The organism is Serratia quinivorans, assembly GCF_052113645.1.
Taxonomy (GTDB): domain Bacteria; phylum Pseudomonadota; class Gammaproteobacteria; order Enterobacterales; family Enterobacteriaceae; genus Serratia; species Serratia quinivorans_B.
In genome coordinates this window covers 1-57,671 of sequence record NZ_JBIEIU010000004.1, presented here as the reverse complement: position 1 = coordinate 57,671, position 57,671 = coordinate 1, and the positions used below count along the sequence as shown (strand labels likewise).

At 47.8% G+C, this 57,671-nt stretch carries 44 protein-coding genes and 1 pseudogene (1 of these 45 running past the window's edge); 37 read left to right on the top strand and 8 right to left on the bottom strand.

The window, feature by feature from the left end; all coding sequences use genetic code 11:
* The 4 genes from cdd to ACGS9J_RS09435 all read right to left on the bottom strand — a co-directional run.
* Positions 1-584: the 5' portion of a cytidine deaminase gene (gene cdd / locus ACGS9J_RS09450; RefSeq protein WP_442230669.1), read on the bottom strand. Its footprint begins 301 nt before the window's first position; 584 of the gene's 885 nt are visible here — the first part of the coding sequence; its start codon is at positions 582-584; its stop codon lies beyond the left edge, outside the window.
* A 135-nt stretch (positions 585-719) separates the two neighbouring features.
* A complete protein-coding gene (locus tag ACGS9J_RS09445) occupies positions 720-1,415 on the bottom strand; it encodes a CidB/LrgB family autolysis modulator (RefSeq protein WP_442230668.1) in 696 nt (231 codons plus the stop codon).
* The gene (locus tag ACGS9J_RS09440; RefSeq protein WP_442230667.1) at positions 1,412-1,819 is read right to left on the bottom strand and encodes a CidA/LrgA family protein; all 408 of its coding nucleotides are present in this window, start codon (positions 1,817-1,819) and stop codon (positions 1,412-1,414) included. Before ACGS9J_RS09440 ends, ACGS9J_RS09445 begins: the two co-directional genes overlap by 4 nt.
* 136 nt (positions 1,820-1,955) lie before the next feature.
* Entirely contained in the window at positions 1,956-3,179 is a 1,224-nt protein-coding gene (locus tag ACGS9J_RS09435) for an MFS transporter (RefSeq protein ID WP_442230666.1), read from the bottom strand.
* Between the two features lie 309 nt (positions 3,180-3,488).
* On the opposite strand from ACGS9J_RS09435, the gene ACGS9J_RS09430 reads away from it, so the two are divergent.
* Positions 3,489-3,941 (top strand): endonuclease domain-containing protein, encoded by a 453-nt coding sequence (locus ACGS9J_RS09430; protein WP_442230665.1) that lies wholly within the window; start codon positions 3,489-3,491, stop codon positions 3,939-3,941.
* A gap of 20 nt (positions 3,942-3,961) precedes the next feature.
* Here ACGS9J_RS09430 and metG read toward each other — a convergent pair whose 3' ends face one another.
* Complete coding sequence (gene metG / locus ACGS9J_RS09425; protein ID WP_442230664.1) at positions 3,962-5,989, bottom strand: methionine--tRNA ligase; 2,028 nt, start codon at positions 5,987-5,989, stop codon at positions 3,962-3,964.
* Positions 5,990-6,149: 160 nt separating this feature from the next.
* On the opposite strand from metG, the gene apbC reads away from it, so the two are divergent.
* Positions 6,150-7,262 (top strand): iron-sulfur cluster carrier protein ApbC, encoded by a 1,113-nt coding sequence (gene apbC / locus ACGS9J_RS09420; protein WP_442230663.1) that lies wholly within the window; start codon positions 6,150-6,152, stop codon positions 7,260-7,262.
* A 53-nt stretch (positions 7,263-7,315) separates the two neighbouring features.
* Here the strand turns inward: apbC and ACGS9J_RS09415 are convergent, their stop codons facing one another.
* A complete protein-coding gene (locus ACGS9J_RS09415; protein ID WP_442230662.1) occupies positions 7,316-7,945 on the bottom strand; it encodes a phosphatase PAP2 family protein in 630 nt (209 codons plus the stop codon).
* A 242-nt stretch (positions 7,946-8,187) separates the two neighbouring features.
* Here ACGS9J_RS09415 and udk point away from each other — a divergent pair, with 242 nt between their 5' ends.
* From udk to dcuC, 4 genes are all read left to right on the top strand, one after another.
* Positions 8,188-8,829: a uridine kinase gene (gene udk, locus ACGS9J_RS09410; protein ID WP_020826003.1), complete on the top strand. Its 642-nt coding sequence runs from the start codon at positions 8,188-8,190 to the stop codon at positions 8,827-8,829.
* Positions 8,830-8,955: 126 nt separating this feature from the next.
* Positions 8,956-9,537 (top strand): dCTP deaminase, encoded by a 582-nt coding sequence (gene dcd / locus ACGS9J_RS09405; protein WP_012006010.1) that lies wholly within the window; start codon positions 8,956-8,958, stop codon positions 9,535-9,537.
* A gap of 44 nt (positions 9,538-9,581) precedes the next feature.
* Positions 9,582-11,417: an outer membrane assembly protein AsmA gene (gene asmA / locus ACGS9J_RS09400; RefSeq protein ID WP_442230661.1), complete on the top strand. Its 1,836-nt coding sequence runs from the start codon at positions 9,582-9,584 to the stop codon at positions 11,415-11,417.
* Positions 11,418-11,616: 199 nt separating this feature from the next.
* Positions 11,617-12,972 (top strand): anaerobic C4-dicarboxylate transporter DcuC, encoded by a 1,356-nt coding sequence (dcuC, locus tag ACGS9J_RS09395; RefSeq protein WP_442230660.1) that lies wholly within the window; start codon positions 11,617-11,619, stop codon positions 12,970-12,972.
* 31 nt (positions 12,973-13,003) lie between these two features.
* Here the strand turns inward: dcuC and ACGS9J_RS09390 are convergent, their stop codons facing one another.
* Positions 13,004-14,590 carry a TerC family protein gene (locus ACGS9J_RS09390; protein ID WP_442230659.1) on the bottom strand — a complete coding sequence of 529 codons (1,587 nt, stop codon included), beginning with the start codon at positions 14,588-14,590 and terminating at the stop codon, positions 13,004-13,006.
* A 686-nt stretch (positions 14,591-15,276) separates the two neighbouring features.
* Between ACGS9J_RS09390 and galU the strand changes: the two genes are divergently transcribed.
* The 31 genes from galU (at position 15,277) to gndA (ending at position 56,605) form a co-directional block, all read left to right on the top strand.
* On the top strand, positions 15,277-16,176 hold the full coding sequence (gene galU / locus ACGS9J_RS09385) for a UTP--glucose-1-phosphate uridylyltransferase GalU (RefSeq protein ID WP_442230658.1): 900 nt from the start codon (positions 15,277-15,279) through the stop codon (positions 16,174-16,176).
* 45 nt (positions 16,177-16,221) lie between these two features.
* Positions 16,222-17,115, top strand: coding sequence for a UTP--glucose-1-phosphate uridylyltransferase (locus ACGS9J_RS09380; protein ID WP_442230657.1), 894 nt, complete (start codon positions 16,222-16,224; stop codon positions 17,113-17,115).
* A gap of 298 nt (positions 17,116-17,413) precedes the next feature.
* Entirely contained in the window at positions 17,414-18,550 is a 1,137-nt protein-coding gene (locus ACGS9J_RS09375) for a polysaccharide export protein (protein WP_442230656.1), read from the top strand.
* A gap of 20 nt (positions 18,551-18,570) precedes the next feature.
* On the top strand, positions 18,571-19,005 hold the full coding sequence (locus tag ACGS9J_RS09370; protein WP_442230655.1) for an arsenate reductase/protein-tyrosine-phosphatase family protein: 435 nt from the start codon (positions 18,571-18,573) through the stop codon (positions 19,003-19,005).
* 17 nt (positions 19,006-19,022) lie between these two features.
* Positions 19,023-21,197, top strand: coding sequence for a tyrosine-protein kinase Wzc (gene wzc / locus ACGS9J_RS09365; protein WP_442230654.1), 2,175 nt, complete (start codon positions 19,023-19,025; stop codon positions 21,195-21,197).
* 151 nt (positions 21,198-21,348) lie between these two features.
* The gene (locus ACGS9J_RS09360; protein WP_442230936.1) at positions 21,349-22,263 is read left to right on the top strand and encodes a glycosyltransferase family 2 protein; all 915 of its coding nucleotides are present in this window, start codon (positions 21,349-21,351) and stop codon (positions 22,261-22,263) included.
* Between the two features lie 26 nt (positions 22,264-22,289).
* Positions 22,290-23,681: an undecaprenyl-phosphate glucose phosphotransferase gene (wcaJ, locus tag ACGS9J_RS09355; RefSeq protein WP_442230653.1), complete on the top strand. Its 1,392-nt coding sequence runs from the start codon at positions 22,290-22,292 to the stop codon at positions 23,679-23,681.
* 393 nt (positions 23,682-24,074) lie between these two features.
* On the top strand, positions 24,075-25,139 hold the full coding sequence (gene rffG / locus ACGS9J_RS09350; RefSeq protein ID WP_442230652.1) for a dTDP-glucose 4,6-dehydratase: 1,065 nt from the start codon (positions 24,075-24,077) through the stop codon (positions 25,137-25,139).
* A 19-nt stretch (positions 25,140-25,158) separates the two neighbouring features.
* Positions 25,159-26,028 carry a glucose-1-phosphate thymidylyltransferase RfbA gene (rfbA, locus tag ACGS9J_RS09345; protein WP_442230651.1) on the top strand — a complete coding sequence of 290 codons (870 nt, stop codon included), beginning with the start codon at positions 25,159-25,161 and terminating at the stop codon, positions 26,026-26,028.
* Between the two features lies 1 nt (position 26,029).
* Positions 26,030-26,566 (top strand): dTDP-4-dehydrorhamnose 3,5-epimerase, encoded by a 537-nt coding sequence (gene rfbC, locus ACGS9J_RS09340; RefSeq protein WP_442230650.1) that lies wholly within the window; start codon positions 26,030-26,032, stop codon positions 26,564-26,566.
* Positions 26,563-27,426, top strand: a complete 864-nt coding sequence (rfbD, locus tag ACGS9J_RS09335) for a dTDP-4-dehydrorhamnose reductase (RefSeq protein ID WP_442230649.1) — start codon at positions 26,563-26,565, stop codon at positions 27,424-27,426. The genes rfbC and rfbD overlap by 4 nt, the downstream gene beginning before the upstream one ends.
* Positions 27,427-27,471: 45 nt before the next feature.
* Positions 27,472-28,344, top strand: a complete 873-nt coding sequence (locus ACGS9J_RS09330; protein WP_442230648.1) for a glycosyltransferase — start codon at positions 27,472-27,474, stop codon at positions 28,342-28,344.
* Positions 28,345-28,467: 123 nt separating this feature from the next.
* A complete protein-coding gene (locus ACGS9J_RS09325) occupies positions 28,468-29,661 on the top strand; it encodes an O-antigen ligase family protein (protein ID WP_442230647.1) in 1,194 nt (397 codons plus the stop codon).
* Between the two features lie 54 nt (positions 29,662-29,715).
* Entirely contained in the window at positions 29,716-30,549 is an 834-nt protein-coding gene (locus ACGS9J_RS09320) for a glycosyltransferase family 2 protein (RefSeq protein WP_442230646.1), read from the top strand.
* A gap of 500 nt (positions 30,550-31,049) precedes the next feature.
* Complete coding sequence (locus tag ACGS9J_RS09315) at positions 31,050-32,531, top strand: MOP flippase family protein (protein ID WP_442230645.1); 1,482 nt, start codon at positions 31,050-31,052, stop codon at positions 32,529-32,531.
* A gap of 2 nt (positions 32,532-32,533) precedes the next feature.
* Positions 32,534-33,490, top strand: a complete 957-nt coding sequence (locus ACGS9J_RS09310) for a polysaccharide pyruvyl transferase family protein (protein WP_442230644.1) — start codon at positions 32,534-32,536, stop codon at positions 33,488-33,490.
* Positions 33,487-34,476, top strand: a complete 990-nt coding sequence (locus ACGS9J_RS09305) for a glycosyltransferase family 2 protein (protein WP_442230643.1) — start codon at positions 33,487-33,489, stop codon at positions 34,474-34,476. The genes ACGS9J_RS09310 and ACGS9J_RS09305 overlap by 4 nt, the downstream gene beginning before the upstream one ends.
* Positions 34,477-34,607: 131 nt before the next feature.
* Positions 34,608-36,110: a hypothetical protein gene (locus ACGS9J_RS09300; RefSeq protein WP_442230642.1), complete on the top strand. Its 1,503-nt coding sequence runs from the start codon at positions 34,608-34,610 to the stop codon at positions 36,108-36,110.
* A gap of 349 nt (positions 36,111-36,459) precedes the next feature.
* Entirely contained in the window at positions 36,460-38,226 is a 1,767-nt protein-coding gene (locus ACGS9J_RS09295) for a type I secretion system permease/ATPase (RefSeq protein WP_442230641.1), read from the top strand.
* Positions 38,227-38,274: 48 nt separating this feature from the next.
* The gene (locus ACGS9J_RS09290) at positions 38,275-39,606 is read left to right on the top strand and encodes an HlyD family type I secretion periplasmic adaptor subunit (RefSeq protein WP_442230640.1); all 1,332 of its coding nucleotides are present in this window, start codon (positions 38,275-38,277) and stop codon (positions 39,604-39,606) included.
* 2 nt (positions 39,607-39,608) lie between these two features.
* Entirely contained in the window at positions 39,609-40,985 is a 1,377-nt protein-coding gene (locus tag ACGS9J_RS09285) for a TolC family outer membrane protein (RefSeq protein WP_442230639.1), read from the top strand.
* A 229-nt stretch (positions 40,986-41,214) separates the two neighbouring features.
* Entirely contained in the window at positions 41,215-42,231 is a 1,017-nt protein-coding gene (galE, locus tag ACGS9J_RS09280; RefSeq protein ID WP_442230638.1) for a UDP-glucose 4-epimerase GalE, read from the top strand.
* Between the two features lie 637 nt (positions 42,232-42,868).
* A complete protein-coding gene (locus ACGS9J_RS09275; protein WP_442230637.1) occupies positions 42,869-44,281 on the top strand; it encodes a mannose-1-phosphate guanylyltransferase/mannose-6-phosphate isomerase in 1,413 nt (470 codons plus the stop codon).
* 14 nt (positions 44,282-44,295) lie between these two features.
* A complete protein-coding gene (gene cpsG, locus ACGS9J_RS09270) occupies positions 44,296-45,669 on the top strand; it encodes a phosphomannomutase CpsG (protein ID WP_442230636.1) in 1,374 nt (457 codons plus the stop codon).
* Between the two features lie 2 nt (positions 45,670-45,671).
* The gene (locus ACGS9J_RS09265) at positions 45,672-46,466 is read left to right on the top strand and encodes an ABC transporter permease (RefSeq protein ID WP_442230635.1); all 795 of its coding nucleotides are present in this window, start codon (positions 45,672-45,674) and stop codon (positions 46,464-46,466) included.
* Positions 46,466-47,683: an ABC transporter ATP-binding protein gene (locus tag ACGS9J_RS09260; protein ID WP_442230634.1), complete on the top strand. Its 1,218-nt coding sequence runs from the start codon at positions 46,466-46,468 to the stop codon at positions 47,681-47,683. The genes ACGS9J_RS09265 and ACGS9J_RS09260 overlap by 1 nt, the downstream gene beginning before the upstream one ends.
* Positions 47,680-48,975 carry a class I SAM-dependent methyltransferase gene (locus ACGS9J_RS09255; RefSeq protein WP_442230633.1) on the top strand — a complete coding sequence of 432 codons (1,296 nt, stop codon included), beginning with the start codon at positions 47,680-47,682 and terminating at the stop codon, positions 48,973-48,975. The genes ACGS9J_RS09260 and ACGS9J_RS09255 overlap by 4 nt, the downstream gene beginning before the upstream one ends.
* Complete coding sequence (locus ACGS9J_RS09250) at positions 48,975-52,619, top strand: glycosyltransferase (RefSeq protein ID WP_442230632.1); 3,645 nt, start codon at positions 48,975-48,977, stop codon at positions 52,617-52,619. The genes ACGS9J_RS09255 and ACGS9J_RS09250 overlap by 1 nt, the downstream gene beginning before the upstream one ends.
* A 101-nt stretch (positions 52,620-52,720) precedes the next feature.
* On the top strand, positions 52,721-53,866 hold the full coding sequence (locus ACGS9J_RS09245) for a glycosyltransferase family 4 protein (protein WP_442230631.1): 1,146 nt from the start codon (positions 52,721-52,723) through the stop codon (positions 53,864-53,866).
* A complete protein-coding gene (locus tag ACGS9J_RS09240) occupies positions 53,859-54,977 on the top strand; it encodes a glycosyltransferase family 4 protein (RefSeq protein WP_442230630.1) in 1,119 nt (372 codons plus the stop codon). The genes ACGS9J_RS09245 and ACGS9J_RS09240 overlap by 8 nt, the downstream gene beginning before the upstream one ends.
* A 221-nt stretch (positions 54,978-55,198) precedes the next feature.
* Positions 55,199-56,605, top strand: a complete 1,407-nt coding sequence (gene gndA, locus ACGS9J_RS09235) for an NADP-dependent phosphogluconate dehydrogenase (protein ID WP_442230629.1) — start codon at positions 55,199-55,201, stop codon at positions 56,603-56,605.
* Positions 56,606-56,622: 17 nt separating this feature from the next.
* Here the strand turns inward: gndA and ACGS9J_RS09230 are convergent.
* Positions 56,623-57,542, bottom strand: a pseudogene (locus ACGS9J_RS09230) (integrase core domain-containing protein).
* Positions 57,543-57,671: the final 129 nt, after the last annotated feature.

Genomic DNA, 57,671 nt, shown 5'->3' with positions numbered 1-57,671 from the left:
GCCTTTTCCAATTCGTCAGTCAGCGTCAGTTGGAAACCATGATCGACGCGATCCATCAGCAAGGTGGCGATATTCAGGTCTTTCGGGCCAAAGGCATCCGGCAGATAGTCGCCCAGCGTTGCCGGTTCACGACCAGGCAGGCGGATTTTCAGATCGGTGCCGCTGTTCAGTTCATTCATAAACTGACGGCAGTGGCCACAAGGCGTGTAATTGACGGTGATGGAGGCCAGCTCCGATTCACCGCGTAGCCAGGCATGGGTCACCGCGCACTGTTCCGCATGAATGGTTTGTTGCATCGGTGCGCCGCTGAACTCCATATTGGCGCCAAAATACAGATTGCCGCTCTGCCCACGGGCAATAGCACCCACATAAAACCGGGAGATGGGGGCTAACGAGCAGGCCGCTGCCAGCGGCAGCAGAGCGAATGCCAGAGCATCATCATCCAGCCCGCAGCGCTGCTTGATCGCGTCCACTTGCTCCGCCTTGAACATGGCCGGGAAATCAGGCGCATCCAAGTAAGGCAGCAGGGCGGATTGCAATGTGGTGGGCAGTTCACCGAAAGCGGTTTGAAAACGCGGGTGCATAGAAACTCTCTCTACAGGTTAACGGGATAACATTCTAGGCAGCCCTGCTCGAATAAAGTGTGATGCAAGTCTCTTTATTGGTGAAATCAATGCAATGAAACTCATAAATGCGAGATGTATCGCAAGTTTTAAGCCTCAGGCGAACAGGTGCAATAACACCGGAAACAGAAACGGTGCCAGCAGTGAGGTAATGATCCCGCAGATCACCAGCGCCAGTGAGCCGAATGCACCTTCCTGATAGTCCATTTCCGCACAGCGTGCCGTGCCCAGCGCATGCGACGCGGTCCCCATTGCCAGCCCGCGTGCAGAACGGGTGGTTATTTTCAACAATTTGAACAGCGTATGTCCGAACACGGCACCGAGAATACCGACGAAGATCACGCAGACTGCGCTGATCGCCGGGATGCCGCCGAGCGACTCCGCGACCGCCATGGCGATGGGGGTTGTGACCGATTTCGGCATGATCGAGGCGGCAATTTCCGGTGTGGCCCCCATCCATAAAGCGATGGCGCCACCGCTGATCATGGCCGTTAAACTGCCGATAAAGCAGACGGCGATAATGGATTTCCAGCGGGCGCGGATCTGATGCAGCTGTTCATACAGCGGATAAGCCAGCGCGACCACGGCCGGTTGCAGCAAATCATTGAGGATTTTACTGCCCTGAAAATAACGTTCGTAAGGGATGCCGGTCAGCAACAGCAGAGGAATGATCACCGCCATCGACACCAGCAGCGGGTTCAGCAGCGGCATGTTCAACCATTGCGCCAGCTTGCGCGCCGCAAAATAGATGGCCAGCGTCAGCGGTAATGACCACCAGATTTCATGGATCATTTTTCGCCCTCCGCCGCATCCGGCTTGCCGGTGATGCGGCGTTCCCGGTGGAAATAATGTGAGGTATAGCCGACCACCACCAGCACCATCAGGGTACTGACCAGGCAGGACACCACCAGCGGACCCAGGTGCTCGATAATTTGATCGTAATATTTCATCACGCCAACGCCGATGGGCACGAACAACAGCACCATATAACGGATCAGCAGATGGCAGCCGGGTTTGACCCACTTCGCCGGGAGAATTTGCGTGGAGAGCAGGGCGAACAGCATGAGCATGCCGATAATGCTGCCAGGAATGGCGATCGGCAGCAGCGCCGCGATGGCATTACCGGCGAACAAACAAAGGTAGATAAGGACGAATGCCCTCAGGTATTTCCAGCACAGAGTGAATAGCTTGGTCATAACTTAATCCCGTTTAACCGATGCATTCATCATACAATTAAACTGTGATCTTCGCCACAAATCACACCATGAATTCTCTCTATGGCTACCATGCCTGTGGGGCTGGTTGACAACCGCGATCAAACCCTGTGCGCGCTTATTCTGCGCTGACGATATCGGCGTTCTGCTGTTGCTTTTGCGCCAGACGGTGGCCGAGGAAAAAGAATAGCAGGCTGAACAGCGCAGCGGCAATCAACATCAAAAACATCATTTGCGGTACGGCGTAACTGAGAATAAAACCGCAGAGTACCGGGTTGACAGCCCCGCCCAGCGCACTCAGATTTTGTACGCCATAGTAGCTGCCTTTCAGGTGCTGCGGAGCGATAAAATCGATAAACATATATTCCACCGGGATCACTATGATCTCTCCCAGGGTAAATATCGCCATGGCCGCGACCCACAGCCAGAGTGATTGCCCGGCCAGCCAAAAACCGATCAGCCCCAAGATGAAACATAACGTGCCCAGCGTTAACCAGCGCAGCATATTTTCCTGACGCATGCCGCGGCTCAGCAGATATTGCAGAGCAATGACGATACTGGCGTTGACGATCATCACCGCTCCGATGACCTGATAGGCGAACTCGGCATTGGAAACGGTAATCAGGTATTGCGACAGATAACCGGTGAACTGGCCGAAAACCACCGCCCCCAGCGTGCTGCCAAGGGTAAAGTAAATCAGCCGGCGATCGTTACGCAGGATGCTCAGCGTTTGGCGGAAATTGAGCGGTACAACGGGAGTGACATCCAACGCCGCAGAGGGTGTTGCGCGTTGCTTGCGCAGACTGAAACTCAACGCCGTTACTGTGAATAAAGCCAGCCCGCCGGAGAGGTAGAACGGCAACAGGGGATTTAACCCGGCCACCAGAACTCCCAATGATGATCCCACCGCCCAGCCGACATTGACCAGCGTGTAATTAATCGAAAAAGCTTTGATGCGTTGCGCGACCGGGAGCCCGTCGGCAAAGCACGCCTTAATGGTGATGCCCAACACCGAATAGGCGGTATGTAAAATAGCCAAAACCACAACGATACCCCCCGGCCGCGGGATCCACGGGATCGCAAAAAAGCTCAGGGCGAACAAAAGAATGGAAATCAGGATCAGGGTGTTTTTGTTGAATTTGTCTACCAGGTAGCCGCCGTACAGGCTGGCGAAGATGCCGATCGCCAGGCTGATGCCCAGAATAATACCGACGCTTTTCGGCAGCAAATGAAAATGCCCGGTGAGGTAGATGGTAATGAATGGCAGCGTAACGCCGCGGCCAATGGTCAGTACCAGCGAACTGGCCAGCAAGGCGTTGATCAGCGGTGGGAATCCCTTCATGTCAGACCTGTTTATGCATACAGTGATAAAGCCAGTATGGATAACATAGCTTATTTTGGCCAGTCCGGCGACGTTGACCGGCCCCGACGGGTTGACCAGTAGTGCCTGCGGGATGGCGGTGGCTTTAAATTCGTAGGTTACTGGCGTGGGTCTCCCGGTAAATCCTTGCCCTATGCTATTGATAATAAATTATCTTTGCTATTAATTTTTCCCGACGTTATAGCGAAATATTTGGAAGCAAGGCGCAAGTTCGACGCTTAGACCAAGGCTAGTGCCTTGCTTGGCGTTATTGTGTAGCCGGAGGTATTTATGGAAAGGATATCAACGCCCGTGTCACGTCGGTTACGAACCAATATGAGCAATGCGGAGAAAATGGTATGGCAGCGGCTAAGGGATCGCCGTTTTTATGGTTTGAAATTCCGTCGCCAGTTTCCGGTTGGGCCTTATTTTGTTGATTTTGTTTGCTGGCAACGGAAGCTGGTCATTGAATTGGATGGGGGACAGCATCTAGATCAGGCCAGTTATGACAATCGACGCAGCTATTTCCTCATGAAGCGCGGTTTTACCGTGTTACGTTTTTGGAATGATGAAGTGTTAAACCATTGGGACGGTGTAGCGGAGGTGATTACGCAGTATTTGGCGGTGGATGAAGGTCCCCCTCACCCCGACCCTCTCCCCCAGGAGAGGGGGAAAGCAGAGCAGGGAGAACAGATGACTGGATGGCAGCGCATAATGGTCCCCTCTCCCAAGGGAGAGGGTTAGGGTGAGGGGACACTAAGAGGTTATTTCACCTGCATGCCTGGCTGTGCGCCACTGTCCGGGCTCAGCAGGAAGATCTCTTTGCCACCCGGGCCGGCAGCCATCACCATGCCTTCGGAAATGCCAAAACGCATTTTGCGTGGGGCCAGGTTGGCGACCATGATGGTCAGGCGGCCTTCAAGCGCTTTCGGGTCCGGGTAAGCGGAACGAATGCCGGAGAAAATCTGGCGCGATTCGCCGCCCAGGTCCAGCTGCAGCTTCAACAGCTTGTCCGAGCCTTCAACAAAGTCCGCACTCTTGATCAGCGCAATGCGCATATCAACTTTGGCGAAATCGTCAAAGGTGATGGTGTCCTGAATCGGATCGTCTGCCAGCGGGCCGGTGACCACTGGCGTTGCCACCATGTCTTCTTTCGAGGCGCTGACCATTTCATTGACCTTGTCCAGGTCGATACGGTTGAACAGCGCTTTGAATGCATTGACCTGATGCCCCAACAGCGGCTGCTGGATGCTGTCCCAGGTAAGCTCGCAGTTGAGGAAGGCTTCGGTACGTTCGGTCAGTGACGGCAGTACCGGTTTCAGGTAGGTCATCAGCACGCGGAACAGGTTGATGCCCATGGAACAGATGGCCTGCAGATCGGCATCGCGGCCTTCTTGCTTCGCCACCACCCAAGGAGCCTGTTCGTCTACATAGCGGTTAGCCAAATCGGCCAGCGCCATGATTTCACGGATTGCACGACCTGACTCACGGCTGGCATAGGCTTCGGCAATGCTTTGTGCCGCGTCGACGAAGGTCTGGTACAGCGCCGGATCGGCCAGTTTGTCGGCCAGTTGGCCACCGAAACGCTTGCTGATAAAGCCGGCGTTGCGCGAAGCCAGATTGACCACTTTGTTGACGATGTCGGCGTTCACCCGCTGCACGAAATCTTCCAGATTCAGGTCGATGTCGTCAATGCGTGAAGACAGTTTGGCGGCGTAGTAATAACGCAGGCAGTCGGCATCCAGATGTTGCAGATAGGTGCCGGCCTTGATGAAGGTGCCGCGAGATTTGGACATTTTGGCACCGTTCACTGTCACATAGCCGTGCACGAACAGATTGGTCGGTTTGCGGAAATTACTGCCTTCCAGCATCGCCGGCCAGAACAGGCTGTGGAAATAAACGATGTCTTTACCGATAAAGTGATACAGCTCGGTCGTGGAGTCCTTGCGCCAGAACTCGTCAAAATCCAGATCGCCGCGCTTGTCACACAGGTTTTTGAACGACCCCATGTAACCGATTGGCGCATCCAGCCAGACGTAGAAGTATTTGCCCGGTGCGTCCGGGATTTCAAAGCCGAAATACGGCGCATCGCGGGAGATATCCCACTGTTGCAGACCGGACTCGAACCACTCCTGCATCTTGTTGGCCACTTGCTCTTGCAGTGCGCCGGAACGGGTCCATGCCTGCAGCATTTCGCTGAATGACGGCAAATCAAAGAAGAAGTGCTCTGAATCACGCAATACCGGTGTCGCGCCGGAAACCACGGATTTCGGGTCGATCAGCTCGGTCGGGCTGTAGGTTGCGCCACAGACTTCGCAATTGTCGCCGTATTGGTCCGGTGATTTGCATTTCGGGCAGGTGCCTTTGACGAAACGGTCAGGCAGGAACATGCCTTTCTCCGGATCGTACAACTGAGAAATGGTTCGGTTCTTGATAAAACCGTTTTCTTTCAGGCGGCCGTAAATCAGGCTCGACAGTTCACGGTTTTCATCGCTATGGGTGGAATGATAGTTATCATAGCTGATGCCAAAACCGGCGAAATCCTGTTGGTGCTCTTGGCTCATTTCCTCAATCATTTCTTCCGGCTTAATGCCCAACTGCTGAGCTTTCAGCATGATCGGGGTGCCGTGCGCGTCATCCGCACAGATGAAATGAACCTCGTGGCCGCGCATTCGTTGGTAACGAACCCAGATATCTGCCTGGATATGCTCGAGCATGTGGCCGAGATGGATGGAACCATTTGCGTACGGTAGCGCGCACGTCACCAATAATTTTTTCGCGACTTGAGCCATAGTGAGAACTTGGTTTCTGTAATGAATAAAAAGGGTCTTCGATGTTACCCGATCGCGTCCGTTACGGCTAGGGCGGTTTCTTTGCGCAGACATGCGCCGACCGGCTCGCAGTTCTGATATGCTTAGCGGGAAGCTATCCATTCAAAATCAAGGAGCCGGGATGAACGCAAAATCCCCCGAGCAGACCAACCCCGAAGTTCTGCGTGCCCTGGTGACCGGTGTACTGGCCGCCTTTGAACACCCGACGTTAAAAAACAATCTGACTGCGCTGAAGGCGATTCACCACTGTGCGCTGTTGGATCATGTGCTGCATATTGAATTGACCATGCCGTTTGCCTGGCAGAGCGGTTTTGAGGCGTTGAAAGACAGCGTCAGCGCAGAACTGCTGCGCGTGACCGGCGCCGAGGCGATCGACTGGAAACTGAAGCATGACATCACCACGCTGAAACGCGCCAACGATCAGGCCGGTATCAAGGGTGTGCGTAATATTATCGCCATCAGTTCCGGCAAGGGCGGGGTGGGTAAATCCACCACGGCGGTTAACCTGGCACTGGCGCTGGCAGCGGAGGGGGCCAAGGTCGGTATTCTGGATGCCGACATTTATGGCCCGTCAATCCCGAATATGCTGGGAACTGAAAACGAGCGGCCAACCTCGCCGGACGGTCAGCACATGGCACCGATCGTGGCACACGGGCTGGCAACCAACTCTATCGGCTATCTGGTGACCGACGACAACGCCATGGTTTGGCGCGGCCCAATGGCCAGCAAGGCGCTGATGCAACTGTTGCAGGACACGCTGTGGCCGGATCTGGACTATTTGGTGCTGGATATGCCGCCGGGTACCGGCGATATTCAGTTGACGCTGTCGCAGAACATTCCGGTCACCGGAGCCTTGGTGGTCACTACGCCGCAGGATATTGCGCTGCTCGATGCCGCCAAGGGCATAGTGATGTTTGAAAAGGTTCACGTGCCGGTTTTGGGCATTGTGGAAAACATGAGCGTGCACATTTGCAGCCATTGTGGACATCACGAGCCGATTTTCGGTACCGGCGGGGCGGAGAAGCTGGTGACGAAATATCACAGCCGCCTGTTGGGGCAGTTGCCGCTGCATATTTCTCTGCGTGAGGATTTGGATCGCGGTGAGCCGACGGTGATCAGCCGTCCGGACAGCGAGTTTGCCGAGTTGTATCGCCAGCTTGCCGGCCGAGTGGCCGCGCAAATGTACTGGCAGGGCGAAGCGATCCCAACGGAAATTTCTTTCCGCGCGCTGTAGCTGTAATTGCAACAGGCTGAAAAATAAAACCCCGGATATTTCCGGGGTTTTGCTTATGGGGCAGTGATGTGTTTGTGCAGGTCGGCGCGGGTATAAGGGCGCTCGATATGCGCGAGGGCCGTAGCAATATGCTCCAGCAACCCCTGCGTCGGCGCCGGTTGCCTATTTCCCATCAGTGCGAGCGGTAAGGCCAGAGCACAGATGATTCGCAGCCAGGAAAGTTGCGGGCGCGGCTTGCCTCGTTGCAGCCACAGGAACAAGGTACTGGCCAGATAACCGAGCACCAAGCCGCTAACCACTTCTGAAGTTGAATGCACCTGAATAGCTAAACGCGATAGCCCGATGGTGAGGGGCAGGATCAAACCTATCACTAGTGCCATGCTGCGCACAGCATGTGAGAAACGTCCGGTCAGCGTCCAGAGCAATACCGGCCAGATACTGGCCGCCAGGGCTGAGTGGCCGCTGAAGCCGGTAAAGTCATAACGTTCGATGCCAATGCCCCAGCCCATAAAGGCCAGTTTGGATGCGCATACCACGCCACCGGCACTGCCGAAGATCAGCGCCCATTGCCAACCGGCAGCGCGGGTGGCGCGTGGAACGACCAATACAACAAAGAGAATCAATGAACATGGCAGCAACAACATGCTGTCACCAAAAAATGTCAGAAAATACCAATCCAGCACGTCAATCTCCGGTGAAATACAGCACCCCATGAGTAGGATGATGGGCAAGCTTCGGAGTTTACCTTGTGGCGCCGGATTGCCCTAGACGCAATAATCTTAAAACCCTTAACGCCCATTCTGGGGAAATAACCGCAGATAGCGCCCAACGGCGCCAATATAGTCTGGCGCAATGCCCGCTAACTCCCTATAATTGTCGCGCTTTAGTCCCCCCCTTCACACTACGAAATCAGGTCTTTAATTTTATGACTGACAAGCCGCATCAGTGCGTCATTATTGGTATCGCCGGCGCATCTGCCTCCGGAAAAAGCCTTATCGCCAGTACGTTGTATCGCGAACTTCGCGATCAGGTTGGCGATGAACATATCGGCGTTATTCCTGAAGACAGTTACTACAAAGACCAGACACACCTGACCATGGAAGAACGGGTCAAGACCAACTATGACCACCCGAGCGCCATGGACCACAATCTGCTGTTCCAGCATCTGCAAATGCTGAAATCAGGCAGGGCGATAGAGTTACCCTTGTACAGCTACACCGAACACACGCGTAAAAAAGAGACTGTTCACCTGGAACCGAAAAAGGTGATTATTCTGGAGGGGATCCTGCTGTTGACGGATATCCGTCTGCGCCAGGAAATGAACTTCTCGATCTTCGTCGATACGCCGCTGGATATTTGCCTGATGCGCCGCATGAAGCGTGATGTGAATGAGCGTGGCCGCTCGATGGATTCAGTGATGGCGCAATACCAGAAAACCGTCCGTCCGATGTTCCTGCAGTTTATCGAACCTTCCAAGCAATATGCCGACATTATCGTCCCTCGCGGGGGTAAAAACCGCATTGCGATCGATATTCTGAAAGCCAAAATCAGCCAATTCTTTGAATAATGCCGTTCAATGGCCGGAAAACCCGTGTTTCCGGCCGGCGGGCAACTATTTGCGCTGCGGCGTAGACCTTTCGCCCGTTGTGTGGCAATTTTTGTTTTAGTGACACGCCTTGATGGAGATAAAGAAATGAGACTGTGCGACCGTGATATAGAAGCCTGGCTGGATTGCGAAAAACTGGTGATTTCACCGCGTCCGCCGATTGAGCGTATTAACGGGGCCACAGTGGATGTCCGTTTAGGCAATCAGTTTCGCGTGTTTCGCGGCCATACCGCTGCGTTTATCGATCTCAGTGGGCCAAAAGATGAAGTCAGCGCCGCGCTGGATCGCGTGATGAGTGATGAAATCGTTTTGCCGGAAGGGGAAGCCTTCTTCCTGCATCCTGGCGAGCTGGCACTGGCGGTCACGCTGGAGTCGGTGACGCTGCCAAACGATTTGGTCGGTTGGCTGGATGGCCGTTCCTCCCTGGCTCGCCTGGGTTTGATGGTGCACGTGACTGCACACCGTATCGATCCTGGTTGGCAAGGCCGAATTGTCCTGGAGTTCTATAATTCAGGTAAGCTGCCGCTGGCATTACGCCCGGGCATGCTGATCGGCGCGCTGAGTTTTGAACCGCTGTCTGGGCCGGCGGCACGTCCTTACAACAGCCGGCAGGATGCAAAATACCGCGATCAGCAAGGTGCGGTAGCCAGTCGAATCGACAAGGACTAACAGCGCTGGAAGCACTGTCGGTGTGGCGTTGACAAGAGGATGGCATGAGAAGATTACTGACGACTTTGGTGATTTTGCTGGTGGTGCTGGTGGCGGGCATGTCTGCGCTGGTGCTGTTGGTTAATCCGAATGATTTTCGCACCTACATGGTCACGAAGGTCGAACAAAAGAGCGGTTATCATCTGACGTTGGATGGCGATCTGCGTTGGCATATCTGGCCACAGCTCAGCATCCTGGCTGGGCGAATGACGCTTACCGCGCCCGGCGCCAGTGCGCCGGTGGTAAGCGCGGATAATATGCGCCTTGATGTCAAACTGTTGCCGTTGCTGTCGCATCAGCTGTTTGTAAAACAGGTCTTGCTGAAAAACGCCGTTATCCGCCTGACGCCCGACAGTGAAGAGCAGGAACAACCCGATGCCCCTGTTGCCCCTTCGGGTCATGCCGAAGAGTCGGTAGACGCGCCGTGGAAATTTGATATTGATAATCTGCAGGTGGTGGACAGTCTGCTTATCTGGCAGCGCGCCAATAATGAGCAGATCAACGTCCGCGATATCAACCTTAGCCTGCGGCAAAATGCCAAACGCCAGGCGCAGATGGAGCTTTCCAGCCGGGTGAACCGCAATCAACGCGACCTGAATTTCACTATGGCGGCTGATATCGATCTGCAGCAATATCCACGACGGATTGCAGCCAATGTGACCCAGTTCAGTTACCAACTGGGAGGCGCAGATATTCTGGCCGGTGGCATTAAGGGCGATGGCAGCGCTCAGGTGGTGTACCAACAAACGCCGCAACAAATCGCACTAAGCCAACTGAGTCTGAGCGCCAATGACAGCAAATTTGCCGGTGATGCCGACATTAAGTTCGGTGAGATCCCTGCCTATACGCTGAACCTGACCTCTACTGCGGTGAATTTGGATGCATTTACCGGTTGGCAATCCAACAATTCGCAGGTTCAACAAGCGCAGAACGTCACTTCAGCACCCGTCATTGCCAGCCAAATGGATGATCCGCAGCAAAACCTTGAGGTGCTGCGAGACTTTAATGCGCAGCTCAATTTGAATGTGGATCAACTGACCTACCGTGGCATGAACATTGCCCATTTGGCGCTGCAAGCAGATAACCGGCAGGGTCTATTGACGTCGCATTCGCTTTCCGGACAGCTGGCCGGCGGTAATTTTGCTCTACCAGGCACATTGGACGCACGGGGTAGCCGCCCGATAATCACTTTGCAACCGGTACTGAAGCAGGTTGAACTGGGTACCGTTCTGAAGGCGTTTGATATGCCGCAGGTCTTGACCGGCAAGTTCAGTATGCAAGGGAATTTAACCGGCGATCGCTTTACCTCGCAGTCGTTTGAACGACGCTGGCAGGGGACTGCCCAGATGGCGATGCAGGATGCGCAGCTACACGGCCTGAATATTCAGCAGTTGATTCAGCAAGCGGTGGCGCGTAACGACAGTAGTGTACGCGGGCAGGACGAGTATCAACGTTATACCGAAGTGAAACAGTTGGCGGCGAAAGCCAGCCTGAACCACGGCTCGGTAAAAGTCACCGAGCTGAGTGCGGACTCACCGCTGTTGAACCTGAGTGGCAGTGGTACGGTGGATATGCCGGGCAAACAGTGCGATATGGCGCTAAATGTACGGGTAACCGGGGGTTGGCAAGGGCGTAGTGATCTGATTGAACAACTGCAGAAAACGCCGATCCCGCTGCGGGTTTACGGCCCATGGAACCAGCTCAACTACCAATTGCAGGTCGATCAGGTATTGCGTAAAACGCTGCAAAACCGGGCGAAGGATGCGCTGAACAAATGGGCTGAAAAGAACCAGGACTCGCGTGAAGGCCAGGATCTCAAAAAGCTGCTCGATAAACTTTAATCAAGCATTGTGCGGGTCGGTCAATGGCCGGCCCGCACATCTGTAAACCTCGCCAGAGTCTTTCCCTTTCTTAATAATTTCCTCCCGTAACTTTGACGGATATCATAATGTTTTAGGCTGAGTTTGTGCAGAGTGTGCGCAGTTAAGCGATTTATACGCTATGGCATAGTCAAAAACGATAATGATAAGTTGAGGGAATATGATTGAGCTTCTGATTGGTGCGGTCGTCGCGGCGGGCGTTGGCCGTTACATCATCAAGGGCTACTCCGCTACCGGGGTGTTGATGGTGGGGGGCCTGTTACTGTTGGCCATCAGTGCCTTGATGGGCAAAAGCCTGTTACCTGCCAGTGCCGCATCTACCGGATGGCGCGCAACCGACATCATCGAATACGTCAAAATTCTGCTGATGAGTCGCGGTGGCGATCTTGGCATGATGATCATGATGCTGTGCGGGTTCGCGGCTTATATGACGCACATTGGCGCTAATGATGTGGTAGTCAAGCTGGCCTCTCGTCCGCTACAGATGATCAACTCTCCGTATCTTTTGATGGTCGCGGCCTATTTTGTCGCTTGCCTGATGTCACTGGCGGTGTCTTCCGCCACCGGCCTGGGCGTGTTGCTGATGGCCACGCTATTCCCGCTGATGGTCAACGTCGGCATCAGCCGTGGTGCAGCGGCGGCTATCTGCGCTTCGCCGGCGGCGATTATTCTGGCACCGACCTCGGGTGACGTGGTGTTGGCTGCCAAGGCGGCGGAAATGCCGCTGGTTGATTTTGCTTTTAAAACCACCTTGCCCATTTCCATTGCGGCCATTATTTGCATGGCCATTGCGCATTTCTTCTGGCAACGCTATCTGGACAAGAAGAACAATGAACAGCATCACATTATGGATGTGAGCGAAATCACCACTCATGCCCCAGGTTTCTACGCTGTGTTGCCCTTCACGCCGATCCTCGGGGTGCTGGTGTTTGACGGCAAATGGGGGCCGGAACTGCATATCATCACCGTGCTAGTAGGTTGCATGTTGTTGGCGGCGGTCATTGAATTCTTGCGCAGCTTCAGTGCCAAACAGGTGTTCACCGGGCTGGAGGTCGCCTATCGCGGTATGGCGGATGCCTTTGCCAGCGTAGTGATGTTGCTGGTGGCAGCCGGTGTTTTCGCACAAGGGCTGAGCACCGTCGGGTTTATCAGCGGGCTGATCAGTCTGGCGCAGTCGTTCGGTACCGGCGGTATTATCATGATGTTGGTATTGGTGGTGATTACCATGTTGGCAGCGATGACTACCGGTTCGGGTAATGCTCCGTTTTATGCTTTCGTTGAGCTGATTCCCAAATTGGCGGCGCAGATGGGGGTTAATCCGGCTTATCTGGTGATCCCGATGCTGCAGGCTTCAAATCTGGGGCGCACTCTGTCACCGGTTTCAGGCGTGGTGGTTGCGGTCTCCGGTATGGCAAAAATTTCGCCGTTCGAAGTGGTGAAACGCACTTCGGTACCGGTGATTGTCGGGTTGATCGTGGTGATTGTGGCAACGGAGTTGCTGGTTCCCCAGCATTGATAAAAGGGGCCGGGTCATACCCGGCCAGGCTTTACACCTCGTAGTCCGGCTCGGGCACCGACAGCGGGGTGATTTTTACTTTCAAAATACGGTGGCTACTGACTTCCAGTGGTTCAAACAGGTAGTCACCGATCCGCAACTGTTCGCCTTCCTGAGGAATGCGTTGGCTGTGCTCCATCAGTAAGCCGGCCAGCGTGTGATACTCACGCTTGTCTTCCAGTGGTAACGGCAGATACAACACCAAATCTTCCAGCGGCATATAGCCGTTGGCGGTCCAACTACCATCCTCATGTTGCTGAATGTCATGTCGGGCATCGACTTCCTCACCGGCTTCCGGCAGGTTACCGGCGATGGTTTCCATGACGTCGGTCAGCGTGACGATCCCTTCCACCGAGCCGAATTCGTCGACCACAAAGGCAAAATGCGTCTGCGCCTGGCGGAATTGCTCCAGCGCACTCAGCAGGGTTAACTGCTCAGGGAAGATCAGCGGTTGCAGCACCAGCGAGCGTAAATCTAGCGGGGCCTGGGTTAACTGCTGTTTCAACACGTCAATGGTGTGAATGACGCCGAGCGGTTCATCGCTGGCACTATTTTCCACTACCACGATGCGCGTATGCTGATTTTTTTCCAGCAGTTGAGTCAGTTTCTCCTGCGGGTCATTCAGCTCAAGGTATTCCACATCATGGCGGGAAGTCATGATGCTGCTTACCGTGCGCTGTGCCATGCCCAACACGCGTTCTATCATATGCCGCTCTTGCTGATTGAAAATCTCACCGCTTTCACTGTCGCTATCGGCCAGCAGATTGGCTGAGTGGCTGTCGATTTCCGCCTCTTCATGCTTGCCGCTCAGCATGCGTAGCACCGCCTCCGCCGTGCGCTCGCGCAGTGGCCTAACCTTCGACAAGAAACGTCGGCGGTTAAACTGTGACAGTTGGTTCAGCGCTTCGATCATCACGGAGAAACCGATGGCTGCGTACAAGTAGCCTTTCGGAATGTGGTAGCCAAAGCCTTCGGCCACCAGGCTAAAGCCGATCATCAGCAAGAAGCTCAGGCACAGGATAACAATCGTAGGGTGGGCATTAACGAAACGCGTCAATGGCTTGCTGGCCAGCAACATCAAACCGATAGCGATACACACCGCAATCATCATTACCGCCAGGTGATCGACCATGCCGACCGCCGTAATTACCGAATCAAGCGAGAAAACGGCATCGAGCACCACGATTTGTGCAACTACCGGCCAGAAGCGGGCGCCTTTACGCTGGCCATGTTGTTCCTCATCTTTACCTTCGAGTCGCTCGTTAAGCTCCATTGTGGCTTTGAACAGCAGGAAGACACCCCCAACCAGCATGATAAGGTCGCGGCCGCTGAATGGATGCCCGGCGGCAAAAAACAGCGGTTGGGTGAGTGTTGCCAACCACGAGATAGAGGCCAGTAGCGCCAAACGCATCAGCAACGCCAGTAGCAGCCCGACGACACGAGCCTTATCTCTCTGATGTTTAGGTAATTTTTCCGCCAGGATGGCGATAAAGATAAGGTTGTCTATACCCAGAACGATTTCCAGCACGACCAGAGTAGCCAGGCCGGCCCAAATTGTTGGATCTGCGATCCATTCCATACGCCCAATTTCACCTGTTAGTTCGACGGCTTATGCCGCAAGTGAATGATGGGTGTTGGACCGGGAAAATTCAACTTTAAAACCATTGTCCGGCATGGCAGGTATGGGGTATGGAAAGATTAAGCAAAAATAATGCATAAAAAATCATATCGTTGAACGTCGTTCAAAATTTTAAGCTGCGGGAAATGGGGGATTTTCTGAAAAGGGGATCTGTTTTCGGGACGTAGCCCCAGACGCCTGTTGATAAAAACAGCGTCAGTATAATTTTTAAAAATCAAACCGTTATGGATTTTATTGGCTGCTACACTTTGTCCAGTTGATGCCCGTGGGTAGTCTTATTCTGAAAAGGCCACCTAACGGGTATCTTGGGCTTGTATCGATAAGGCAATAGTATAAGAATCTTAGCCATATAAACATTTACAAGTATCATCGTTTGGTTATAAGGGTGTATTTATTTTGTTTTTTCTGTGATCTAACTATCGCTTAACGAAAGTGTACGGCCCTTAATTTACATTAAAGTGCGATTGGCACACGCCAGTCGTCCTACAGAGAACGATGACAGTGCATTGGTAGCTGAAAGCCAGGGGCGGTAGCGTGTCTAAATCACTCTGTCTCCAGACTTCGTAAGCATCTAGGAACCGGCTTAGTTCGGCTACGTTTTAGTTATTTGATTGTGGATGAAAAACATGCAAAAGAGACTGAAGGCTGTAATCCCTGTAGCTGGCCTGGGAACCCGTATGTTGCCGGCGACAAAAGCCATCCCTAAAGAAATGCTGCCAGTGGTCGATAAGCCACTGATTCAGTACATTGTTAATGAGTGTGTTGCGGCTGGGATCAAAGACATCGTACTGGTGACTCACTCCTCCAAAAATGCGATTGAAAACCACTTCGATACCTCGTTTGAACTTGAGGCTGTTTTGGAGTCGCGTGTTAAGCGCCAGTTACTGGAAGAAGTGCAGACTATCTGCCCGGCAGATGTGACGGTGATGCAAGTACGTCAGGGTCAGGCTAAAGGTTTGGGGCACGCGGTGCTATGTGCCAAACCTATGGTAGGCGATGAGCCTTTCGTGGTGCTGTTGCCTGACGTGCTGTTGGATGACTCTACTGCCGACCTGCGTAAAGAAAATTTGGCCAAGATGATTGAACGTTTTGCGGAGACCGGCTTCAGCCAAATCATGGTGGAACCGGTACCGGAACAAGATGTTTCGAAATACGGCGTCGTCGATTGCGGCGGTGCAGCGTTGTCGGCTGGAGAGAGCACCTCGATGACTGCGGTTGTAGAAAAGCCAGCCCTTGAAGACGCGCCTTCAAATCTGGCGGTAGTGGGGCGCTATGTTCTGTCTGCTGATATCTGGCCACTGCTTGAAAAAACCTTGCCGGGTGCCGGTGATGAAATTCAGCTGACCGATGCTATTGCGGCATTGATGGGGCAGGAGACCGTAGAGGCTTTCCATATGAGCGGCAAGTCACATGACTGCGGTGATAAATTGGGTTATATGAAGGCATTCGTACAGTATGGTCTGCGTCACACCTCGGAAGGTGAAGGCTTTACCCAATGGCTGAAGCAGACGTTGAACAGCAAGTAAGAACAGCGGCTGAAAAGACGATCATAATATTGAAAGAGGATTACCATGACCAAGTTGAAAGCTGTCATTCCTGTTGCAGGTCTGGGTATGCGTATGCTGCCTGCAACCAAGGCTATTCCCAAGGAAATGTTGCCGATCGTCGATAAGCCATTGATTCAATATATTGTCAATGAGTGTGTTGCGGCAGGCATCAAAGAAATTATTTTGGTTACGCACTCTTCTAAAAATGCGATTGAAAACCATTTCGATACATCATTCGAATTGGAAGCGATGCTTGAAGCGCGTGTAAAGCGTCAGCTGCTGGACGAGGTGCAGTCGATCACACCAAAAGGCGTGACACTGATGCATATTCGTCAAGGTCAACCAAAAGGGTTAGGTCACGCGGTGCTTTGCGCTAAACCCCTGGTCGGTGATTCACCTTTTGTCGTTTTACTGCCTGATGTCTTACTTGATGACGCAAAAGCCGATCTGAAAAAAGACAACCTACCGCATATGATTGCCCGCTTCGAACAGACTGGCCTGAGTCAGGTGCTGGTTCAGGCCGCCGATGAGCATGTGCTGCATGATTATTCTGTCGTGGAATGTGAGACTAACAGTTTACAGCCCGGCGAGAGTACGCGGATGACTTCGATTATCGAAAAACCGGGCCGTGAAGTTCTGTTGAAGTCCAATTATTCTGCAGTAGGGCGCTATGTTCTCTCTGCTGATATCTGGCCTATTCTTGAGAAGACCGAACCGGGGGCCTGGGGGCGGATCCAGCTCACTGATGCCATTGCTGAACTGTTGAAACACAAACCGGTAGAGGCGATGGAGCTGGTGGGTGAATCTTTCAACTGCGGCGAAAAAATGGGCTATCTGCGGGCATTTGTCACCTATGGCCTGCGTCATCCTACACAGGGCAAAGCGTTTCGTGAGTGGGCAGAGCAGCTTTCATTATAATTATAACCACGTAAGTTTTCTGAGGGCTGCCTGAGAGCAATACTTAGGTGGCCTTCAGTTACGTTTGGTTAAAGTGCATTTAGACAGACATACTCTTTTTTTTTATTATTATGTAATAATGCTCTTAGCCTAGCGTTTATAGTAGCAGACTAGAATTCAATGCTTGCTCAATGAATACGAAAGTTCAGATACCCTTGAGCAGATTACAAACTATTTTGCTGAGTGCCGCGATAAGCGCTATGGTCGGCCAGGGAATTAACACAGCAACCATTTTTACTTTGATAGTGATGATAACTCGATGGCAAAAAAACAATGGAAACTGATACCACTTCTGGTATCGATCAGTGTGATCAGCGGTTGTACGATCATTCCTGGCACTCATCTTTCAACTAGTGGAAAAGATGTTGTTAAGCAACAAGATAGTGATTACGATCTCGATAAACTGGTGAATATTTACCCGTTAACCCCAAGTCTGGTTGACAAAATGCGGCCTCAAGCTGTTGTAGCTCAAGCTAACCCGGCGTTGGAGCGTGAATTGCAGAACTACGAGTACCGAATCGGTATCGGTGACGTTCTGATGGTGACGGTCTGGGATCATCCCGAGTTGACTACGCCTGCAGGTCAGTACCGAAGCGCCAGTGATACCGGGAACTGGGTCAATTCTGATGGCACTATTTTTTATCCTTACATCGGTAAGGTAAAAGTTGCCGGCAGGACTATAAGCCAGGTGCGCGGGGATATCGCCAACAGGCTGGCACAGTATATTGAAAGCCCGCAGATTGACGTAAGCATTGCTGCTTTCCGCTCACAAAAAGTCTATGTAACAGGTGAAGTGACCACATCCGGCAAGCAGGCGATCACTAACGTGCCGTTAACCGTAATGGATGCCATTAACGCTGCCGGCGGCCTGGCTGAAAATGCCGACTGGCGTAATGTGGTGTTGACCCATAATGGTAAGGAACGACGTATTTCTTTGCAGGCGCTGATGCAAAAAGGCGACCTGACACAAAATCAACTGCTGTACCCCGGTGATATCCTTTATATTCCGCGTAATGACGATCTAAAAGTGTTTGTCATGGGAGAAGTCAAGAAACAGACTACCCTGAAGATGGATCGTAGTGGTATGACGTTGACTGAGGCGTTAGGTAATGCCGAAGGTATGGATCAATTATCTTCTGATGCAACGGGCGTGTTTGTCATTCGACCACTGCACGGTATCGAAGGCAGCAAGCTGGCGAACATTTATCAGCTCAATGCCTCAGATGCGGCAGCCATGGTTATGGGCACGGAGTTCCATCTGCAACCATACGATATCGTTTATGTAACAACTGCACCTATCGTTCGTTGGAACCGTGTCATCAGCCAACTGGTGCCGACAATCAATGGTTTCAATAATCTCAGTGAAGGTACGTTGCGTATCCGCAATTGGCCGTAGGTGTAGATAGGTAACTGCAAATGTTTAATTCGATATTGGTTGTTTGCGTCGGCAATATATGTCGGTCCCCCACAGGGGAGTGTTTGTTGAAAAATCTACTGCCAAACAAAAGAGTCGCCTCAGCGGGATTGGGGGCTTTGGTTGGTAAGCCGGCTGATGCCACTGCAGCTGAGGTCGCCATGCAAAGAGGTACCTCACTCGACGGCCACCAAGCCCAACAACTTACGGCAAAAATGTGTCGTGAGTATGATCTTATTTTGGTGATGGAGAAAGAGCATATTGATTCCGTCTGCCGTTTGGCGCCTGAGGTTAGGGGGAAAACTATGCTGTATGGACATTGGCTCGAGCAACGAGAGATTGCAGATCCTTACAGGAAATCCCGCGAAGCCTTCGAATTTGTATATGAGCTTCTTGATAAATCGGCCCAAAAATGGGCTCAAGCTTTAAGCCGCTAAGTCAATCAGGATTACCAATGGCAGATAAGAATAGAGTAAATGTGTCGCGAGACGACAGTTCGGATGAACTGGATATTGGTCGTTTAGTCGGGGAGCTGATTGACAATCGTTGGCTGATTATTGGTGTTACTGCAATTTTTCTGACCTTTGGCGTTATATATAGCCTGTTTGCTACACCGATCTACAGTGCTAATGCAATCGTTCAGGTTGAGCAAAATGTAGGTAATAAACTATTAAACAACATCAACCAGATGTTGCCTTCGGGCCAACCGCAGTCAGCTCCGGAAATTGAACTGTTGAAATCTCGAATGATCCTCGGGAAAACAATAAAAGATCTGAACCTGACGACGGATATCCAACAGGATTATTTCCCCATTTTCGGGCGAGGTTTCGCGCGTTTAATGCATAACGAGCCAGGGAAACTGGCTGTGTCCAAGTTTAGCGTACCGAAAAGTTGGGATTCACCTTCGTTAACTCTGACAGCCAATAGCCCGACCAATTATACCATTAGTAAAGATGGCGACGAGTTATTTAAAGGTAAGGTCGGTGTATTTGTAGAGAACAAGGGTGTATCAATTCTCGTTAGTGATATTATTGCAGAGCCTGGTACGAGCTTTACCATTACTGCCAGAACCTATTTGTCAGTAGTCAATCAATTGACTCAACAATATGAAGTTATTGATCAGGGCAAAGATACCGGCGTATTAGGCTTGACCTTGACAGGGGATGATCCTGTTCTAATCCAAAAGATTTTAGATAGTATTACGCGTAATTACCTTGAGCAAAATATCGAGCGCAAGTCAGAAGAGGATGCAAAAAGTCTGGTATTCCTGCGGATGCAATTACCGAAAGTTCGAGAATCGCTGGATAGCGCGGAAGATAAATTAAGTCGTTATCGCCAGCAAAAAGATTCTGTTGACCTGACTATGGAGGCGAAATCGATACTCGACAGTATCGTATCTGTAGAGGGGCAGTTGAATGAGTTGACTTTCAAGGAAGCCGATATTTCTAAGCTGTATACGAAAGAACACCCGGCTTATCGCTCTTTACTTGAAAAACGCAAGACGCTTGAAGAAGAAAGGGAACGTTTTAACAAACGGGTGAATAACATGCCCGAAACTCAACAGGAAGTTGTACGTTTGAGTCGGGATGTCGATTCTGGTAAAGAAGTTTATATGCAGCTGCTTAACCGTGAGCAGGAACTGAATATTTCTAAAGCCAGCACCATTGGTAATGTGCGGATTGTTGACCGTTCAATGACGGCCGATCAACCTGTACAACCGCGTAAAGCCATCATTCTGTTCCTGAGCTTAGTCTTGGGTGGATTAGTTTCCTGTGGTTATGTATTGGCGCGGACTTACTTGCATCGTGGTATTGAAAGTCCAGAACAGTTGGAAGCATTAGGTATCAATGTTTATGCAAGTGTGCCACTTTCTGAATGGCAGCGTAAAAAGGATATTGAACTGCAATCTAAAATGAGTGGCAAAAAACGAAATACTGATGCCAATTCATTACTTGCCTTTGGTAATCCGGCTGATCTGGCAGTAGAGGCTATTCGTAGCCTGCGCACCAGTCTGCATTTTGCAATGATGGAAGCTAAAAATAATGTGTTAATGATATCAGGTGCCAGTCCAGGTATCGGTAAAACGTTTATTAGTGCCAACCTGGCAGCCGTTGTGGCGCAAACGGGCCAACGGGTGCTGCTGATCGACAGCGATATGCGTAAAGGTTATGCGCATGAGTTGCTTGGCGCAGACGGGAAAAGAGGGCTCTCAGACGTATTATCAGGGAAAATGGCCATTAACGAGGCTGTGCAGAAAACAGATAATAACGTTTTTGACTTTATTTCTCGTGGGCCAATTCCACCAAACCCGTCAGAATTATTGATGCATAAGCGTTTTGAAGAGGCGCTGAACTGGGCATCTGAACATTACGATTTGGTATTGGTCGATACCCCACCTATTCTGGCGGTGACCGATGCGGCAATCATCGGCAAACTTGCAGGCACCTCGTTGTTAGTAGCTAGGTTCGAGTTGAACAGCCCGAAAGAAGTCGAGGTGAGTGTTCGTAGATTTGAGCAAAACGGCATCGATATTAAAGGTGTGATACTTAATGCGGTTGTGAGAAAAGCGTCTAACTATTACAGCTATGGTTATGATTATTATGAATATAACTATAAATCCAAAGATTAAAATATAACTTAACTTGGGCGACTTATCTAAAATGATAAGTCGCCCAGTGAAGGTACATTTCCTATCGAAACTCTTTTTACTAAAATAATTGAAATTTAAGTTAGCTCTCTGTGAACTTACGAACAACTGCGTAGGGACCATAATGAATGATGTGAAAGTTAGTATTATTGTACCCACATATAATGGTGGAGATATATGGAATATTTCAGCAGGTATTATATCGGACAGTATTCCTGATGGATGTAAGGTATTTGTTATTGACTCATCTAGTAAGGATGAGTCAGTTAATGTAGCTAAAAAAAATAATTTCTTTGTTGAAGTGATTTCGGCATCTGAATTTAATCATGGCGGAACGAGAAATAAAGGAGTGCACATGTCACAATCTGATATTGTGATATTCCTTACCCAAGACGCTATCCCGGAAGTTGGCTGCATACAGAATATCTTAAAGGCATTTTCAGATCCCAAAGTCGCTTGCGCATACGGCAGGCAATTACCGCATGATGATGCAAATCCTCTGGCAAGGCATGCAAGGATTTTTAATTATAAACAACAAAGTTACATCAGTGACCTCAGTAAGAAAGATACGTTAGGTTTAAAAACTATCTTCATGTCTAATTCATTCTCCGCCTACAGAGTGTCCATTTTTAATGAGTTGGGAGGTTTTCCCGAGAGTACAATCCTGAGTGAGGATATGTATTTTGCAGGTAAATCCGTACTTGCTGGTTATAAAGTTGCCTATGTAGCGGACGCGAAAGTTAAACACTCGCATAATTACAGTGCAATAGAAGAGTTCAAGCGTTATTTTGATATCGGTGTTTTCCATCGTGATGAAGACTGGATCCACAAATCATTTGGCGGAGCCGGTGGCGAAGGGAAAAAATTCATTTTTTCTGAAATGATTTTCTTAATTAAGAATAATCCTCTTTGGATACCAGTAGCATGTATTAATAATTTTGCAAAGATTGCGGGTTATAAACTTGGTAAAAATTATAAGAAAATTCCAGGCAAGTGGCGGCGAAAGCTGAGCATGCATAAAAGATACTGGGATAGTATCTCGGGCTAACAATCCTAATCATAAAGGATAATTCTATGAGTGCATTCCGGCGTGGAGTTGTTCAAGCAAACTCTTCTTTAATATCTATGTTGCAAAGGTTTATCGACATTTTCATGATGTTTTTCGGCCTTTATATCACTTGTATACTCTCTAACAAATCATTTGATACACAGTACTTATTGGTAGTATTAGCCAATTTAGTTGTATTCCAGATGATTGGAGGCATGACAGATTTCTATCGCTCTTGGCGAGGTGTTCGTGGGTTCCTTGAGATAAAGGCGACACTAATAAATTGGACTATGAGTTTATTAATAACGTCTTTTGCTTTCACTTTTACAGATTTTGTTGCAAATGATTCGAAGGTTTATGTCAAGTGGTATGTAACGGTTGCCTTCGGTTTGATTGCTGGCCGTTATTTGATCAGGAAAATACTGGGTGTCTTGCGCAAACTTGGCTACAACACGCGTAATGTGGTGATCGTCGGTTCTCTTCCTGTTGGTATCAGATTGGCGGAAAGTTTGTCTGAAGCGCATTGGATGGGATTCAATGTCCTTGGAATTTATAATGATGAACCTGTCAATAGCCAAACGGTACCATTTAAAGGTGATATAGAACAACTTATTCGTGATGCCAAAAAAGGCGGTATTGACAGAATTTATATTGCTATGCCGATGGAACAAGAGTTGGAAATCAAAGAGATCATTGTCACACTGACAGATACCACATGTTCAGTTATGTTGATTCCAGATTTATTCACATTCGATTTGCTGCGGTCTAGAACTGAAGAAATTAATGGAGTATCTGTGATACCTCTCTTTGATTCACCAATGAGCGGTGTTAACGCTATTATTAAACAGATCGAAGATTTCACGCTTGCGTTGTTCATTATTTTGTTTATTTCTCCCATATTACTTATTATTGCATGCTTGATAAAATTGACATCGCCAGGTCCGGTCATTTTTAAGCAGAAACGCTATGGCATTGACGGTAAAGCGATCAATGTATGGAAGTTCCGCTCGATGAGCGTGATGGAAAATGGTGAGCAGGTTGTTCAGGCGACGAAAGGGGACTCACGAATTACTTCACTTGGTGCATTCTTGCGACGTACTTCATTGGATGAGTTACCTCAATTTTTCAATGTGCTGAAAGGAGACATGTCAATCGTAGGACCGCGTCCGCATGCAATAGCCCATAATGAGCAGTATCGCAAACTAATCCGTGGGTACATGTTGCGTCATAAAATGAAACCAGGTATCACTGGCTGGGCACAAATCAATGGTTGGCGTGGTGAAACCGATACTCTCGATAAAATGGAAAAACGCGTCGAGTTTGATCTTGAATATATTAGGAACTGGTCGGTGTGGTTTGACCTAAGAATTATTTTCTTGACCGTGTTTAAAGGGTTTGTCCATAAAGCAGCTTATTAATTCGCAGTGGAAGGATATTTAAATTGGCTATGGAGGACTTCCACTTTTAAGTGAGTGTTTCATATTAGCGGCCCGATAGGAATTGGTGCTGAATGGTTTGTGGCGCTGTTATAACTTATGATGCCTGATTCAGATCCAGTGGACCTAATAAAAGTCGTTAGAGAGTTATGCTGACGATGTCAATTACTACCTGATAGTTAAATCTGTCATGGCAGGCCTTTTTTTCTCTGCGAAATAAATTTCTTAGATTACGATGTCTACATTTATTTTGATGTATGGCATATAAAAACTTGTCCTTGTAGAGTGATATTGCAGTTCTTCTTTAAACCATTAATGTGTTATTAAAAAGAAGTGGCGCATATTAAGCAATATAATAGATATTTTGAGGGTACTATGAAAATTATCGTTACCGGTGGTGCCGGATTTATTGGCTCGGCTGTAGCACGCCATATTATTAGCGATACATCGGATGAGATCCTGGTGTTGGATAGCTTGACTTATGCTGGAAATCTTGAATCACTGACAGTGATTGCAGATAACGCACGTTTTAATTTTGAACATGCTGATATTTGCGATAGGGCAGCGTTGGATCGTATCTTTAATGAGTTTAAACCGGATGCAGTAATGCACTTGGCTGCGGAAAGTCACGTAGACCGTTCTATCGATGGTCCTGCTGCTTTTATCGAAACTAACATTGTTGGTACTTATACTCTGCTGGAAGCCGCGCGGCAATATTGGAATACGTTGGATACGGAAGCGAAAAAGGCATTTCGTTTCCACCATATTTCTACTGATGAAGTCTATGGCGATTTGCATGGTACAGATGATCTATTTACCGAAACAACACCATATGCACCAAGCAGTCCGTACTCTGCCTCCAAAGCTTCCAGCGATCATTTAGTTCGTGCATGGCTTCGCACTTATGGTTTTCCAACCATTGTGACTAACTGCTCCAACAACTATGGTCCTTATCATTTCCCCGAAAAATTGATTCCGTTGATCATCCTTAACGCGTTGGATGGTAAACCATTGCCAGTGTACGGCAATGGCGCACAAATTCGCGATTGGCTGTATGTAGAAGACCACGCCCGCGCGCTCTATAAAGTTGTGACTGAAGGTGAAATTGGCGAAACTTACAACATTGGTGGCCACAACGAGCGTAAAAATATCGAAGTAGTACAGACTATTTGCCGCCTTCTGGATGGTTTTGTGCCAAACAAGCCAGCCGGCGTGGGGCAATATGAAGACTTGATTACCTATGTCACCGATCGTCCTGGCCATGATATTCGTTACGCGATTGATGCTTCAAAAATTGAGCGTGAATTGGGTTGGAAACCTCAAGAGACGTTCGAGAGCGGCATTAGGAAAACGGTAGAATGGTATCTGGCGAATAAAGAATGGTGGAGCCGAGTTAAAGATGGCTCATATGCTGGTGAGCGCTTAGGTCAGAACCGTTAATATTAAATTAGGAGTTAAAATGAAAGGTATTGTATTAGCGGGGGGCTCCGGCACACGTTTATACCCAATCACTCGTGGCGTATCTAAACAACTGCTGCCTATCTATGATAAACCGATGGTTTATTATCCAATTTCGGTGCTGATGTTAGCCGGAATTCGGGACATTTTGATTATTTCAACACCAGAGGATATGCCCTCCTTTAAGCGCTTGCTGGGTGACGGTAGTCGCTTTGGCATTAATCTAAGCTATGAAATTCAGCCAAGTCCTGATGGTCTGGCTCAAGCGTTCCTGATTGGTGAAGAATTTATTAATGGTGATCGTTGTGCCTTGGTTCTTGGCGACAACATCTATTTTGGCCAAAGTTTTGGTGCAAAATTGGAAAGCGTAGTAGCACGTAACGAAGGCGCCACCGTTTTCGGTTATCAGGTTATGGATCCGGAGCGTTTTGGTGTTGTCGAGTTTGACGAGCAATTCCGGGCCCTGTCACTGGAGGAAAAACCGGAGGTGCCGAAGTCCAATTGGGCGGTTACCGGTCTGTATTTCTACGATAAACACGTAGTGGAAATGGCTAAACAGGTGAAGCCTTCCACGCGCGGAGAATTGGAAATAACTACACTGAATCAGATGTATCTGGAACAAGGGAATTTGAATGTTGAACTGTTAGGTCGTGGTTTTGCATGGTTGGATACTGGCACCCATGATAGCTTGATCGAAGCTTCACAATTCATCCATACCATTGAAAAACGTCAAGGCTTCAAAGTGGCATGTCTGGAAGAAATAGCTTACCGAAAAGGATGGCTGTCGCGCGAACAGGTGGCAGTTGAAGCTAAACTCCTTGCTAAAACGCTTTACGGGCAATATCTCGCACACGTAATTGGGGAGAAATGACATGCAAGTAATGAATAGCAAGATTGACGGTGTCAAAATCATCCAGCCGAAGGTTTTTGGTGATGCACGCGGTTTCTTCCTAGAAACTTTCGAGCAAAAGCGTTACCAGGAAATGCTGGGTATTAATCTCGACTTCGTACAAGATAACCACTCACGCTCGGCAAAGGGCGTGTTACGGGGTCTACATTTTCAGCAGATTAACCCTCAGGGCAAATTAGTACGGGTTGTCCGTGGTGAAGTATTCGATGTCGCAGTCGATATTCGCCCGGACTCGCCGACCTATGGTGCCTGGGAAGGCGTAATTCTGTCGGAGGAGAACAAGACGCAGTTCTGGGTTCCGCCTGGCCTGGCTCATGGTTTCGTCGTTCTTTCCGATATTGCCGATTTCGAATATAAATGCACGGATTACTACAACCCGTCGCATGAAGGTTGTTTACTGTGGAACGATCCTGAAGTTGGCATCGAATGGCCAATTGATAATCCACTGCTTTCTGAGAAAGATAAAGTCGGTAAGTTGTTTAAGGAGTTGACCAAATGAGAGTATTGCTGACGGGCTCTAAAGGGCAGCTGGGCAGCTGCTTCCAGGATCGCTTGCCACAGGGTTGGGAAGTCTGGGCTACGGACTCGGACGTGCTTGATATTACCGATTTAGCCAAGGTTAAACAGGCGGTCGCGCAATTTGAACCGAACGTTATCGTTAACGCTGCTGCGTATACCGCAGTAGATAAAGCAGAGACCGACTGCGAATTGGCGGCTCTGATCAACGAGGCTGGTCCCAAAAATTTGGCGTTGGCAGCTAACGACGTTGGCGCTCGCCTGGTGCATGTGTCGACTGACTATGTCTTCGACGGCACGGCGACGACTCCTTATGTTGAAACCGATGCAACGAACCCGCTGGGCGTTTACGGGAAAACCAAGCTGGATGGTGAGATTGCCGTCGCCAGTGTACAGCCCGAAGCTATCATTATTCGCACCGCCTGGGTATTCAGTGAGTATGGCAATAACTTCGTGAAAACCATGCTGCGGTTGGCTAATGACCGCGACACCTTGGGTGTGGTTGCCGATCAGTACGGTTGTCCGACTTATGCGGGTGATATTGCCTCCGCGATTATTAAGTTATTGAAAGCGGAAGCCAAGGGTGGTGTTTACCATTATTGTGGCGCGGATGAAATGAGCTGGCATGAGTTTGCTGAAAAAATATTTGCATATGCAAATGAAGTTAAGCTGCTTGATAAGCAAATGGTAGTCAACGAAATATCTACAGAAGATTATAAAACTCCGGCTGCAAGACCTAAGTATTCAATATTATCAAAAGCAAAAATAGCGGAGTACGGAGTGCAAGGCGTTAGTCTTTCTGAGAGTTTGAAATTTGTGCTTAATGAAATGAAAAGTAAATGATTTTTTGATGTACTTTTAGTGTTTTAGGGAGGGGGAGGGGGCGGAATGGGTAATAATGAAAAGCTTGGGAGTGTTATGGATAGTTTGCCAAAGGTGAGTGTTTATATTTCCACATTCAATCGGTTGGACCGCTTGAAGCGAGCTATCAGCTCGGTGAAAGGACAGGATTATCACAACATAGAGCTAATAGTTTGCGACGATGCTTCTACGGATGGAACACAAAGCTTTATGGAGGATCTTGCTGAAAAGGATCCTGATGTCATCTATTTACGTAATGAAGAAAATAAAGGTGCCTGTGCAACGCGAAATCTGGGTATATTTAAATCCAGTGGGTATTTTATTACGGGATTAGATGATGACGATGAGTTTACCCCAGACCGTATCAGTTTCTTGGTGAAAAATTGGGATGATAAGTACTCGTTTATTTGCTGCGATTTTATAGAGCAATTTGTCGATGGCAAACGAAGGAATTTCTATAATAAAAGTAAAGATACTTATTTCAAGGATTATAGATCTATTCTATTTGAGAACGAGGCATCCAATCAAATATTTACGCTGTCAGCGCGCTTAAAGGAGATTGGTGGCTTTAATCCAGAGGTTAAACGGTTGCAAGACTGGGATACCTGGCTCAGGCTAGCAAATAAATACGGCGGTTTCTTACGTAAGAAGGAAGCAAAATATATTATGCATCATGACCATGCCATCAATGAAGAGCGTGTGTCAACAAGTTATCCTTATAGCCGCTCCTTGACGGATCTGTTAAGACGAAATGAGAGTCTGTATCAGGGGAAAGATAAAGAATTCATGCTATTTCTTATCGAAATGAGTGAGAAAAAAGCCAATCTGTCCAGTGCTGCTTATTGGAGTCTTATAAAATTAGAGCCAAAGTTTATTGTTAAGAAGTTAATAAACAGATAGGGCAGTGCTAACTGAATCAAGAAGTGTTATAATAGAAAATATTATACGCTGCAAAATAACTTAGTCAACTTCGTATAATAGTATTTTAATAATGCTTCTTGAGTTAACCTAATGATGGCAATTATGTCTAAAATAAAATCTAGTTTCTTTATAAAAACTACAATATATTTACTTGTTCTACGCAGCCCTTTAATTATCGCTTCTATTATCTGCTATTTACTGTCACACAAGAAAATTTTTGCCAAATTTACCTTATCTATCATTCCATTTCTGATATTCTTGGTTGTCGCAGCACTTTATTCAATGCAAATGAATAATGATATGGGGAATATATCTGGCCAAGGGCGAGATATTCTCCTCGCTATTATTGTTGCTTTGTTCCTGATTGAATGTGGCCGTCATGATATTGGTAATAGAAAGATAATTTATAACTCTTTAAAAATCTGTCTTTCATTGATTGCATGTGGGAAAATATTCATCATTGTTTTTTCTATAATTACAGGGATTAGCGCAATAGATATCATCACCTGGATTACGCAGGTTTGGGATATCAATATGATGAAAATGGGTGTTGGCGATACTTTCATAACCCGCTTGCAGATACCTATGGATTCACTAGTCCCTTTTATGCTTTACTTTATAACGAAAGACCTGATTCTGGGGCGCGGTGGGTTTAAAACCAAAATAATTTTCACTTTATTAACTATATCATTGGCTTTAACTTTGTCGCGATCATTCTGGGCTCAGGGTATTTTGTTTATTGGTTTGGCTGTGTTGCTCGAGGCTAGGCTAGCAAAAGTATTCAAAATATTGGCTCTATCCGCAATAGTTATTGCTATTATCCTGTTTTTAACACCTCTTGGTGACGTAATATTTACTCTTATAGAATCTCGCTTAGATAACCAAAATGCAAACGCAGCCTCAGATCTGGAGCGTGATTATCAGAATAATGCACTATTAAATGCGATCTCTACACATCCATTGCTCGGGCATGGAATGGGGTATTATATACCCAATGTATTGAGGTCAACTACGACACCATATTTATATGAAAGTCAGACGTTATCAATTATTATGGACTTTGGTATTCTTGGTGTCAGCATTCTGCTTTTAATTTTCTTATCTACCTGCATATCCAATGCTCTAAACGTTAGTAATAAAAAACGTGTGAGAAACTTAATTATGCCGCTGATTTGCTTCTCTATTTGGTTGCTTTCTGGATCTGTAAACCCATTCTTATTCGGTGCTTCGGGTGGGATTATCATCTTCTTTTTTTCAAGATTTCATTACGTCGATGATTTCTACCAGGAAAAATAATGGCCAAGTAGTTTACTGTAAAAATTCAAATAAAGAATATATGGAAAATATGGTATGAGTAATAAGTTGCTAGTTGTGGTAGTTACGTATAATAGTGAAAAGCATATTCAATGGTGTGTTAGCGGTCTTGACAAAATAGGTAGCGATCTTGAGATTCGTATCGTCGATTCAGGTTCAACAAGTACTGAATATTTGGATAACCTGGTAACTAGCAATAAACTTAGCGTTATTAAAGAGGAAAATATTGGTTTTGTTTCGGGGAACAACAGAGCCTTATATGATATCGATAATTTTGACTGGGTTTTATTTTTAAATCCGGATGCGCGGATTGACAGTGATAATCTGAAAAAACTTTTGAGTTTTGCGGAGCAGTCAAAACTGAATGATACTGGGATATTTACGGTTCCTCTGGTTAGGTTTGATATCAATGCAATGAAGTCATTGAATGTTTTTGATTCAGTCGGCATCGCCTGTAATTATTATGGTCGATGGTATGATATTAAAGCAAACGAACCACAGTCAGAAATTAAAGAGACTTTTACTCCAACAGAGGCTATCTGTGGTGCCTTTATGCTAACCCGTGTCTCTGCACTTAAACAGTGCGTTGACTCTAAAGGAAAGCCTGGGTTTGAGCGATCCTATTTCATGTATAAAGAAGATATCGAGATGTCTCAACGTTTTATTAAAGCTGGTTGGCAACTGGGCGTTTACAATGAATGTACGGCATTCCACTGCCGTGGATGGAATGCTTCAAGGAAGGCAGTGCCCTATTGGGCAAAATGGCACTCGGCGATAAATGATGTCGATGTCGCAAGAAAATACAAATGGCGTTCACTGCCGTTAGCTCTAAGTAAATTTCTTTGGGTTAAGTATTTTGAAAAAAAATAAATTTCATGAGTAATTAGACAGATATATAATGTGACACGCTTATTTTTATAATCTATGCTTTCAATCGACTACAGATATCAATGTTGGGACTGTTTGTTCTGGTAGCGTTTACCTACGTAAGAGGAGGCAGGTTGGTTAGAGCTTAAGTCTATTTATGATTTCATCCTATCGATGGGTTTTAAACGTCTAAATATTCGTTTCAGCTATTACTTAAATAGACTGTTTTTACAGCCTACAGCCTACAGCCTACAGCCTACAGCCTACAGCCTACAGCCTGCAGTTCGGGTGCTATTAATGACTTTGAATTAGGCTACAGCGATATTCCCGGCTTGTTAAGCGAACTGTATGCAGCATGTAGTAATTTAAAAAATACATAGTGGTTCTTCCCGTTTTTATTCGGGATGTTTCTGGGGAGTAAAAAACCCTGTCATTACGTTCTTCTTTCAAGTGATAACATTTCGGTTTGAAAGTTGATGATTTTTATAGGTCAGTAAATAATTATGAGTCTACGAGAAAAAACGGTGCGGGGAGCTAAATGGTCTGCAATTTCCACCGTGATCATTATAGGTCTCAGTTTTTTACAATTGACATTGCTTTCACGTATGATTGAGCGCAGTGAGTTTGGCCTTCTGACCATAGCTATGGTTGTGATCGCACTTGCTGATACTATTTCAGACTTTGGTATATCAAATTCAATTGTTCAGAAAAAAGACATAACAGAATCCCAATTAGCAACGCTATATTGGTTAAACGTCGGGATTGGATTTACGGTAAGCGTTGTTACGTTTTTAGCCAGCGGTTTGATTGCGGATGCTTTACATGCACCAGGGTTAGAGCTCCTGGTTAAAATAATCTCCATTGCCTTTTTGCTTATTCCCCATGGGCAGCAGTTCCGAGCCTTGATGCAAAAGGAGCTTGACTTCGCTACTATCGGTAAAATTGAGTCATTTTCCTATTTCTTGGGTTTCGCTTTTTCTCTTGGCTTTGCCACTATCTATCCCTTCGCTATTGTTGCGATCTACGGATATTTAATTAACGCATTGGTGAGAACGTTATTGTTTGCCTATTTCGGCCGCAGTATTTATCGCCCCAGCATGAAGTTTTCATTTTCCGAGGTGAAGTCTAACGTTAAGTTTGGGGCGTATCTGACTGCCGACAGTCTTGTCAACTTTCTCAATACCAACGTTTCAACAGCCATTTTGGCGAGAACATTGGGTACGGTTGTTACCGGAGGGTATAACCTGGCTTATAATGTCGCGGTTATGCCGCCGACTAAGCTAAACCCCATTATCACGCGCGTCTTATTCCCTGCATTTGCAAAAATTCAGGATGACAGTGCCAAGTTAAAAGACTCTTTCTACAAACTGATTTCTCTGGTTGGTATCATCAACTTTCCGGCATTGCTCGGCTTAATGGTGGTTTCTCACAGTTTTGTGCTGTTTGTTTTTGGTGAGCGCTGGCTGTTCATTACTCCTATTTTGCAAATTCTTTGTGTCGTTGGCCTCCTTCGTTCTATTGGTAATCCAATAGGTTCTTTGTTGATGGCCAAGGCTAGGGTTGACATTAGTTTTAAATTCAATGTGTTCAAAACATTGCTTTTTATCCCGAGCATGCTGCTTGGTGTTAAGTTAGGTGGTGCTATTGGGGTTGCACTGGCATTTCTAATCGTCCAAGTTATCAATACTTACCTTAGTTATTTCATATTAATTAAGCCAGTGCTTGGGTCCAGTTATCGTCAGTATATTGATAGTCTATGGTTGCCGTTTAAATTGACGGTGCCAACCATAGTTGTCAGTTGGTGTGTTGGGTATTTTATGCCTCCTCAGGTATCGAATGCCGTTAGTTTATTTATGCAGATACTTCTTGGTCTTTTTGCTTTTGCTATAACCATTTACTTCACTAAGGCACCTTTGATTAATGAAGTAAAATTGCAGCTAATTAAAAGTGAAAAATTACGTAAAATTTTCAGGGTGGAATGTTAAAAATGGAAAGAATGCAAACTTTAAAAGATAACTTGTCCGTTATTGAAAAAGTTATACCTAAAGGTAGCGAAATAATTTATCTTGATTATCCATTGCATTTGAATGTTGGCGATTTGTTGATTCTCAAAGGGGCGGAGCAATTCTTTAAAGAGAATAATTACAAGGTTATTACTCGCCACTCTGACCATACCAGCATGCATTTTGTCGAGCAGACTGATTCTATTCCAGAAAATGTTATTATCGTCCTTCACGGTGGTGGGAACTTTGGCGATCTTTATCCAGCGCATCAGAGACTTCGTGAAGCTGTTGTTAAAAAATACAAGAAAAATAAAGTGATTATCTTACCGCAAACTGTCCATTTTAAAGAGAGCAGCAACCTGATAAAGTCTGGTGAGATATTTAAACAGCACCCTAATCTGACGATTTTTTGCCGAGACACCAATAGCCAAGAGATCCTTAAAAAGCACTTCTGTGATAATGTGTTTCTCTGCCCTGACATGGCGCAATCACTGTGGAATATTTTCCCTCAACAAAAAGAGGGTGATGTAAAAAAGAAAACCATGTGGATGATCAGACGAGACATCGAAAAAACCGATCTCTCTGTTCTGGGTGAAAATGCCGATCCCAATGAGTTTGTAGACTGGTACGATATTTGTTCAGACGGCGACCGTCGTTTTATGAAGACTATGCACCTGTTCGAAAAATTGAACAAACGAATTCCAGGAAATCTCTTCCCAACTAATACCCTTTGGTATTGGTATACGGATAAATTAGTTGCTCGTGTTAACTCTCTTTTCATGTCTCATGAGTCAGTCGTCACGTCACGTATGCATGGTCATATCCTGTGCTGTTTATTGAAAATGCATACCCAGCTTATCGATAACTCTTATGGCAAGAACTCAGGTTACTATGAGTCCTGGACGAAGGGTGTTCCTGGTTGTGAGTTGATTAAAATATGATGATATCCAACGATTCCGTAAAAATCTCGGTAGTTATACCTGTTTATAATGTCAAGAAATATGTAAAACAGGCGGTGGACTCTATTCTTGCCCAGTCTGTGGCCCCCTATGAGGTCATCATTGTAGATGATGGTTCTACCGATGGTTCCGGCGACTTGCTTGAAGAACTCTATGGTCATCTTGAGGTTGTCAAGATCGTTCATACGACAAACCATGGTTTAGGTGAGGCGCGTAATGAGGGCAGTCGTCATGTGACCGGTGAGTTTACCTATTACTTCGACTCGGACGATATCGCGGTTCCGACATTGTTGGAAGAGTTTATACTGGCATATCAGCGTAACTCTGACCTAGATATTTTCTGTTTCTCGGCAGACTCCTTTTTTGATACGCCGAACAACGCCAATCAACCATTGCCGTTCTATACGAGAAAGATGGATAAAGATTTTCCTGATGGGGTTGCTGCGTTCAATACCTTGTCGGCGTATGGCACATTCTATCCAAATGCCTGGATGTATGTTTTTCGTTCTCGGTTACTTACTGCGAATGGGTTGATATTTAAGCCCATCATCCATGAAGATGAGGAGTTCACTCCTCGATTGTTCTTCAAGGCGGGGAAGGTCGCTGTATCAAATAAAATCCTGTTTAACCGCCGGGTGCGATCTGGCTCTATTATGCAAAGCGGCCGAAACGAAAAGAATGTATTCGGCTACATTGAAAGCATTAAAGCACTTGAGTTGCTCAGAGAAGCAAGTGACAGTAAAAAGACCAAAAAACATCTCAGTGACAGAATCTATACAAATATTATTACTATTTCAAATATCCTGGAGCAGGATTGTGTTTCTCTCTCGGATGAGCTTAATAGAGAGTTTATTAATATTAAGGATCGGAACAAAAGTGTATTGATTTGTCTGGCCAGAGTAAATCCTAAGCTTTATAGACTTTTCTCTTTGGTCAAACGCAGGGTTAGCCGGTCAATCTATGCGTAATCTATAGTTTTTCATCTGAGCCCTTGTTGGTGATATAAGGGCTTTTTAATTGTCTAAAGGATTTAATCTCTTCTGTTATTGACCTCAGGGCTCTTCTATTTTGTTTTCCTGTTTATTTTCTTGGAGGTAGCATGAAATTATATCCTGTCGCGAGTGCCGGTATTTCGACCTTTTCCTGTTTGTTTTTGATATTGGCTTCTGTCTCTGAATACGCGAACGCTGATGCCACCCAGACTCAATATTTTTCCGAGATGAAGAAAACCCGTGAAGACCTAAGTGATGACACTTCTACATATGTCTACAATAAACTTATGAAGCGTGAGCTTTCACATAATTCTGACAATGATGGTGTAGACTTTGGTGTCCATGGGATGGAAATACCTGCGGTTAAATCGACTGGTGATTTCCAGAAAATAGATAAAGCATTTGAGCTTCTATCACGCACAGGTGTAAATAGTTTACGTAGTGCAGAAACCGCTTGGCACCGGGTCGCTGATGCTAATGGAGATCCTACCAATTTTAAAGAGGTCGATTTTCAACTGAAAGAAGCTAAAAAATATGGCATGAGCCATAATTTCCTCTTCGGTTATCCTCCCGCGAAATATACCGTTGCTAATAATAAGCTTTCCGCCGTCAGCCCCAAATACTACGATAAGTACAGAAATTATCTCAACGTTACTTTAAAGCACCTTGAAGGTTATGATGTGAAATATGCTGAATTAGCCAATGAGGTTGATGCGCCGAGTATTTGGTGGATGAAATCAACGCCTGCGATGTATGTTAATGAGATGAAAATGCTCAAGGAGGCAATTCAAGCGTCCGGTCAAAATATTAAAACAGTAGCTTTTGCAGCGACATACTCACGTTCAGAGTTCAAGGGTGGGTTAGAGGGGGGGCGCCGATTTATCGATAAAAGCTTCAAGCTAGGCATTGATAAATATGCTGATGCATACTCTATTCACCATTATGTTTTCGGTGCGGATAACTTGCCAGGCTATATGCGCGATATGGCTGATAAAAATGGTGGGAGTAACAAGCCTATTCTTGACACTGAGCAGCTCGATACCGGATCTACTGGACGATATCAGTCTAATCCTTATGATCTGGTAAAATTATTCGCTCGTGGCTTCTATTTTTATGATATGAAAAGAGTTGATTATTTTCTAGCTCAAGATAGATTCATAAACGGCAAACTGTATTATTTTGGCCTGTTTGATGAAAACTGGAAACCTAAGTTACGCTTACTAGCCTATGCAATGTCTGTCGATGCAATGAAAGGTAAACATTTATTGTATATGGCAAGCCCACAGAAGGACGTCGAGGCTTATGTTTTACAAGCCAACCCTAATACCAAGGGTAAAAAGTACACGATTCTTATGTGGAAAAACCCGCCCAAAAATGGACGCGTAACGCCGACTACGGTTACCGGAATTAGAGGCAATGTCTCTATCGAACAGTGGAACCTTGATGTCGAGAATAAGGCGGATATCTCGCAGGGAATTAAAGTAGACGATAAACCTATTGCCATCTATACCGATGAAAAACCGGATTGGCAAACGGTCAATAAATCATCATTTGCTGCTAAGTTGCCGGCCATGGCCGTCAGTCGTTCCCCGATGCCAAATGACAAATGAATTAAGTGACCGAGAATTTTTGATGTAAACACGAGCGGAAAATTTTTAGCTGTTAACATAAAAAGGGCAGAGTAAAACTCTGCCCTTTTTTTATTTTTTAAGCGTTGTCCCGCGTTCAAGCTATTTCTTATTTTTCAACGGTGTCCCAGGTTAATCATTAACCATGTAACGTTATAATTTTTTTGTATTTCTTCCCTCCTGACCTTGCCTAATCTCAAACCCTCTACCATAGTTAATTTCAGTTCTAGCACTCCGTTCCAGTTGATTGATTTATAATCTGTTGAGACGGATTCTGCCGGTTTAACCCATTAACTATAAACAGTAAACCGTAGGTTTAAGAGGGATTAGTGTGACCCCAACGTTACCTTATAACGAAATCGCAGCCGTAGTGCGTGCGCGCAGCAGGGTGTTCTGGACCTTGGGTATTTTTACTGCCTTAATCAACCTGCTCATGTTGGTCCCGTCTATTTATATGCTTCAGGTCTATGACCGTGCGCTTCCTTCACGTAATGAAATTACTTTGTTGATGTTAACGCTTATTATGCTATCTATGTTTGGTGTAATGGCATTGCTGGAGTATGTGCGCAGCATGGTTGTCATTCGTATTGGCAGCCAATTGGATATGCAGCTCAATACGCGAATTTATACCGCAGCCTTTGAGGCTAATCTGAAAAATGGTTCTTCAGATGCCGGACAAATGCTAAATGATCTCACCAACGTACGGCAGTTTTTGACTGGCAGCGCGTTGTTCGCTTTCTTTGATGCCCCGTGGTTTCCCATCTATTTGCTGGTTATCTTCCTGTTTAACCCGTGGCTGGGCCTTTTCGCATTGGTCGGCTCGCTGTTGCTGGTTGGGTTGGCAGTGTTGAACGAATGGCTGTCACGTAAGCCGTTAGGCGAAGCGAGTAAGCTGTCAATTATGTCCAGCAGCCTGGCGAGCACCAACTTGCGTAATGCGGAAGTGATCGAAGCGTTGGGGATGCTGCCGAATTTAAAGCGGCGTTGGTTCAATCTGCATAAAAGATTCCTCAATAACCAGCGAATCGCCAGTGAGCGCTCGGCGCGTGTGACTTCGATAACCAAGTTTGTGCGGCTTTCTTTACAGTCCCTGGTGCTGGGGCTGGGCGGCTGGTTAGCGATTGATGGGCTGATCACACCCGGCATGATGATCGCTGGTTCTATTCTGATGGGGCGCACGCTGGCACCTATCGAACAAGTTATTAACGTTTGGAAAAGCTACAGCTCTTCCAAACTCTCATATAACCGCCTGGTTCAATTATTAAATGCGTATCCGCAGCGCGGGGAGGGGATGTCATTGCCGCGTCCTCAGGGCGCGTTGTCCGTTGAGAACGTGACGGCAGCGCCACCGGGTTCGCAAGCGAATGCCGTACTGCATAACGTCAGTTTTGCGCTGCAGGCGGGGGACGTGCTGGGCATTATCGGCCCGAGCGCTTCGGGCAAATCAACGCTTGCTCGGTTATTGGTAGGGATCTGGCCCGTCTCCGCAGGCATAGTTCGGCTCGATGGTGCCGACATTTATCAGTGGAACAAGGATGAATTGGGGCCTCATATCGGCTACCTGCCGCAAGACATCGAGTTATTTGCCGGCTCAATCGCCGAGAATATCGCCCGCTTTAATGACATCGACTCGGAGAAAGTCATCGAGGCCGCCCAGTTGGCGGGGGTGCATGAAATGATCCTGCGTTTTCCTAACGGCTACGACTCGGTCATTGGCAATGGCGGCGCAGGGCTTTCCGGCGGACAAAAGCAAAGGATCGGTTTGGCGCGAGCCCTTTATGGTTCTCCGTCTCTGGTGGTGTTGGATGAACCCAATTCCAATCTTGATGACATCGGGGAACGTGCGCTTAATCTCGCTATTCAGACACTTCACCAACGTAAAGCTACGGTGGTATTGGTCACGCATCGCACCAATTTGTTATCTATCACCAACAAACTGCTGGTGCTGACTAACGGTCAGGTTAACGCATTTGGTACTACGCAGCAGGTTATACAGGCGCTTTCACAAGCACAAAAAGCACCTGTGCAGCAACCGGTAGCCCCAGCGATGAACAGTGAGCTTGAGCAGGAAAATTTGCCAAAAACACAAACACATTAACATGCGTTTTATTTCGACGTTTTGTCGGTAGCGGTCAAAGGAGCGGTAATGTCTACGCAGATTAATGAGGCAAAGGGCTCATATATTAGCGAAATGCCCCTGGATGAAAGGCGCTATACCCGTATGGGATGGCTGGTCATCTTGATTGGGTTTATTGGTTTTCTGGCATGGGCTGCATTAGCACCACTGGATAAAGGGGTCGCATCATCCGGTTCAGTGATTGTGTCCGGCAATCGCAAGACGGTGCAGGCGCCGGCGAGCGGTATCATTAAAAATATTCTTGTGAAAGAGGGCGAAAAGGTTAAAGCCGGCCAGATATTGGTGCAGCTAAGCCAGACTCAGGTTCAGGCTCAGGTTGATTCATTGCGAGACCAATATTACACCACGTTGGCGTCGAGCGGACGGCTATTGGCGGAGCGAGACGCTCTGAAAAGCGTTACCTTTTCCCCGGTGTTCCAGGCAATCCAAACGCAGCCGCGAGTTGCTGAAATACTATCCCTGCAAAATCAGCTGTTTATTTCTCGCCGTCAGGGTTTGCAAAGTGAGATTGATGGTTACAGGCAATCCATGGATGGGATCCGTTTTCAGCTGAAGGGTTCACAGGACTCCCTGGTCAATAAGAAGATCCAACTATCGACCTTGCGTGAGCAAATGAACAGCATGAAATCGCTGGCTGCCGACGGATATTTGCCACGAAACCGTTACCTGGAAGTTCAGCGCCAATTTGCCGAAGTTAACAGCAGCATGGATGAAAGCCAGGGGCGCATAGGCCAATTGCAAAAACAACTGTTGGAAACTCAACAAAAAATCGAACAGCGCATGGCGGACTATCAGCGTGAGGTCAGAACGCAATTGGCGCAGACGCAGATGGAATCCAGTGAATATCGCAACAAACTGGAAATGGCGAACTTTGATCTGGGTAATACCGCCATCACGGCACCGGTCACCGGTACGGTGGTTGGGTTGAGCATCTTTACGCAAGGGGGGGTGGTTGCAGCAGGGGATCACCTGCTGGATGTTGTTCCAAGCCAGGCAAACTTGGTTGTCGATGCTCGCTTGAAAGTTGAACTGATTGATAAGGTTTATAACGGGTTACCGGTCGATCTGATGTTTACTGCTTTCAATCAGAATAAAACTCCGAAGATCCCAGGTACGGTGACATTGATTTCCGCTGACCGTCTGGTAGATAAGGCCAATGGCGAGCCGTATTACCAAATGCAGGCTACCGTCACGCCGGAAGGCATGAAGATGTTGAATACAGAAGAGATTAAGCCTGGTATGCCGGTTGAGGTGTTTGTTAAAACAGGGTCGCGCTCACTGCTGAGCTATTTGTTCAAACCTATTTTGGATCGCGCTCATACTTCATTGACTGAGGAATAATTTTGATTCAATTAAAACGACAGGCTGCTGGTCTTGCCATCAGCACCCTATTGTTTGCGATTTCTGCGCCGGTATATTCAATAGGGATTTTAGACGCATATTCGCTGGCACTCGAGAAAGATCCGACCTTCAGGGCGGCGATAAAAGAGAAAGAGGCGGGGGACGAAAACGAAAACATTGGCAGGGCAGGGCTATTGCCGAAGGTGTCTCTCAATTACCAGAATTCGCCGCGCAACTGGCAGACGCAAAAGTATCCGCAAAGCGATTTTTTTGGCAACGTATCAGAGATGACCAAGCGCCAGCAATACCGCAGTTACTCCAGCTCGGTAACGTTGACGCAGCCGCTGTTCGATTATGAGGCCTATGCGCGCTATAAGGCTGGCGTCGCGCAAACATTGATGTCGGATGAGCGCTATCGCGGAAAATTGCTGGATCTGGCGGTGAGGGTCATTAGCGCCTATGTTGAAGTGGCCTATTCTAAGGACCAAATCGCTTTGGCTGAAGCGCAAAAGGTGGCTTATAAAGAACAGCTGATGTTGAACGATCGCTTGATGAGTGCGGGCGAAGGTACCATCACGGACGTTTCGGAAACCCAGGCGCGCTATAGCCTAGCAGAAGCCCAGGTGATCGAAGCACGTGATGCGTTGGATTCGGCCCAGCGTGAGCTGGAAGTGATTATCGGCACGCCGTTGGAACAGGTTGATGAGCTGCAGGTATTGCGCCCGGGGAAATTCCAGGTAGCGCCACTGATCCCGTCAAAATTTGATGAATGGCAAAAGATTGCTTTGGAGAATAACCCCACGCTGACGGCATCCCGTCACGGTGTTGATGCGGCGAAATATGACGTGGAGAGAAACCGGGCCGGTTTTATGCCGCAGGTGCAACTTTATGCTTCGCACTCGGAGAACGATTCTAGCAGTGATAACACGGTAAACCAGAAATACCGTACTGACAGCATCGGCGTGCAGGTTAGTATGCCTATTTATTCCGGCGGCGGGGTTTCGGCATCGACTCGCCAGGCTGCGGCGCGATACGGACAGGCTATGTATGAGATGGATGCGCAGACTGGCACTACGTTGAACGATTTACGCAAGCAGTTCAATCTGTGTATCAGCAGCCGCGCCAAGCTGGCGGCTTATGAACTGGCGGTGAAATCAGCGACCACGCAGGTGACGGCAACGCGGCAAAGCGTGCTGGCTGGGCAGCGTGTTAACGTTGATGTGCTTAATGCTGAACAGCAGTTGTACAGCGCACAAAAGGATCTGGCCTCGGCAAAATATACGTATATCAAGTCGTGGATCACCCTGTTGAGCGACTCGGGAACGTTAGATGAAAACGATGTGAAACGTGTGGCGCAATATTTTTCGCATTCGCACTAGTCCGCGCCACTCAGAGGCAATAAAAAAGAGCAGCGTTATGCTGCTCTTTTTTATTGCCTCTGAGTGGCGGAGTAAAGGCGAATAATATAATGTAACAATTTGATTTTAGCTGTTTTTTTTGAATTTTTCTGGCGCGACGGCTTCGTTCAGGAAGCTTCTGACTGATTTGCTGGTTAGAATGGGGTATAAATCATAATTTCAGCGCTATGAGAGCGCGTAAGGAGTTGTTATGGCGATTTTAGTCACTGGCGGTGCTGGTTATATTGGGTCTCACACGGTATTGGCCTTGCTGGAGCGTGGTGAAGAGGTGGTAGTGTTGGATAATTTGTCGAATTCGTCAGAAGAATCCTTGTCCCGTGTGGCAAAATTGACGGGTAAATCCGCCGTGTTTTATCTGGGGGATATTCAGGATGCTGAGTGTCTGAATCGCATCTTCGGCGAGCATGACGTCACCGCAGTTATTCACTTCGCGGGATTGAAGGCGGTAGGTGAATCAACCCGCAAGCCGCTGGAATACTATCAAAACAATGTTGCCGGGACTTTGGTGTTGCTGGATGCTATGCGACAGGCCGGTGTACATCAGTTTATCTTCAGCTCTTCTGCAACGGTCTATGGTGCGAATTCTCCGGTTCCTTATGTAGAAACCACGCCGATTGGCGGAACTACCAGTCCCTATGGCACTTCAAAATTGATGGTTGAGCAGATTTTGCAGGACCTCGCTAAAGCGGAGCCGCAGTTCTCCATTATCGCTTTGCGTTATTTCAACCCGGTTGGTGCTCACGAATCTGGTTTGATTGGTGAAGATCCAAATGGCATTCCAAACAACTTGTTGCCTTATATCTCTCAGGTAGCGATTGGTAAGTTAGAGAAACTGGGCATCTTTGGCGGGGATTATCCGACGAAAGATGGCACCGGTGAGCGTGATTACATCCATGTGATGGATCTGGCTGAAGGCCACCTGATGGCCATGGATCATCTGGCGAAACTCAATGGGTTTAAAGCTTACAATCTGGGGGCTGGAGTGGGGTACTCGGTTCTCGCTATGGTTCAGGCCTTCGAAAAGGCATCTGGCGTGGAGATCCCGTACAAGGTTTTACCGCGTCGTGATGGTGATTTGCCAGCCTTCTGGGCGGATGCCAACCTGGCTCGTCAGGAGTTAGGCTGGGAAGTGCGGCGTGGCATTGATGAGATGATGCGTGACACCTGGAATTGGCAAAAAAACAATCCTCAAGGTTACCGTAATTAGCTCTTTTTATTAAAGATACTTATCGACTATCCCCATTTCATGATTGCAGCCTTTAGTCTACAGGCTGTGATCATGTGTCTAAGAATATCCCTATTTGTAATCACACCCTAAACTATAATCAAGCCAACTAATTGATAGTTATTTAAATTATAGGGTAATCTTTTTATTCTGTCTGTTTAATGAGCGTTCATTTTCAGATAAGCCTGAAAGAACGGATAATGTACAGGTGTTTTGATAGGTAAGGTGATAGCATACGCAACAAAAATATTGTGCTGTTGTAATATTTAGCCTACCAAGATGACAGTGATATGGCATCTCGCGCTATGGCTGAATTTGGGTTACATGACACAACAAGGGAATAGATAAAATATCACTTCTAAATCAGTGCATTGGTAGCTATCGAGCCAAGGGCGGTAGCGTGAAGTTTTTTGGTGCCAGATGCCAGGAAACGTCGAGAGAACTCCGGGGGATCATGGACATCCGCAGAGTGTGAAACTGTAGGCTTTGTGATGAGTCATGTATCATTCTCCTCCACAGTCAGATGTAGTGAGCAGTAAGCGCCTCCTCTTAAATCGATGTATTTTATTAAATTCTCTAAATTTATGGTTCTATATAGCTGAGTGTTATAAGGAAAAACATGTTACTTCCAGTAATTATGGCCGGTGGTACAGGCAGTCGTTTATGGCCGATGTCCCGCGAACTTCATCCTAAACAATTTTTGCGTCTGCATAGTTTGCATTCCATGCTGCAGGAAACGTTAAAACGTCTTGATGGAGTTGAGGTAAGCGAACCTGTCGTAATCTGTAACGAAGATCACCGCTTTATGGTAGCTGAGCAACTGCGTCAAATTGACATGTTGTCTCATAACATCATTCTTGAGCCTATTGGCCGCAATACGGCACCGGCTATTGCCTTGGCAGCTTTGAATGCCATTGCGAAGGGGCATGACCCTATCATGCTGGTGTTGGCTGCAGATCATATTATAAAAGACGTCTCCACTTTCCATAATGCCATTGAAGCCGCAATACCTTACGCAGCCGGCCAGAGCCTTGTTACCTTTGGTATCGTGCCAAGCGGACCGGAAACAGGCTATGGCTATATCCAACGTGGCGAAAGCACCGGCGAAAATGCAGAAGCGTCCAGTGTAAAACGCTTTGTTGAAAAACCTGATCTTGCTACAGCGCAAGCTTATGTAGATTCCGGAGAGTACTTCTGGAATAGCGGCATGTTTATGTTCCGCGCCAAACGCTATCTGGAAGAGTTAGAGAAGTTCCGTCCGGATATTCTGGATGCATGCCGTCTTTCCTTGGCGAATACTGAGTGTGATAAAAACTTTATCAACGTGAATTATGATGCATTTTCCAGTTGCCCAGACGAATCAGTTGATTATGCTGTCATGGAGAAAACTCATGATGCCGTCATGATCCCACTGGATGCTGGCTGGAGTGACGTTGGATCATGGTCAGCATTGTGGGAGGTCAGTCAGAAGGACGATGCAGGTAACGCGCTGACGGGTGATACCTTCCTTCATAATACCCATGATTGCTATATCAATACTGATGAAAAGTTAGTTGCTGCCGTTGGTGTAGATAACCTGGTGATTGTTAATACTAAAGACGCCGTGTTGGTTGTTGATAAATCCAGGGTGCAGGACGTCAAAAAAGTCGTAGAACACCTCAAAAAGCATAAGCGCAGCGAATACAGAAGACATCGTGAAGTATATCGCCCGTGGGGCATTTGCGATCTTCTGGTGGATGAAAAACGTTTTAATGTGAATCGCATTACCGTGAACCCTGGTGAAGCCTTCTCTTTGCAAATGCACCACCACCGCACTGAGCATTGGGTGGTACTTGCGGGTACGGCAAGGGTAACAACCGGAGATAAAACCTTTTTACTGACAGAAAATCAGTCCACATTTATTCCTATTGGTGTTGTTCACCGACTAGAAAACCCAGGTAACATTCCGTTGGAACTGATAGAAGTGCAGGCGGGGTCTTATTTAGGGGATGATGATATTATTCGTATTAAAGATCATTACGGGCGTTGCTAATTTTTGAGGTTTCAATGAGTACCTTAACTTGTTTTAAAGCATATGATATTCGCGGCCAGCTTGGCGAAGAACTAAACGAAGACATTGCTTATCGTATCGGTCGAGCTTATGGTGAATATCTTAAACCACAGCGTGTTATCGTCGGTGGCGATGTGAGGCTGACCAGTGAAGCTCTTAAACAGGCTCTTGCTAATGGGTTGCAAGATGCCGGTGCTGATGTGTATGACATCGGTATGAGCGGAACAGAAGAGGTTTATTTCGCCACTTTTCATCTTGGCATGGACGGTGGTATCGAAGTTACGGCCAGCCATAATCCAATGAATTACAACGGTATGAAACTGGTACGTGCCAATGCACAGCCGGTGAGTGGGGATACCGGCCTGTTGGCAATTAAACAACTGGCTGAAGAAAATGCTTTTCCTTCTGTTGCCGAAAGCAAACGCGGCAGTTATCAACAAATTTCAGTTCTCACCGAGTATGTTGATCATCTATTGGGTTATGTTGACACTGCGGCACTTAAACCGATGAAGCTGGTAATTAACTCCGGCAATGGTGCGGCAGGGCATGTTATCGATGAGATAGAACGTCGTTTTAAGCGCGACAATGTCCCTGTATCCTTTATAAAAGTACACCATCAACCGGATGGCAATTTCCCGAACGGCATCCCTAACCCACTATTACCTGAGTGCCGTGCCGATACGGCAAAAGCGGTACTCGAGCATCAAGCTGATATGGGTATTGCTTTCGACGGTGATTTTGACCGTTGCTTCCTGTTTGATGAGAAAGCCAATTTTATCGAAGGCTATTATATTGTCGGGTTGCTGGCCGAAGCATTCCTGCAAACCCATCCAGGCTCCAAGATTATCCACGATCCGCGTCTTTCCTGGAATACAATCGATATTGTTACCCAGGCTGGTGGCATCCCGGTAATGTCCAAAACCGGTCATGCATTCATTAAAGAACGGATGCGTAAAGAAGATGCCATTTATGGCGGCGAAATGAGTGCCCACCATTATTTCCGCGATTTCGCCTATTGTGATAGTGGTATGATCCCATGGCTGCTTGTGGCGAGTTTGCTTTTCGCGAAAGGTAAAGCATTGAGCCAACTGGTTGAGGCTCGGATACAGGCTTACCCGGCATCAGGTGAGATTAACCGTAAACTGACTGATGCAACTCAGAAAATAAAAAGCATTATGGCTATCTATGAACCTGAGGCCTTACGGGTTGATCTGACCGACGGGATCAGTATTGAATATTCTGACTGGCGATTTAACTTACGTACATCAAATACCGAACCGGTAGTTCGTTTGAACGTAGAGTCGAAAGGTAACGTCGAGTTGATGCAGGTAAAAACTCAAGAAATCCTTGCATTATTAGGCGGGGAATAACAATGAAAGATATGTTATTAGCCATATATGGTTATCGAGGGTTTATTTGGAGCAGTATTAAACGAGACTTTCAGTCCCGTTATCAGACCAGCATGTTGGGTGCGCTATGGTTGGTATTACAGCCGTTAGCTATGATTTTGGTTTATACGCTGGTGTTCTCAGAGGTGATGAAAGCCAGGATGCCTGATAATTCTGGTCCTTTTGCTTACAGTATTTATTTGTGTTCCGGGGTGCTGACCTGGGGGTTGTTTACTGAGATTCTTGATAAGAGTCAAAGTGTATTTATCACCAATGCCAACTTAATCAAAAAACTCAGCTTCCCTAAAATATGTTTGCCGGTCATTGTTACTGCATCGGCGATTTTAAATTTCGCCATCATATTCAGTTTATTTTTGGTCTTCCTTCTTTTTACTGGTAATTTCCCAGGGGTTTTATTCTTCTCCGTGCTGCCGGTTTTGGCATTGCAAGTCCTGTTCACCGTTGGGCTGGGAATGACATTGGGGGTGATGAACGTATTCTTCCGCGACGTCGGACAGTTTGTAGGCGTATTGCTGCAGTTCTGGTTCTGGTTTACACCTATCGTCTACGTCTTGAATTCGTTGCCGGAATGGGCAAGAAAATCACTGATGTATAACCCAATGGCTCGGGTAATGCAGTCATACCAGTCGATATTTGCCTATCATCAGCAACCTAACTGGTACTCATTATGGCCGGTATTGGTACTGGCCATAATATTCTGCGCGTTTGGGATGAGACTGTTTAGGAAGCATGCTGCAGATATGGTGGACGAGTTATAATGAGTTATATCAAAGTACATAATGTTGGCAAAGCATACAAACAGTACACCTCTAAAACTGGGCGCCTGGTTGAATGGATTTCGCCATTTAATACCGTCAAGCATAAACTGAAGTGGATCCTGCAGGACATCAGTTTTAACGTTGAGCCTGGCGAAGCGCTGGGTATTATTGGGATCAACGGCGCAGGTAAAAGCACATTATTGAAGTTGATTACCGGCACTGCCAAACCCACCTGCGGCGACATTGCTCTTTCTGGCCGTGTGGCCGCGCTGCTGGAGCTCGGGATGGGCTTCCATTCTGACTTTACTGGCCGCCAGAATGTTTATATGTCTGGGCAATTGCTGGGTATTTCCGTCGAAAAAATTACGGAACTGATGCCGGAAATCGAAGAGTTCGCCGAAATCGGCGATTATATCGATCAGCCAGTCCGTGTTTATTCAAGCGGTATGCAGGTGCGACTGGCATTCAGCGTTGCAACGGCGATTCGGCCGGATATTCTGATTGTCGATGAGGCATTGTCCGTCGGCGATGCCTATTTCCAGCACAAAAGTTTCGAGCGGATACGCGAGTTTCGCAAGCTAGGCACTACGCTTCTGCTGGTTTCACATGACAAGCAGGCGATCCAAAGCATATGCGACAGGGCTATTTTGCTGAATAAAGGCAGGATAGAGATGGAGGGCGAGCCGGAATCCGTAATGGATTATTATAATGCGTTGCTCGCCGACAAGCAGAACTTGTCTATTCGCCAGGTTGAAAATAACGGAAAGTTACAGACCCGTTCCGGCTCGGGGGAAGCGAGCATCACCGATATTCGTCTGTTGAACGATGAGGGCGAAGGCATCGAGGTGGCGACAGTGGGACAGCCTGTTAATCTGCAGGTTAAAGTGCATATCAATGAGGCACTTCCCGAACTGGTTGTGGGGTATATGATTAAAGACCGATTAGGACAGCCGGTTTTTGGCACCAATACCCATCACCTGGGGCAGCCGTTGTTTGAGCTGAAAGAGAATGATTCGAGAACCTTTTCATTTGCTTTCTCAGCCAACTTGGGCGTTGGATCCTACTCGGTTGCGGTCGCTTTACACACGTCTGGAACTCACGTTGGCAAAAATTACGAATGGCGCGATTTAGCGGTCGTTTTCAACGTGGTGAATTCAGACGAGAAAGAATTTATTGGAGTAGCCTGGTTGCCTCCTAAGTTGGAGATTTTTGAATGAGTGATGATTTCTATCGCGTTTTTGAGGAAGAGCATCGGGGTAGCGTAGAGGACATCAAACAACGCTTATCCGTGTACCTTCCTTTCATCACGGCGCTGGCAAAAATTTACCCTTCAGCTGAAGTTGTCGATGTGGGCTGTGGGCGTGGAGAGTGGCTCGAAACCTTAAGGGACAATGCTATTCCGGCCATGGGGGTCGATCTGGATGATGGCATGCTCGAACGCGCCTTGCAGGTCGGCCTGAACGTGAAGAAGATGGATTGCCTGGACTTTCTCCAACAGCAGGCAGACGCCAGCCTGCTGGCCATTACCGGTTTTCATATTGCCGAACATCTGCCCTTTGAGGTTTTACAGTCACTGGTCAAAGAGGCTCTGCGAGTGTTAAAACCTGGCGGCCTGCTGATTCTGGAGACGCCAAATCCTGAAAACGTGAGCGTCGGAACCTGCTCTTTTTATATGGATCCCACCCACAACCATCCGCTGCCCCCCGCGCTGCTTGAGTTCATTCCAAACTATTATGGCTTTCTGAGAACCAAGATACTGCGCCTGCAGGAAAAATCCGCGTTGAGAGACTCAGACTCGTCGGTTTATTTGGTCGACGTGTTGAAAGGCGTCAGCCCCGATTATAGCCTGATTGCCCAGAAAGAGGCCGACGAGTCGATTGTCCGCGAGTTAGATTCTTATTTCGATAAAGAATATGGGATTACCCTCGATGGCCTGAGCGATCGTTATGACCAACGCTTGCAGAGTCAATTTAAGCGAGTGGATAAGGCGCAGCGTGCGCAGGCGGCGAAACTTCACGACATGGGCAATCAATTGGAGCGCGTCCAGCACCAATGGGATAAATCGCATCAGGAACTGATGGCGGTACATGCTCACAATCAAGGCTTGCAGCAACAACTCATTGATGTGCATGCCAGTCATTCTTGGCGTGTGACCTATCCATTACGGTGGGTTTCTTGTCAGCTGCAGGCTGTTCGGGATGAAGGCATCAAAGCCCGGGGCCGCAAGGCGGTCAAAAATGTTTTGAGAAAAGCGATCAATACGACTCTCGGCCTGTTCCATGAGCATCCAAAGTTCAAAGGCTTTGTGCTCTCCAGCGCTAGAAAGCTGGGCGTATATCGGTTGCTGCAATCTGTTTTCCGACGCGTTTTGAATTCCGCGCCTAACTATCACGCCGATCTTATGGCGAATGAACGTCATGTTGTTTATCAGGAGAATATGACGACCAGGGCCATTGATTTGTATGAACAGTTAAAGAACGCAAATAATAAGAAGCACGGAGAGTCATAATGCGCATTGTTATTGACCTGCAAGGGGCACAAACGGAAAGCCGCTTTCGTGGGATTGGTCGCTATACTATTTCGATCGCCAAGGCGATTATCCGCAACAACAGCCAACACGAAATCTTTATCGCTTTGTCTTCATTATTCCCGGAAACCATCGCCGACCTGAAGGCGCAGTTTAGTCGCCTGGTTCCGGCCGAAAATATCGTGGTTTGGTATGCGCCTGGCCCGGTGCGAGCGATGGAGAGGCACAATGCCTGGCGGGGCGAATGCGCGGAGTATGTTCGCGAAGCCTTTTTACACAATCTTGAACCTGATGTTGTGTTTATCACCAGTTTGTTTGAAGGGCATGTGGATAATGCGGTGACCTCGATCGCCAAATTCACGCCTAAAACAAAAGTGGCAGTGTTGCATCATGACCTGATCCCATTGGTGCAATCGGACGTATACCTTCAGGATGAAGTTTATAAAGAATACTACCTTAAGAAAATCAATTGGCTGAAGAAAGCCGACCTGCTGCTCACCAACTCGGACTACACCTCTGCCGAGGTGATGGAATGGTTGGATGTCCCCGCAGACAAGGTGTGCACGATCTCTGCTGCGACAGAGGAGCATTTTGTTATCAGCGAGGTATCAGACGATGAATTTTCCGCTTTAAAACAGCGATACGGCATTACCCGCGATGTCGTGCTGTATGCTCCGGGCGGTTTCGATTCCCGTAAAAACTTCAAACGTTTGATTGAAGCCTATAGCAAATTGGCGCCGGCATTGCGTGAAAAAAACCAGTTGGTCATCGTCAGTAAGCTGTCGGACAGCGATCGCAGCTACCTGAACTCTATTGCTCAAAACGTTCAGCTGCGTGAAGACGAGATGATACTGACCGGGTATGTGTCGGAACAAGATTTGGTCGTTTTTTATCAGTTGGCCAAGCTGTTTGTTTTCGCTTCGCTGCATGAGGGGTTTGGTCTGCCGATTTTGGAGGCCATGACGTGCGGCGCGGCGACTATCGGCTCTAACGTAACCAGTATTCCGGAAGTGATAGGCTACGCCGACGCCTTGTTTGATCCTTATTCAGTGGAATCAATTAAAGACAAGCTTCATCAGGCGTTGAGTAATGAGGTTTTCCTCGGCAAGCTTAAGCAGCACGCGATGGAGCAGGCCGGCAAGTTCTCGTGGGACAAGGCGGGAATTACCGCGTTGACGCGCTTTGAACAATTGGTTTCCGATGGCGGAGAAGTGATGTCCGAGACGGTAACATCATCGCAATTGATTGCCGCCATCTCCGCGATCACATGCCGCGAAGAACCTACAGATAACGATTTACGCTCCACCGCCGAAGCGATGGACCGGAATGCCAAACGGTTGGAACTGCAGGGGATTGATTTGGCTGCGTTGTCCTGGCGTGTCGAAGGGCCTTATGACAGCTCCTACAGCTTGGCTCTGGTGAATAGAGAATTCGCGCGGGCGCTCAGTCGGGATAATGTTGAGGTTCTATTGCACTCAACGGAAGGGCCGGGCGACTTTGCTCCGAGTGAAGCCTTCCTGAATGATGAGAACAACGCGGATCTGAAGGCATATCATCAACGGGTTCAGCAACGGAGCGATAGGCCGGTTAACGTATTGAGCCGCAACCTCTATCCGCCACGCGTCAGTGACATGAAGGCCGATGTGAAGCTCCTGCATTGCTATGCCTGGGAAGAAAGCGGTTTTCCGCAAGGTTGGATCAACAACTTCAACCGTGAGCTGGATGCGATCCTTTGCACCTCCGAACATGTACGTAAAGTATTGATCGATAATGGCACCAAGGTTCCCGTGTTTAACGTAGGGAACGGGTGCGAGCATTGGGAGCGCATTCAGTCTGCGCAGCAACCGCAACTGAACGCCAAGACATTCAGGTTCCTGCATGTCTCTTCGTGTTTCCCGCGCAAGGGCGTGCAGGCGATGCTGGCGGCTTATGGCGCCGCATTCACCGCCCAGGATGACGTTTCCCTGATCATTAAAACCTTCGCTAATCCGCACAATGAAGTGCAGGCTTGGCTGAAGCAGGCCCAGAAGCAGCATGCCAGCTATCCTGACGTCATTATCATCGAACAGGATATGCCGGAGCAGGAGCTGAAGGCGCTCTACGAGTATTGCGATGTGTTGGTGGCGCCAAGCTGCGCCGAAGGGTTCGGCTTGCCGATTGCGGAAGCTATGCTGAGCGGCTTACCGGCGATCACCACCGATTGGAGTGGGCAGCTCGATTTTTGCACGCCAGAAAACTCGTGGCTGGTTGATTACCGTTTTGAGCGCGCGAAGACACACTTTGGTCTGTTCTCTTCGTCATGGGTCGGCGCCGATGTCGAGAATCTGGCAGAGGCAATGAAACAGGCCGCTGCTACCGACAAGACGCAGCTATCCGCTATGGCGGCAAAAGGCCGCGAACTTATTCTCCGTCAGTTTACCTGGGACGATGTCGCACAGCGATCGACCGCGGCGGTCGGCGCGTTGCGTAAGCATTTCGACGTCGCGCAAGAGGGCGCCCGCATTGGTTGGCTTTCGACCTGGAATACCAAATGCGGCATTGCCACCTACTCGCAACATCTGGTTGCTGACATGCCGAGCGATCAGATCGTGATTTTTGCACCGACAGCGAATGATCTGGTTCATGCGGATGAAAGCAACGTTTTGCGGAGCTGGGTGGTTGGCAAAGAAAACAACTATCTTGATGCCCTGGATGCGCAGATCGAAACGCTGCGTTTGAATACGCTCGTTATCCAGTTCAACTACGGGTTCTTTAACCACCGCGAGCTATCGGCCTTCATCGAAAGGCACCACCAGGCGGGCAGGGTTATCGTTATGGCCATGCATTCGACGGTCGATCCGCTGGAAAAAGAGCCGCACTGGAACTTCCGGTTGTCAGAAATGATCGACGCGCTGAAAATGTGCGATCGTTTACTGGTTCACTCTATTACCGACATCAACCGCCTGAAACAGCTGGGGCTGGTCAATAATGTGACCCTCTTCCCGCACGGGGTGATTAATTATCCCGCCAAGGCGCCGGTGGCCGCCAAACGCAATGCGCTGCCACTGGTGGCGAGCTACGGTTTTTGCTTGCCTCACAAAGGGTTGAAAGAGCTCATTGAAGCGGTGGCCTACCTTAAAAAGGCGGGTAAACCTATCCGCTTAAGGTTGGTTAATGCGGAATATCCCGTCAGTGAATCCGCCTCCCTGGTGCGCGAGCTTAAAGCGACGGCGGCTAATCTGAAGATTGAAGATCTGGTCGAGATGCATAACGATTTTCTGGATGACAAAGAAAGTCTGCGTTTGCTCTCTGATGCCGATTTGCTGGTCTTCGCTTATCAAAACACCGGCGAGTCAGCCAGTGGTGCGGTACGCTACGGCATGGCGACGCATAAGCCCGTGGCGGTGACGCCGTTAGCCATCTTTGACGATCTCGGCGATGCCGTCTTCAAATTCGAGGGCGCCTCGGCGACGGAGGTGGCCGAGGGCATTGCCGAAATTATCTCTGATATCGCTAAAAACTCGGCGAGTGCAGTTGAAACACAGCGCCGTGCGGATGCATGGTGCGAACAGCATGATTACCATGCCGTCGCCAGAAGGCTTGAAAATATGTGTACGGGTTTGTTAAGAGCCAAGCACTTCAAGTAGCCCCTGAGTTTTAGCCCTTTCAATGCAGCAGGCGCCGTTTTGCCCTGCTGCATTGTGCCTATATGCTGAAAGCATAAATATTCCATGGAATATGACTCTAGATGAAAATAATTCTTTCTGTTGAGCCAATCAAGTTTCCGCTAACGGGCATAGGGCGTTATACCTATGAGTTGGCAAAGGGCTTGCAAAGCAACAACGAAATTGAAGAGCTTCATTTTTTTTCCGGCACTCACTTTTTATCAGATATTCCCACAGCAAAAAATACATCTGATGGGAGTCACCGGTTAAAAAAAATTGTGCAGAGCAACTCTCTGGCGATTGAGGCCTATAGATTGCTGATGCCGCGCCTCAAAAAGAAGGCATTGCGTGGCTATGAGCGTTGCGTTTTCCATGGTCCTAACTTTTTTCTCCCTCCTTTTGAGGGCCCCTCCGTTGCAACGTTTCACGATCTGTCTCCCTTCAAATGGGAACATTGCTTCGATCCCAAAAGGAATCGTTTTACCAAGAAAGAAATGTTAGACGCATTGTCCCGGGCCAATGGTCTCATAACGGTTTCGAATTATATTCGTAACGAGATTCATGAGTATTTTGATTATCCGCTTGAAAAAATTCATACGGTCCATCTGGCAAGCTCTCCCGACTTTTACCCGCGCAAGGCCGAGCAGGTATCCAGTGTTTTAAACAAATTTGGCTTAGGCTATAAAGCCTTCACCTTATTTGTTGGTACTATTGAGCCGCGAAAAAATATCCTTTCCTTAATCCATGCCTATAGAAACCTTCCTGGAGAGTTACGCACTCGCTACCCGTTAGTTCTCTCAGGCTATAAGGGGTGGCGCAATGATGACATTATGCAGGAAATCGAGCGAGGACAGCGTGAAGGCTGGCTTAATTATCTGGGTTTTGCCGCCGCAGAGGAATTACCGCTGTTGTACTCTGCTGCCAGCTTATTTGTTTTTCCTTCGAACTATGAAGGCTTCGGGCTCCCGGTTTTGGAAGCGATGAGTTCAGGAACCCCGGTAATCTGTTCTAACAGCTCCTCTTTACCGGAGGTAGTGGGCGATGCAGCGATGACCCATGCCCCAGAGGATATTGGTTTATTAACGGAGCTTATCACCAGAGGCCTGACTGATGAGCAGTGGCGCAAACAGGCTGTTGAACTAGGGCTGTCAAATGCAGCAACGTTTTCCTGGCAAAGTTGCACTCGCCAAACTTTAGACGTTTATCAAAAATTGGCCAATAATGATTAAAGTACTCCATTTCTATAAAACTTATTATCCAGACTCTTTCGGCGGTATCGAGCAAGTGATATACCAGCTTGCTGAAGGCTGTGTCGAAAAAGGGGTATCAACGGATGTCTTGTCCGTGACGCCTGCGGATAAGGATAGTTGCGAAGTTATTTCACAGCATACTGCCCATAAAGTCAGACAAGATTTTAGTATTGCGTCCAACCCTTTCTCGCTTCGCGTCATAAAGAAATTTAAAGAGCTCAGCGAACAAGCAGATATCATTCACTATCATTTCCCATGGCCTTACATGGACCTCGTACACTTCCTCTCCGGGGTTAAGAAGCCGACGGTAGTGAGTTATCACTCTGATATAATTAGACAAAAAAACCTTCTACGACTTTATAAGCCATTGATGCACCTTTTTTTGCGAAAAATAGATTGCATTGTAGCGACGTCACCGAACTATGTGGCCACCAGTGACGTATTGGAAACCTTTAAAGACAAGGTCACCGTAATCCCGATTGGCTTGAATAAAGCGATCTATCCCATACCGGAACAGAGTCGGCTTGATAAATGGCAACGGCAGATCGGTCAGTCGTTCTTCCTGTTTATAGGTACACTGCGCTATTACAAAGGGTTGCATATCCTGCTTGAGGCTGCCATTGGCTCAGACTATCCGATCGTGATTGTGGGCGCCGGGCCGATAGAAAGTGAATTACGTGAGCAGTCCCAAAAATTGGGACTGAAAAACGTTCATTTTCTTGGGGCGTTGCCGGATGAGGATAAAACGGCACTATTGATGCTGTGCTATAGCATTGTGTTTCCTTCACATCTTCGTTCAGAAGCGTTTGGCATATCGCTGCTGGAAGGTGCCATGTACCGAAAACCGATGATTTCCAGTGAAATCGGTACCGGCACTACCTTCATCAATATCGATAACCAGACCGGGTTAGTGATCCCTCCGTCGGATCCTTCAGCCTTGCGAAAGGCCATGGATAAGTTGTGGGTTAACCCTCAGTTGGCAGAGCAGTTCGGTAATAAGGCGTATGAACGCTATGAGGAAATGTTTACTTCCAAACAAATGGTTGAGGAGTATACGAAAATCTACAGATCTCTGTTGGGCCACCAATAAAACAGCCTTACTGAAACCGGCCGGACGGCGTCTTTTAGGACTTAGACGGATATTTGTTTTGCGAACGCTGTCAGCCAGTGACTAAAAATTTAAACGAGGTATGTGACCTATCGCACCAATCACTACCCACGCAGTTCAATCCTGAGTTAACATGTGTGCCACATCACAAAACCTGTTGGCCAAAGTTGTTAACAGGGTCATCCTCAGACAGGAGTTCTTCAATGTCCAAGCAACAAATCGGCGTTGTCGGCATGGCGGTAATGGGCCGCAATCTGGCACTGAACATCGAAAGCCGTGGTTACACCGTTTCGATCTTTAACCGTTCAGGCGATAAAACTGATGAAGTTATTGCCGAGAATCCAGGTAAAAACCTGGTGCCGCACTACACCGTCGAAGAGTTCGTTGAATCGCTGGAAAAACCACGCCGCATTTTGCTGATGGTGAAAGCGGGCGAAGCGACAGACAAGACCATTGCTTCCCTGACTCCGCACCTGGATAAAGGTGACATTCTGATCGACGGTGGCAACACCTACTATCAGGACACTATTCGCCGTAACCGCGAACTGTCTGATCAAGGCTTCAACTTCATCGGTACCGGCGTTTCCGGTGGTGAAGAGGGCGCGCTGAAAGGGCCTTCAATCATGCCTGGCGGCCAGAAAGAAGCTTACGAGCTGGTGGCGCCAATCCTGAAGAAAATCGCTGCGGTAGCGGAAGGCGAGCCTTGCGTGACCTACATCGGTGCTGATGGCGCCGGTCACTATGTGAAGATGGTGCACAACGGTATCGAATACGGCGACATGCAGCTGATCGCAGAAGCCTATTCCCTGCTGAAGCAGGCGCTGAACCTGAGCAATGAAGAGCTGGCTGACACCTTTGCCGAGTGGAACAAAGGCGAACTGAACAGCTACCTGATCGACATCACCAAAGATATCTTCACCAAGAAAGATGAAGAAGGTAAATACCTGGTTGATGTGATCCTGGACGAAGCGGCCAACAAAGGCACCGGCAAATGGACCAGCCAGAGCTCTCTGGATCTGGGCGAGCCGTTGTCACTGATCACCGAGTCGGTGTTCGCGCGTTACCTGTCCTCACTGAAAGACCAACGTGTTGCCGCGTCTAAAGTGTTGACCGGTCCTAAAGCGACGCCAGTCAGCGGTGACAAGGCGGAATTCATCGAGAAAGTGCGCCGCGCGCTGTACCTGGGCAAAATCGTTTCTTATGCACAGGGCTTCTCTCAGCTGAAAGCCGCTTCCAAAGAAAACAACTGGGATCTGCACTACGGCGACATTGCCAAGATCTTCCGCGCCGGCTGCATCATCCGCGCTCAGTTCCTGCAGAAAATCACTGACGCTTACGCACAGGACGCGGATATCGCTAACCTGTTGTTGGCACCATACTTCAAGCAGATTGCTGACGAATACCAGCAGGCGCTGCGTGACGTGGTGTCCTACGCGGTGCAAAACGGTATCCCTACGCCGACCTTCTCTGCGGCTATCTCTTACTACGACAGCTACCGTTCTGCGGTTCTGCCTGCCAACCTGATCCAGGCGCAGCGTGACTACTTCGGTGCTCACACCTACAAGCGTATCGACAAAGAAGGCGTATTCCATACCGAATGGATGGAATAAACCCAGCGTTTGAATGACTAGTCCTGGCATAGGTTGACACTTTTATGCCTGTAAAACGCCTGATGCACTGCATCGGGCGTTTTGTATTTTAGCAACTGGTGAGACCGCTCTCTGTTGTAAATTTCTATCGATTCCCTCACCATCTTTCTGCCTGCTCCAGATCTGCAGGGCGTGATAGCAAAAACTCCGTCTTCAGTATCCCGTTTACCCTTTCCGCCAATGCGTTCTGATAGCAGTCATAGCCATCGGTCATTGAGTAGATTAGCCCGTGCCTTTCATGAACTGACTGGTACCAGCAGTCTGCGTTCATTTAGCAGAGAGAACAACCGGTCACGTCCGATATACAATCCATCATCTGATTGTTTATTCAGCAGATAATGCAGTTTACGGGGCCCGATACGCGCCTGACGTACTCTTATCGTTTTAACAAAATCGACGATCTGGGCATCACGAGCCCGTTGCTTACTAAGCCGTGTATTGTGCTGATACCAGGCCTGGCGGCTATGTCCCAGAAACTGGCAGACACGGGTAATGGTTATTTTTTGGGTCTGTTTTTGCGTGAGGACTTGCCTGGCCGATTTTTTATGTCACTGATCCCATAGTCATTTTTCAGCACGTTAACGACAGCATCGAGAAACTCCGCTTTCTGGGTGACCAGTTCAAGCTGTTCTTCAAGCTCCCTGATCCTTTGCTCAGGAGTTAAAGGGGCAGGCGGTTGGCTCATGGGTAACTCCCGACTGGAGAGTTGGGGAAGACCTGGGGCCCAGTTAAGGCGGCCATGCTTGCGCAACCAGGTCAGAACGGTTGAACGTCCCTGAATACCATAGCGCAGTTGAGCCTGTTTGTAGGTCATTTCGCCTTTTTCAATCTGCTCAACAACAGCAATTTTAAAAGACAAAGGATAGTCACGTTGTGTGCGCTTAAACTCGGCCATTATCACGTTCTCCGGATTTAAGTCGAAAACGTGTCAACGCTATTTAGAACGGGTCATGAACCAAAAAAAAGCCCCCGGCCAAAACTGGACTGACCCCATAAAGTTGGACGGTTCATATTAAGCGGCTTTCAG

What these genes read in the sequence shown, in the direction of transcription:
- ACGS9J_RS09445 (WP_442230668.1), bottom strand. Translation starts at nt 1,415, where the DNA reads ATGATCCATGAAATCTGGTGGTCATTACCGCTGACGCTGGCCATCTAT.
- ACGS9J_RS09440 (WP_442230667.1), bottom strand. Translation starts at nt 1,819, where the DNA reads ATGACCAAGCTATTCACTCTGTGCTGGAAATACCTGAGGGCATTCGTC.
- ACGS9J_RS09435 (WP_442230666.1), bottom strand. Translation starts at nt 3,179, where the DNA reads ATGAAGGGATTCCCACCGCTGATCAACGCCTTGCTGGCCAGTTCGCTG.
- ACGS9J_RS09430 (WP_442230665.1), top strand. Translation starts at nt 3,489, where the DNA reads ATGGAAAGGATATCAACGCCCGTGTCACGTCGGTTACGAACCAATATG.
- metG (WP_442230664.1), bottom strand. Translation starts at nt 5,989, where the DNA reads ATGGCTCAAGTCGCGAAAAAATTATTGGTGACGTGCGCGCTACCGTAC.
- apbC (WP_442230663.1), top strand. Translation starts at nt 6,150, where the DNA reads ATGAACGCAAAATCCCCCGAGCAGACCAACCCCGAAGTTCTGCGTGCC.
- udk (WP_020826003.1), top strand. Translation starts at nt 8,188, where the DNA reads ATGACTGACAAGCCGCATCAGTGCGTCATTATTGGTATCGCCGGCGCA.
- dcd (WP_012006010.1), top strand. Translation starts at nt 8,956, where the DNA reads ATGAGACTGTGCGACCGTGATATAGAAGCCTGGCTGGATTGCGAAAAA.
- asmA (WP_442230661.1), top strand. Translation starts at nt 9,582, where the DNA reads ATGAGAAGATTACTGACGACTTTGGTGATTTTGCTGGTGGTGCTGGTG.
- dcuC (WP_442230660.1), top strand. Translation starts at nt 11,617, where the DNA reads ATGATTGAGCTTCTGATTGGTGCGGTCGTCGCGGCGGGCGTTGGCCGT.
- ACGS9J_RS09390 (WP_442230659.1), bottom strand. Translation starts at nt 14,590, where the DNA reads ATGGAATGGATCGCAGATCCAACAATTTGGGCCGGCCTGGCTACTCTG.
- galU (WP_442230658.1), top strand. Translation starts at nt 15,277, where the DNA reads ATGCAAAAGAGACTGAAGGCTGTAATCCCTGTAGCTGGCCTGGGAACC.
- ACGS9J_RS09380 (WP_442230657.1), top strand. Translation starts at nt 16,222, where the DNA reads ATGACCAAGTTGAAAGCTGTCATTCCTGTTGCAGGTCTGGGTATGCGT.
- ACGS9J_RS09375 (WP_442230656.1), top strand. Translation starts at nt 17,414, where the DNA reads ATGGCAAAAAAACAATGGAAACTGATACCACTTCTGGTATCGATCAGT.
- ACGS9J_RS09370 (WP_442230655.1), top strand. Translation starts at nt 18,571, where the DNA reads ATGTTTAATTCGATATTGGTTGTTTGCGTCGGCAATATATGTCGGTCC.
- wzc (WP_442230654.1), top strand. Translation starts at nt 19,023, where the DNA reads ATGGCAGATAAGAATAGAGTAAATGTGTCGCGAGACGACAGTTCGGAT.
- wcaJ (WP_442230653.1), top strand. Translation starts at nt 22,290, where the DNA reads ATGAGTGCATTCCGGCGTGGAGTTGTTCAAGCAAACTCTTCTTTAATA.
- rffG (WP_442230652.1), top strand. Translation starts at nt 24,075, where the DNA reads ATGAAAATTATCGTTACCGGTGGTGCCGGATTTATTGGCTCGGCTGTA.
- rfbA (WP_442230651.1), top strand. Translation starts at nt 25,159, where the DNA reads ATGAAAGGTATTGTATTAGCGGGGGGCTCCGGCACACGTTTATACCCA.
- rfbC (WP_442230650.1), top strand. Translation starts at nt 26,030, where the DNA reads ATGCAAGTAATGAATAGCAAGATTGACGGTGTCAAAATCATCCAGCCG.
- rfbD (WP_442230649.1), top strand. Translation starts at nt 26,563, where the DNA reads ATGAGAGTATTGCTGACGGGCTCTAAAGGGCAGCTGGGCAGCTGCTTC.
- ACGS9J_RS09330 (WP_442230648.1), top strand. Translation starts at nt 27,472, where the DNA reads ATGGGTAATAATGAAAAGCTTGGGAGTGTTATGGATAGTTTGCCAAAG.
- ACGS9J_RS09325 (WP_442230647.1), top strand. Translation starts at nt 28,468, where the DNA reads ATGTCTAAAATAAAATCTAGTTTCTTTATAAAAACTACAATATATTTA.
- ACGS9J_RS09320 (WP_442230646.1), top strand. Translation starts at nt 29,716, where the DNA reads ATGAGTAATAAGTTGCTAGTTGTGGTAGTTACGTATAATAGTGAAAAG.
- ACGS9J_RS09315 (WP_442230645.1), top strand. Translation starts at nt 31,050, where the DNA reads ATGAGTCTACGAGAAAAAACGGTGCGGGGAGCTAAATGGTCTGCAATT.
- ACGS9J_RS09310 (WP_442230644.1), top strand. Translation starts at nt 32,534, where the DNA reads ATGGAAAGAATGCAAACTTTAAAAGATAACTTGTCCGTTATTGAAAAA.
- ACGS9J_RS09305 (WP_442230643.1), top strand. Translation starts at nt 33,487, where the DNA reads ATGATGATATCCAACGATTCCGTAAAAATCTCGGTAGTTATACCTGTT.
- ACGS9J_RS09300 (WP_442230642.1), top strand. Translation starts at nt 34,608, where the DNA reads ATGAAATTATATCCTGTCGCGAGTGCCGGTATTTCGACCTTTTCCTGT.
- ACGS9J_RS09290 (WP_442230640.1), top strand. Translation starts at nt 38,275, where the DNA reads ATGTCTACGCAGATTAATGAGGCAAAGGGCTCATATATTAGCGAAATG.
- galE (WP_442230638.1), top strand. Translation starts at nt 41,215, where the DNA reads ATGGCGATTTTAGTCACTGGCGGTGCTGGTTATATTGGGTCTCACACG.
- ACGS9J_RS09275 (WP_442230637.1), top strand. Translation starts at nt 42,869, where the DNA reads ATGTTACTTCCAGTAATTATGGCCGGTGGTACAGGCAGTCGTTTATGG.
- cpsG (WP_442230636.1), top strand. Translation starts at nt 44,296, where the DNA reads ATGAGTACCTTAACTTGTTTTAAAGCATATGATATTCGCGGCCAGCTT.
- ACGS9J_RS09265 (WP_442230635.1), top strand. Translation starts at nt 45,672, where the DNA reads ATGAAAGATATGTTATTAGCCATATATGGTTATCGAGGGTTTATTTGG.
- ACGS9J_RS09260 (WP_442230634.1), top strand. Translation starts at nt 46,466, where the DNA reads ATGAGTTATATCAAAGTACATAATGTTGGCAAAGCATACAAACAGTAC.
- ACGS9J_RS09255 (WP_442230633.1), top strand. Translation starts at nt 47,680, where the DNA reads ATGAGTGATGATTTCTATCGCGTTTTTGAGGAAGAGCATCGGGGTAGC.
- ACGS9J_RS09250 (WP_442230632.1), top strand. Translation starts at nt 48,975, where the DNA reads ATGCGCATTGTTATTGACCTGCAAGGGGCACAAACGGAAAGCCGCTTT.
- ACGS9J_RS09245 (WP_442230631.1), top strand. Translation starts at nt 52,721, where the DNA reads ATGAAAATAATTCTTTCTGTTGAGCCAATCAAGTTTCCGCTAACGGGC.
- ACGS9J_RS09240 (WP_442230630.1), top strand. Translation starts at nt 53,859, where the DNA reads ATGATTAAAGTACTCCATTTCTATAAAACTTATTATCCAGACTCTTTC.
- gndA (WP_442230629.1), top strand. Translation starts at nt 55,199, where the DNA reads ATGTCCAAGCAACAAATCGGCGTTGTCGGCATGGCGGTAATGGGCCGC.